The 52,799-nt window shown below is 64.9% G+C and carries 67 protein-coding genes (2 of these 67 running past the window's edge); 54 read left to right on the top strand and 13 right to left on the bottom strand.

Going from position 1 to position 52,799, the window contains the following annotated elements; translation table 11 throughout:
* On the bottom strand, window positions 1-509 hold the 5' portion of the coding sequence (locus KW830_RS12755) for a MarC family protein (protein WP_218333373.1). The gene continues 130 nt to the left of window position 1, outside the view; the window shows 509 of its 639 coding nt (coding positions 1-509); it begins with the start codon at window positions 507-509; the stop codon falls past the left edge of the window.
* Window positions 510-518: 9 nt separating this feature from the next.
* Window positions 519-1,277 (bottom strand): SDR family oxidoreductase, encoded by a 759-nt coding sequence (locus KW830_RS12760; RefSeq protein WP_218333374.1) that lies wholly within the window; start codon window positions 1,275-1,277, stop codon window positions 519-521.
* A gap of 127 nt (window positions 1,278-1,404) precedes the next feature.
* On the opposite strand from KW830_RS12760, the gene KW830_RS12765 reads away from it, so the two are divergent.
* On the top strand, window positions 1,405-2,118 hold the full coding sequence (locus KW830_RS12765; protein ID WP_218333375.1) for a dienelactone hydrolase family protein: 714 nt from the start codon (window positions 1,405-1,407) through the stop codon (window positions 2,116-2,118).
* Between the two features lie 50 nt (window positions 2,119-2,168).
* Here the strand turns inward: KW830_RS12765 and KW830_RS12770 are convergent, their stop codons facing one another.
* On the bottom strand, window positions 2,169-3,293 hold the full coding sequence (locus tag KW830_RS12770; protein WP_218333376.1) for a magnesium transporter CorA family protein: 1,125 nt from the start codon (window positions 3,291-3,293) through the stop codon (window positions 2,169-2,171).
* A gap of 98 nt (window positions 3,294-3,391) precedes the next feature.
* A complete protein-coding gene (gene hemB / locus KW830_RS12775) occupies window positions 3,392-4,405 on the bottom strand; it encodes a porphobilinogen synthase (protein ID WP_066538930.1) in 1,014 nt (337 codons plus the stop codon).
* A 318-nt stretch (window positions 4,406-4,723) separates the two neighbouring features.
* Here hemB and KW830_RS12780 point away from each other — a divergent pair, with 318 nt between their 5' ends.
* From KW830_RS12780 to KW830_RS12880, 21 genes are all read left to right on the top strand, one after another.
* Window positions 4,724-5,140 carry a CopD family protein gene (locus KW830_RS12780; protein ID WP_218333377.1) on the top strand — a complete coding sequence of 139 codons (417 nt, stop codon included), beginning with the start codon at window positions 4,724-4,726 and terminating at the stop codon, window positions 5,138-5,140.
* Window positions 5,141-5,214: 74 nt separating this feature from the next.
* Window positions 5,215-6,330: a VanZ family protein gene (locus KW830_RS12785; RefSeq protein WP_218333489.1), complete on the top strand. Its 1,116-nt coding sequence runs from the start codon at window positions 5,215-5,217 to the stop codon at window positions 6,328-6,330.
* The gene (locus tag KW830_RS12790; protein WP_066538877.1) at window positions 6,327-6,686 is read left to right on the top strand and encodes a ferredoxin; all 360 of its coding nucleotides are present in this window, start codon (window positions 6,327-6,329) and stop codon (window positions 6,684-6,686) included. The genes KW830_RS12785 and KW830_RS12790 overlap by 4 nt, the downstream gene beginning before the upstream one ends.
* 84 nt (window positions 6,687-6,770) lie before the next feature.
* Complete coding sequence (locus KW830_RS12795) at window positions 6,771-7,415, top strand: alpha/beta hydrolase (protein ID WP_218333378.1); 645 nt, start codon at window positions 6,771-6,773, stop codon at window positions 7,413-7,415.
* Window positions 7,416-7,481: 66 nt separating this feature from the next.
* The gene (locus KW830_RS12800) at window positions 7,482-8,651 is read left to right on the top strand and encodes a D-alanyl-D-alanine carboxypeptidase family protein (protein WP_066538879.1); all 1,170 of its coding nucleotides are present in this window, start codon (window positions 7,482-7,484) and stop codon (window positions 8,649-8,651) included.
* 211 nt (window positions 8,652-8,862) lie between these two features.
* Entirely contained in the window at window positions 8,863-9,240 is a 378-nt protein-coding gene (gene rpsL / locus KW830_RS12805) for a 30S ribosomal protein S12 (RefSeq protein WP_003059441.1), read from the top strand.
* 168 nt (window positions 9,241-9,408) lie between these two features.
* The gene (gene rpsG / locus KW830_RS12810; RefSeq protein ID WP_066538882.1) at window positions 9,409-9,882 is read left to right on the top strand and encodes a 30S ribosomal protein S7; all 474 of its coding nucleotides are present in this window, start codon (window positions 9,409-9,411) and stop codon (window positions 9,880-9,882) included.
* A 146-nt stretch (window positions 9,883-10,028) separates the two neighbouring features.
* Window positions 10,029-12,137: an elongation factor G gene (fusA, locus tag KW830_RS12815; protein ID WP_066538883.1), complete on the top strand. Its 2,109-nt coding sequence runs from the start codon at window positions 10,029-10,031 to the stop codon at window positions 12,135-12,137.
* Between the two features lie 184 nt (window positions 12,138-12,321).
* Window positions 12,322-13,512: an elongation factor Tu gene (tuf, locus tag KW830_RS12820; RefSeq protein ID WP_098066016.1), complete on the top strand. Its 1,191-nt coding sequence runs from the start codon at window positions 12,322-12,324 to the stop codon at window positions 13,510-13,512.
* Between the two features lie 25 nt (window positions 13,513-13,537).
* Entirely contained in the window at window positions 13,538-13,849 is a 312-nt protein-coding gene (gene rpsJ, locus KW830_RS12825; RefSeq protein WP_003059431.1) for a 30S ribosomal protein S10, read from the top strand.
* Window positions 13,850-14,053: 204 nt separating this feature from the next.
* Complete coding sequence (gene rplC / locus KW830_RS12830; RefSeq protein ID WP_066541975.1) at window positions 14,054-14,728, top strand: 50S ribosomal protein L3; 675 nt, start codon at window positions 14,054-14,056, stop codon at window positions 14,726-14,728.
* Window positions 14,728-15,348, top strand: a complete 621-nt coding sequence (rplD, locus tag KW830_RS12835; RefSeq protein WP_066541974.1) for a 50S ribosomal protein L4 — start codon at window positions 14,728-14,730, stop codon at window positions 15,346-15,348. The genes rplC and rplD overlap by 1 nt, the downstream gene beginning before the upstream one ends.
* On the top strand, window positions 15,345-15,659 hold the full coding sequence (rplW, locus tag KW830_RS12840; protein ID WP_066541973.1) for a 50S ribosomal protein L23: 315 nt from the start codon (window positions 15,345-15,347) through the stop codon (window positions 15,657-15,659). Before rplD ends, rplW begins: the two co-directional genes overlap by 4 nt.
* A 2-nt stretch (window positions 15,660-15,661) precedes the next feature.
* Complete coding sequence (gene rplB, locus KW830_RS12845) at window positions 15,662-16,486, top strand: 50S ribosomal protein L2 (protein WP_066541971.1); 825 nt, start codon at window positions 15,662-15,664, stop codon at window positions 16,484-16,486.
* Window positions 16,487-16,496: 10 nt separating this feature from the next.
* A complete protein-coding gene (gene rpsS, locus KW830_RS12850) occupies window positions 16,497-16,772 on the top strand; it encodes a 30S ribosomal protein S19 (RefSeq protein ID WP_066541969.1) in 276 nt (91 codons plus the stop codon).
* Window positions 16,773-16,781: 9 nt separating this feature from the next.
* Entirely contained in the window at window positions 16,782-17,114 is a 333-nt protein-coding gene (gene rplV / locus KW830_RS12855; protein WP_020229468.1) for a 50S ribosomal protein L22, read from the top strand.
* 16 nt (window positions 17,115-17,130) lie between these two features.
* Window positions 17,131-18,003, top strand: coding sequence for a 30S ribosomal protein S3 (rpsC, locus tag KW830_RS12860; protein WP_066541967.1), 873 nt, complete (start codon window positions 17,131-17,133; stop codon window positions 18,001-18,003).
* A gap of 2 nt (window positions 18,004-18,005) precedes the next feature.
* The gene (gene rplP, locus KW830_RS12865) at window positions 18,006-18,422 is read left to right on the top strand and encodes a 50S ribosomal protein L16 (RefSeq protein WP_066541965.1); all 417 of its coding nucleotides are present in this window, start codon (window positions 18,006-18,008) and stop codon (window positions 18,420-18,422) included.
* Window positions 18,423-18,432: 10 nt separating this feature from the next.
* Window positions 18,433-18,630 carry a 50S ribosomal protein L29 gene (rpmC, locus tag KW830_RS12870; protein ID WP_066541986.1) on the top strand — a complete coding sequence of 66 codons (198 nt, stop codon included), beginning with the start codon at window positions 18,433-18,435 and terminating at the stop codon, window positions 18,628-18,630.
* Window positions 18,631-18,639: 9 nt separating this feature from the next.
* Window positions 18,640-18,909 (top strand): 30S ribosomal protein S17, encoded by a 270-nt coding sequence (rpsQ, locus tag KW830_RS12875; protein ID WP_066541964.1) that lies wholly within the window; start codon window positions 18,640-18,642, stop codon window positions 18,907-18,909.
* Window positions 18,910-19,032: 123 nt separating this feature from the next.
* The gene (locus KW830_RS12880; protein WP_066541963.1) at window positions 19,033-19,542 is read left to right on the top strand and encodes a peroxiredoxin; all 510 of its coding nucleotides are present in this window, start codon (window positions 19,033-19,035) and stop codon (window positions 19,540-19,542) included.
* A gap of 74 nt (window positions 19,543-19,616) precedes the next feature.
* On the opposite strand, the gene KW830_RS12885 is transcribed toward KW830_RS12880, so the two are convergent.
* Window positions 19,617-20,195 carry a hypothetical protein gene (locus tag KW830_RS12885; protein WP_066541962.1) on the bottom strand — a complete coding sequence of 193 codons (579 nt, stop codon included), beginning with the start codon at window positions 20,193-20,195 and terminating at the stop codon, window positions 19,617-19,619.
* A 200-nt stretch (window positions 20,196-20,395) separates the two neighbouring features.
* On the opposite strand from KW830_RS12885, the gene KW830_RS12890 reads away from it, so the two are divergent.
* Complete coding sequence (locus KW830_RS12890; protein ID WP_066541960.1) at window positions 20,396-21,145, top strand: hypothetical protein; 750 nt, start codon at window positions 20,396-20,398, stop codon at window positions 21,143-21,145.
* An 87-nt stretch (window positions 21,146-21,232) separates the two neighbouring features.
* On the opposite strand, the gene KW830_RS12895 is transcribed toward KW830_RS12890, so the two are convergent.
* From KW830_RS12895 to KW830_RS12925, 7 genes are read right to left on the bottom strand one after another with little or no spacing between them, the layout of a single operon-like run.
* Entirely contained in the window at window positions 21,233-23,323 is a 2,091-nt protein-coding gene (locus KW830_RS12895; protein WP_218333379.1) for a flagellar biosynthesis protein FlhA, read from the bottom strand.
* Entirely contained in the window at window positions 23,320-24,459 is a 1,140-nt protein-coding gene (gene flhB, locus KW830_RS12900; RefSeq protein ID WP_066541957.1) for a flagellar type III secretion system protein FlhB, read from the bottom strand. Before flhB ends, KW830_RS12895 begins: the two co-directional genes overlap by 4 nt.
* Window positions 24,460-24,463: 4 nt before the next feature.
* Window positions 24,464-25,240 (bottom strand): flagellar biosynthetic protein FliR, encoded by a 777-nt coding sequence (locus KW830_RS12905; RefSeq protein WP_066541954.1) that lies wholly within the window; start codon window positions 25,238-25,240, stop codon window positions 24,464-24,466.
* A gap of 8 nt (window positions 25,241-25,248) precedes the next feature.
* Window positions 25,249-25,518 (bottom strand): flagellar biosynthesis protein FliQ, encoded by a 270-nt coding sequence (gene fliQ / locus KW830_RS12910; RefSeq protein WP_066541952.1) that lies wholly within the window; start codon window positions 25,516-25,518, stop codon window positions 25,249-25,251.
* 4 nt (window positions 25,519-25,522) lie between these two features.
* Window positions 25,523-26,290 (bottom strand): flagellar type III secretion system pore protein FliP, encoded by a 768-nt coding sequence (gene fliP / locus KW830_RS12915; protein ID WP_218333380.1) that lies wholly within the window; start codon window positions 26,288-26,290, stop codon window positions 25,523-25,525.
* Between the two features lie 19 nt (window positions 26,291-26,309).
* Window positions 26,310-26,672: a FliM/FliN family flagellar motor switch protein gene (locus KW830_RS12920; protein WP_227657925.1), complete on the bottom strand. Its 363-nt coding sequence runs from the start codon at window positions 26,670-26,672 to the stop codon at window positions 26,310-26,312.
* Window positions 26,669-27,427: a FliM/FliN family flagellar motor C-terminal domain-containing protein gene (locus KW830_RS12925; RefSeq protein ID WP_218333381.1), complete on the bottom strand. Its 759-nt coding sequence runs from the start codon at window positions 27,425-27,427 to the stop codon at window positions 26,669-26,671. The genes KW830_RS12920 and KW830_RS12925 overlap by 4 nt, the downstream gene beginning before the upstream one ends.
* A gap of 212 nt (window positions 27,428-27,639) precedes the next feature.
* Here KW830_RS12925 and KW830_RS12930 point away from each other — a divergent pair, with 212 nt between their 5' ends.
* From KW830_RS12930 to KW830_RS13010, 17 genes are all read left to right on the top strand, one after another.
* Window positions 27,640-27,975 carry a flagellar hook-basal body complex protein FliE gene (locus KW830_RS12930; RefSeq protein WP_304516317.1) on the top strand — a complete coding sequence of 112 codons (336 nt, stop codon included), beginning with the start codon at window positions 27,640-27,642 and terminating at the stop codon, window positions 27,973-27,975.
* A 94-nt stretch (window positions 27,976-28,069) separates the two neighbouring features.
* Window positions 28,070-29,686 carry a flagellar basal-body MS-ring/collar protein FliF gene (fliF, locus tag KW830_RS12935; protein ID WP_255578350.1) on the top strand — a complete coding sequence of 539 codons (1,617 nt, stop codon included), beginning with the start codon at window positions 28,070-28,072 and terminating at the stop codon, window positions 29,684-29,686.
* Window positions 29,658-30,713, top strand: a complete 1,056-nt coding sequence (locus tag KW830_RS12940; protein ID WP_225608900.1) for a FliG C-terminal domain-containing protein — start codon at window positions 29,658-29,660, stop codon at window positions 30,711-30,713. Before fliF ends, KW830_RS12940 begins: the two co-directional genes overlap by 29 nt.
* Window positions 30,714-30,715: 2 nt before the next feature.
* Window positions 30,716-31,399, top strand: a complete 684-nt coding sequence (gene fliH, locus KW830_RS12945; protein ID WP_083520667.1) for a flagellar assembly protein FliH — start codon at window positions 30,716-30,718, stop codon at window positions 31,397-31,399.
* Window positions 31,396-32,745 carry a FliI/YscN family ATPase gene (locus tag KW830_RS12950; protein WP_370626127.1) on the top strand — a complete coding sequence of 450 codons (1,350 nt, stop codon included), beginning with the start codon at window positions 31,396-31,398 and terminating at the stop codon, window positions 32,743-32,745. The genes fliH and KW830_RS12950 overlap by 4 nt, the downstream gene beginning before the upstream one ends.
* Window positions 32,742-33,194: a flagellar FliJ family protein gene (locus KW830_RS12955; protein WP_066541935.1), complete on the top strand. Its 453-nt coding sequence runs from the start codon at window positions 32,742-32,744 to the stop codon at window positions 33,192-33,194. Before KW830_RS12950 ends, KW830_RS12955 begins: the two co-directional genes overlap by 4 nt.
* A gap of 36 nt (window positions 33,195-33,230) precedes the next feature.
* Window positions 33,231-34,697, top strand: a complete 1,467-nt coding sequence (fliD, locus tag KW830_RS21545; protein ID WP_218333383.1) for a flagellar filament capping protein FliD — start codon at window positions 33,231-33,233, stop codon at window positions 34,695-34,697.
* A 23-nt stretch (window positions 34,698-34,720) separates the two neighbouring features.
* Complete coding sequence (gene fliS, locus KW830_RS12965; protein WP_066541933.1) at window positions 34,721-35,119, top strand: flagellar export chaperone FliS; 399 nt, start codon at window positions 34,721-34,723, stop codon at window positions 35,117-35,119.
* Complete coding sequence (locus KW830_RS12970; protein ID WP_218333384.1) at window positions 35,106-35,411, top strand: hypothetical protein; 306 nt, start codon at window positions 35,106-35,108, stop codon at window positions 35,409-35,411. The genes fliS and KW830_RS12970 overlap by 14 nt, the downstream gene beginning before the upstream one ends.
* Entirely contained in the window at window positions 35,408-36,466 is a 1,059-nt protein-coding gene (locus KW830_RS12975; RefSeq protein WP_218333385.1) for a flagellar hook-length control protein FliK, read from the top strand. Before KW830_RS12970 ends, KW830_RS12975 begins: the two co-directional genes overlap by 4 nt.
* 38 nt (window positions 36,467-36,504) lie before the next feature.
* Window positions 36,505-36,942, top strand: a complete 438-nt coding sequence (fliL, locus tag KW830_RS12980; protein ID WP_218333386.1) for a flagellar basal body-associated protein FliL — start codon at window positions 36,505-36,507, stop codon at window positions 36,940-36,942.
* 9 nt (window positions 36,943-36,951) lie between these two features.
* Window positions 36,952-37,716, top strand: a complete 765-nt coding sequence (fliA, locus tag KW830_RS12985; RefSeq protein WP_066541926.1) for an RNA polymerase sigma factor FliA — start codon at window positions 36,952-36,954, stop codon at window positions 37,714-37,716.
* A gap of 32 nt (window positions 37,717-37,748) precedes the next feature.
* Entirely contained in the window at window positions 37,749-38,633 is an 885-nt protein-coding gene (gene motA, locus KW830_RS12990; RefSeq protein WP_066541924.1) for a flagellar motor stator protein MotA, read from the top strand.
* Complete coding sequence (locus tag KW830_RS21550; RefSeq protein ID WP_218333387.1) at window positions 38,626-39,588, top strand: flagellar motor protein MotB; 963 nt, start codon at window positions 38,626-38,628, stop codon at window positions 39,586-39,588. The genes motA and KW830_RS21550 overlap by 8 nt, the downstream gene beginning before the upstream one ends.
* A gap of 41 nt (window positions 39,589-39,629) precedes the next feature.
* On the top strand, window positions 39,630-39,920 hold the full coding sequence (flgM, locus tag KW830_RS13000) for a flagellar biosynthesis anti-sigma factor FlgM (protein ID WP_066541921.1): 291 nt from the start codon (window positions 39,630-39,632) through the stop codon (window positions 39,918-39,920).
* Entirely contained in the window at window positions 39,920-40,390 is a 471-nt protein-coding gene (flgN, locus tag KW830_RS13005) for a flagellar export chaperone FlgN (RefSeq protein ID WP_066541920.1), read from the top strand. The genes flgM and flgN overlap by 1 nt, the downstream gene beginning before the upstream one ends.
* Window positions 40,377-41,186 (top strand): glucosaminidase domain-containing protein, encoded by an 810-nt coding sequence (locus KW830_RS13010; RefSeq protein ID WP_218333388.1) that lies wholly within the window; start codon window positions 40,377-40,379, stop codon window positions 41,184-41,186. The genes flgN and KW830_RS13010 overlap by 14 nt, the downstream gene beginning before the upstream one ends.
* Here the strand turns inward: KW830_RS13010 and flgA are convergent.
* Window positions 41,161-41,931: a flagellar basal body P-ring formation chaperone FlgA gene (gene flgA / locus KW830_RS13015; RefSeq protein ID WP_066541918.1), complete on the bottom strand. Its 771-nt coding sequence runs from the start codon at window positions 41,929-41,931 to the stop codon at window positions 41,161-41,163. The genes KW830_RS13010 and flgA overlap by 26 nt on opposite strands.
* A 51-nt stretch (window positions 41,932-41,982) precedes the next feature.
* Between flgA and KW830_RS13020 the strand changes: the two genes are divergently transcribed.
* From KW830_RS13020 to KW830_RS13085, 14 genes are all read left to right on the top strand, one after another.
* The gene (locus KW830_RS13020; protein ID WP_172591874.1) at window positions 41,983-42,120 is read left to right on the top strand and encodes a hypothetical protein; all 138 of its coding nucleotides are present in this window, start codon (window positions 41,983-41,985) and stop codon (window positions 42,118-42,120) included.
* A 178-nt stretch (window positions 42,121-42,298) separates the two neighbouring features.
* Complete coding sequence (gene flgB, locus KW830_RS13025) at window positions 42,299-42,664, top strand: flagellar basal body rod protein FlgB (protein ID WP_066541916.1); 366 nt, start codon at window positions 42,299-42,301, stop codon at window positions 42,662-42,664.
* Window positions 42,665-42,666: 2 nt separating this feature from the next.
* Entirely contained in the window at window positions 42,667-43,086 is a 420-nt protein-coding gene (gene flgC / locus KW830_RS13030) for a flagellar basal body rod protein FlgC (RefSeq protein WP_218333492.1), read from the top strand.
* The gene (locus KW830_RS13035; protein ID WP_083520663.1) at window positions 43,083-43,745 is read left to right on the top strand and encodes a flagellar hook capping FlgD N-terminal domain-containing protein; all 663 of its coding nucleotides are present in this window, start codon (window positions 43,083-43,085) and stop codon (window positions 43,743-43,745) included. Before flgC ends, KW830_RS13035 begins: the two co-directional genes overlap by 4 nt.
* 42 nt (window positions 43,746-43,787) lie before the next feature.
* Window positions 43,788-44,969, top strand: a complete 1,182-nt coding sequence (locus KW830_RS13040; protein WP_218333389.1) for a flagellar hook protein FlgE — start codon at window positions 43,788-43,790, stop codon at window positions 44,967-44,969.
* Window positions 44,970-44,985: 16 nt separating this feature from the next.
* On the top strand, window positions 44,986-45,708 hold the full coding sequence (locus KW830_RS13045; RefSeq protein ID WP_066541912.1) for a flagellar basal body rod protein FlgF: 723 nt from the start codon (window positions 44,986-44,988) through the stop codon (window positions 45,706-45,708).
* A gap of 54 nt (window positions 45,709-45,762) precedes the next feature.
* Window positions 45,763-46,548, top strand: coding sequence for a flagellar basal-body rod protein FlgG (flgG, locus tag KW830_RS13050; protein ID WP_218333390.1), 786 nt, complete (start codon window positions 45,763-45,765; stop codon window positions 46,546-46,548).
* The gene (flgH, locus tag KW830_RS13055; RefSeq protein WP_066541908.1) at window positions 46,545-47,228 is read left to right on the top strand and encodes a flagellar basal body L-ring protein FlgH; all 684 of its coding nucleotides are present in this window, start codon (window positions 46,545-46,547) and stop codon (window positions 47,226-47,228) included. Before flgG ends, flgH begins: the two co-directional genes overlap by 4 nt.
* A gap of 8 nt (window positions 47,229-47,236) precedes the next feature.
* Window positions 47,237-48,409, top strand: a complete 1,173-nt coding sequence (locus tag KW830_RS13060; protein WP_370626134.1) for a flagellar basal body P-ring protein FlgI — start codon at window positions 47,237-47,239, stop codon at window positions 48,407-48,409.
* 11 nt (window positions 48,410-48,420) lie between these two features.
* The gene (locus KW830_RS13065) at window positions 48,421-48,798 is read left to right on the top strand and encodes a hypothetical protein (RefSeq protein WP_066541903.1); all 378 of its coding nucleotides are present in this window, start codon (window positions 48,421-48,423) and stop codon (window positions 48,796-48,798) included.
* The gene (gene flgK, locus KW830_RS13070) at window positions 48,795-50,180 is read left to right on the top strand and encodes a flagellar hook-associated protein FlgK (RefSeq protein WP_066541901.1); all 1,386 of its coding nucleotides are present in this window, start codon (window positions 48,795-48,797) and stop codon (window positions 50,178-50,180) included. The genes KW830_RS13065 and flgK overlap by 4 nt, the downstream gene beginning before the upstream one ends.
* A 36-nt stretch (window positions 50,181-50,216) precedes the next feature.
* A complete protein-coding gene (gene flgL, locus KW830_RS13075; RefSeq protein WP_066541898.1) occupies window positions 50,217-51,131 on the top strand; it encodes a flagellar hook-associated protein FlgL in 915 nt (304 codons plus the stop codon).
* The gene (locus tag KW830_RS13080; protein ID WP_218333391.1) at window positions 51,128-52,198 is read left to right on the top strand and encodes a hypothetical protein; all 1,071 of its coding nucleotides are present in this window, start codon (window positions 51,128-51,130) and stop codon (window positions 52,196-52,198) included. Before flgL ends, KW830_RS13080 begins: the two co-directional genes overlap by 4 nt.
* A gap of 51 nt (window positions 52,199-52,249) precedes the next feature.
* Window positions 52,250-52,799, top strand: partial view of a PilZ domain-containing protein gene (locus KW830_RS13085; RefSeq protein WP_218333392.1) — the 5' portion only. Its footprint extends 194 nt past the window's final position; the window shows 550 of its 744 coding nt (coding positions 1-550); the start codon lies at window positions 52,250-52,252; its stop codon lies beyond the right edge, outside the window.

Raw genomic sequence — 52,799 nt, forward strand, 5'->3', positions numbered from 1 at the left:
CTGATGGGGTCGGCCAGCGAGAAGGCAGCCCACACGGCGACAGCCACCACCACGCCATAGCCCAGCAGCGCCACATGCTGCCAGATGCTGCGCGCCTGATCGGCATAGATCACCACGGTGGACATGGCGGCCGGCCCGGTCAGCAGCGGAATCGTCAATGGGACCACCGCAATGCTGTTGCCCATGGCCGCTTTTTCGGCTCCGGCTTCCATCGTGCCGGTGTTGGGCCGGTCTTCGGCCGGCCGGGCGTTGAGCATGTTCATTGCACTGATCAGCAGCAGCAGTCCGCCGCCGACCTGAAAGCTCTGCAGCGAGATGTTGAAGAAGTCCAGCACCTGCAGGCCGATCAGGGCACAGGCACAGATCACCACGCAGGTGCTGATGGCGGCGGTGCGGATGGTCTGGCGGCGCTGGGTATCGTCAAACCCCTGGGTGTAGTGGATGAAAAAGGGGACGATCGCCAGCGGGTTGACGATGGCCACCAGCGTGATCAGGGGTTTGAGGTCCATGGGTGTATTTCAGTGCCGGCCACCGGAGACTTCGGTGAAACTGGCCGTGGTGTAGCTGGAAGCGGGAGACATCAGCCACAGGATAGCTTCTGCCACCTCGTCGGCGGAGCCGCCGCGCTGCATGGGGACCTGGTGTTGCAGTTCGCGCACACGGTCGGGCAGGCCGCCGCTGGCGTGGATCTCGGTCTCGATCAGCCCCGGGCGCACCGCGTTGACGCGGATCCCCTCGGCCGCCACCTCCTTGGCCAGACCGCGCGTCATCACATCCACCGCACCCTTGGCGGCGGCGTAGTCCACATACTGGTGGGCTGCGCCCAGCAAGGCAGCGGCACTGGAGACATTGACGATGCTGCCGCCCTGGCCGCCGCGGGCCGTGCTCATGCGGCGCACGGCCTCGCGCGCGCAGTAGAAGCTGCCCAGCACATTGACGCGGAACATGCGCTCCAGCCGGGCAGCGGACATGTCGGCCACCTGGCTGGGGCGGTCCACCACGCCGGCGTTGTTCACCAGGGCCGACAGCGGCCGGCTCCAGTGGCGGTCCATGGCTTCATACATCGCCACTACCTGGGCCTCATCGCCCACATCGCCTTGCACGGCCATGGCCTCGCCACCCGCGCACTGGATCTCGTGCACCAGCGCATCGGCGGCATCGCGGCGCTGCTGGTAGTTCACGGCCACGGCCCAGCCTCGGGCGGCAGCCAGGCGGGCGGTTGCGGCGCCAATACCACGGCTGGCACCGGTGATCAGGACGATGGGTGGTGGCGACATGCGGTCTCCTGTAAAAATCGTGCTGTGTCTGGCATACCGTCAGGCATTACAGCACGGCCTCTGCCCGCAGGGTGCCGTGGCCCCGTCCCCGCTTTGACCACGGCGCCCGATCCTCCGAGGAAGCTCCATGCCCCACACCGGCCAACTCCTGAATCTGCAGACCCCCGACGGTCGCCTGCTGCCTGCCTGGGCGGCCATTCCTGAAGGCCCGTTGTGCGGGGCCGTGGTGGTGCTGCAGGAGATCTTCGGCGTCAACAGCCACATCCGCGCCGTGACCGAGCGTTTTGCCGCACGGGGCTTTGCGGCCGTGGCGCCGGCGCTGTTCTACCGCCTGGCACCCTGCGACACCTTGGGCGTGGAGCTGGGCTACAGCGATGCCGACATGCAGCAGGGCCGCCAGCTCAAGGCCCAGGCCGAAGCCCTGCCGCCTCCTGGCATGGCGCAGGACGTCGGCACCGCCGTGGACTGGCTGGCCACCACCACCGGCCAGAAAGTGGGGGCCGTGGGCTTTTGCTGGGGCGGATTGCTGGCCTGGCGCGCGGCCTGCAGCCTGCCGCAGCTGTCGGCGGCCGTCTGCTACTACGGCGGCGGCATGACCGGGCCCGAGGAACGCAGCCGCCAGCCGCTGTGCCCGGTGATGGCGCATTTCGGCCGCCAGGACCATTTCATCCCCGTCGATACGGTGCTGGCTTTTGACCAGGTCCAGCCCCAGGCCCAGGTGTTTGTCTATGACGCCGACCACGGCTTCAACTGTGACCAGCGCGCCAGCTACGACGATGCCTCGGCCCTGGTGGCGCGGGACAGGACGCTGGCATTTCTGGATACGCAGCTGCGCACCTGAGGCGGGCGCGCCGCGCCGTTGCCTGCACAGGGCGTCTGCGCTGCGCGGTCTCAGCGCAGGCTGTTGCGGTCCAGGTAGCGCCTGCGCCAGAAGAACACCAGCAGCGCGAGGGCGATCAGCCCCATGCTGGCCATGGCCCACCAGAAGCCGTGGCTTTGGTGGATCCAGGGAATGAATTCGAAGTTCATGCCGAAGATGGCCGCAATCAGGTTCAGCGGCAGGAACACGGCGGTGAGGGTGGTCAGCGTGCGCATGATGTCGTTGGCGCGGTTGCTCTGCGACGAGAAATGCATCTGCACGGCCGCTTCGGCGCTCTGCTCGATGCGGCGCACATGGTGGATCACGCGCTCGATGTGCTCAAGCACGTCGCGTGAGCGTACGCGCAGCAGCTCGTGCTCGCGCCGGTCGTGGCCGGAGTCGTCGGGCCAGCTGTCCATGGCCTCGATCCAGTCCTGCACGGCACCGCGCTGGTCTTCGCAGATTTCGTCCAGCTGGTGCAGCGCCAGCCGGGCATCCAGCACCGCGCTCCAGTCGTGGAACTTGGCGCGTGGGCGCAGCAGCGACAGCTGCCAGTGGTCCAGCTGGCGCGTCATCACGCGGCGCAGGTCCAGGTAGCCGTCCACCATCTGGTTGAGCATGCGCAGCATCAGGTCGGCCGGGCTGTGCGGCAGCTTGGCGGCGCCGGGCCGGCCTTCGGGCACCTGGCGGGCCGTTTCCAGCCGCTGCTGGAACTGCTGCTGCAGCAGACAGGCGGGTGGGTGCACGGTCAGCAGCAGCTGGTCGTACACCGCAAAGCCGATGGGCTGGGTGCGCACGCGCTGCAGCACCGGGGTGGGCGGCGGCGCGGTGCCGCCCTTGCCGGCGGCGCGGATGGCGGCGGGGGAGTCGCTGGCGCCGGAGTCCACCAGGCGGTGGAACAGCATCACGTCGTACTGGGAGGTGTAGTCCGAGGTGGACGGGATGTGGGCGTTGAGCAGGTCGGACACATGCAGGTCCAGCAGCGGCGCACCGCAGACGGCCTGCAGCATGGCCTGGATTTCCGGCAACCGGGCCTCGAGCTCGGTGCGCTCGCAGGCCAGCCACCAGAAGCTGCCCGGCTCCGGCGCAGCGGAGGGCAGGGCGGTGCCCCGGTCTTCCACCAGGTGGGCAGCGGGGTGGATGCGCAGCAGGTGCATGTCGTGCCTAAAAAAGGCCGCTGCCGGGGCTGCCTGCGCTGGCGGAGCCGGTCAGCGGCGGTGGCCGCAGGGGCCGGGTGGAGCGCTGTGGCCCCGGCTTACGCCTGCTGGCGCAGCTTCTTGGCCGCGTCGATGGCGAAGTAGGTCAGGATGCCATCGGCACCGGCACGCTTGAAGGCCAGCAGGGCTTCCATCATCACCGCATCGTGGTCCAGCCAGCCGTTGGCGGCCGCGGCCTTGAGCATGGCGTACTCGCCCGACACCTGGTAGGCAAAGGTGGGCACCTTGAACTCGTCCTTGACGCGGCGCACCACGTCCAGATACGGCATGCCGGGCTTGACCATCACCATGTCCGCGCCTTCGGCCAGATCCAGCGCCACTTCGCGCAGCGCTTCGTCGGTGTTGGCGGGGTCCATCTGGTAGACGTTCTTGTCGGCCTTGCCCAGTGCGCCACGGGTGCCCACGGCGTCGCGGAAGGGGCCGTAGAAGGCGCTGGCGTACTTGGCGCTGTAGGCCATGATCCGGGTGTGGATATGGCCTTGCAGCTCCAGCGCTTCGCGGATGGCGCCGATGCGGCCGTCCATCATGTCGCTGGGTGCCACCATGTCCACGCCGGCAGCGGCGTGGTTCAGTGCCTGGCCGACCAAGACTTCCACGGTTTCATCGTTCAGGATGTAGCCGGTCTCGTCCAGGATGCCGTCCTGGCCGTGGCTGGTGTAGGGGTCCAGCGCCACATCGGTCATCACGCCCAGGCCGGGGAATTCCTTTTTCAGGGCACGCACCACGCGGGGGATCAGGCCGTCGGGGTTCAGGGCCTCCTTGCCATCGGGCGTCTTGAGCGCGGCGTCGATGTTGGGGAACAGGGCCAGCACCGGGATTTCCAGCTTCACGCATTCTTCGGCCACCGGCAACAGCAGGTCCAGGCTGAGGCGGTCCACACCGGGCATGGACGGCACGGCTTCGCGGCGGTTCGTGCCTTCGTGCACAAACACCGGGTAGATGAAGTCGTGGGCCGACAGGCGGTTCTCGCGCACCAGATTGCGGGTGAAAGCGTCGCGGCGCAGGCGACGGGGGCGGTTCTGGGGAAAGGGGGTGGGGTTGGACAAATGCATGCTGCCATTGTGCCCCTGGCTGCGGGTGCTGTCATGCAGTGCCACCGTGGTGCACCCGCAGGCACTGCAAGCCATCGGATGCCGCTGGTCCCGCCGCTGACGGCGGGTTTTTCCGTTGGTGACGACCATTGGGCGTGTAACAGCCAGCTTCTGACGAACAGTGTGCGCTGGCTGAGGGTGGAGCGCTAGATTGCATGCCGGAGCCGGTTCGCTGGATCCCCTGCTTCACCTCCCTGAGCAGGTCCTCGTTTCGAGGAATTTCCCAGCCCGGCTTCGGCCGGGCTTTTTTACGGTGCGTACGGCTCGTACACTGGACCCATGTTGTGGGTCAAAGCTTTTCACATTGTGTTCGTGGCCAGCTGGTTCGCTGGCCTCTTCTATCTGCCACGCATTTACGTCAATCTGGCCATGGTGACGCCCGGTTCCGTGGCCGAGCGCGAGCGCCTGCTGTTGATGGCACGCAAACTGCTGCGCTTCACCACCATGCTGGCGGTGCCCGCCGTGGGCCTGGGTCTGTGGCTGTGGCTGGGTTACGGTTTTGCCGGCGGCTGGCTGCACGCCAAGCTGGCGGTGGTGGCGCTGGTGGTGGTCTACCACGGGGTGTGCGCCCGGTTGCTGCAACAGCTGGCGGCCGATGACTGCCGCCACAGCCACCGGTGGTTTCGCTGGTTCAATGAAATTCCGGTGCTGCTGCTGATCGCGGCGGTGGTGCTGGTGGTGGTCAAGCCTTTCTAAGCCCCGCTTTCCACGTGGAAAGCACTGCGGCCGCGCCTGCGCTGGTGCGCCGCGAGAAGGAGAACTTTCGCCCTATGCAGCCACGCAGCTCCGCATGGACCCTGGCGGCCATCTATGCCGCGCTGATTGTGTTCGCCAGCCTGTTTCCGTTCGAAGGCTGGCGCGTGCAGGGGGTGGATCCGTGGGTGTTTCTGACGGCGAAGCTGCCGCCTCCCTACTGGACCTGGTTCGACGTCAATACCAACATCGCCGGCTATGTGCCCCTGGGCTTTCTGCTGGCGCTGGGCATGCTGCGCGATGGCCGGCGTGCCCGCTGGGCCGTGCCGCTGGCGGCGCTGCTGGGTGCGGCGCTGTCGCTGGGCATGGAGTTCCTGCAGATCTACCTGCCGCGGCGGGTGCCGTCGAATCTGGACCTGTCGCTGAACGCCGCGGGCGCGCTGCTGGGGGCCTTGCTGGCGGCGCTGCTGGAGCGCCTGGGAGCGCTGCAGCGCTGGGCGCAGTTCCGTGAGCGCTGGCTGGCGCCGGGGTCCGGCGGTGCGGTGGCTTTGCTGGCGCTGTGGCCGGCGTCGCTGCTGTTCCCCACGGCCCTGCCATTCGGGCTGGGCCAGGTACTGGAGCGGCTGGATCTGTGGCTGGACGAGCAGCTGGAAGACACGCCGTTCATGAGCTGGCTGCCGCTGTGGGATGCGCCCATGACGCCGCTGACGCCAGGAGCCGAGTTGCTGTGCGTGATGCTGGGCCTGCTGATCCCCTGTCTGCTGGGCTACTGCGTCATCACGCACAAGCTGCGGCGGGCGGTGTTTGCGGTTTGCATCGTGCTGGCGGGGGTGGGGGTGACGGCCCTGTCGGCGGCGCTGACCTATGGGCCGGTCCATGCCTGGGAATGGCTGCAGGCGCCGGGGCGTGCGGCCATATGGGGTGGGGTGCTGGTGGCGCTGGCCCTGGTGCCGGTGCCGCGGCGCATCTGCGGCGTGCTGCTGCTGGTGGCCTTGTCCATGCACCTGAGCTGGCTCAACCAGGCGTCCACCGATGTCTACTTTGCACAGACGCTGCAGGTGTGGGAGCAGGGGCGCTTCATCCGCTTCTACGGTCTGGCCCAGTGGCTGGGCTGGCTGTGGCCGTACGCCACCCTCATCTATGTGGGCTGGTATATGGCGCAGCGCGCTGCCGCTCCTAGAATGGCGGCATGAGCGATCACTCCCGTGCGCCCGAGGCGCAAGCCGGCTACTACGCCCGCCACATCTTCTTCTGCCTGAATGAACGCCCCAATGGCGAAGACTGCTGTGCCTTGCATGGCGCGAAGGAGGGCTTCGACCATTGCAAGAAGCGGGTCAAGGAAGCCGGTCTGGCCGGCAAAGGCCAGGTGCGCGTGAACAAGGCCGGGTGCCTGGACCGCTGTGCGGCCGGCCCCGTGGCCGTGGTCTATCCCGAAGGCACCTGGTACACCTTTGTGGACGAGGCGGACATCGATGAAATCGTCGATTCCCACCTGAAGCACGGCCAGGTGGTGGAGCGTCTGCTGGTGCCGCCGGAACTTGGGCGCTGAAACGCGCTCACACGCTTCATTGGCCAAATTACCCTGCTGGACGCGCTGTGTTTGCGCGAGCAGCTCCTGATGGAATAGCAGTACGTGAATGTGCAGACTGAAAAATTCACCCTGACTGGCGCGGCAGGCGCCATCGAGGCCTTGCGTGACCAGCCCAGCCTGGACGGGGGGCTGCAGGCCCCGCGCGGCGTGGCGGTGATCACCCATCCCCACCCGCTGTTCGGCGGCACCATGGACAACAAGGTGGTGCAGACCCTGGCACGTGCTTTTGTGCAGTGCGGCTGGACCACGGTGCGTTTCAATTTCCGTGGTGTGGGCGCCAGCGCCGGCACGCACGATGCAGGCCGCGGCGAGCTGGACGACCTGCTGGCCGTGGTGCGCCAGGTGGCGCCCGAGGGGCCGCTGGCACTGGCCGGCTTTTCCTTTGGAGCCTTTGTGGCCAGCCATGCCCTGGCCACGCTGTGGCACGAAGGCCGCATCGCCAAGGCGGTGCTGGTGGGGACGGCGGCCAGCCGCTTCGAGGTGGCGCCTGTGCCACCCGAGGCCCATGAGCGCACGCTGGTGGTCCACGGCGAGCAGGACGACACCGTACCCCTGTCCGCTGTGATGGACTGGGCACGGCCACAGATACTGCCTGTAACCGTCGTGCCCGGAGGCGGGCATTTCTTCCACGGACAATTGCCGTTGCTCAAAGGGTTGGTGGTGCGCCACCTGCAGTCGGCAACATGATGGCTGGAAGGCCGTCGCTCACCCTTTTTCTTTTGTTTTGTCTATTTGTCTGAGCATTCTGTTCCCATGAAAACTGTGAAAACGCACCTGCAAGCCCTGGTTCTGAGTGCGGCCCTGGTGCCGGTCTGGGGTCTGGCGCAGATCGCCCAACCCCAACCCCCCGAGATCGCGGCCCGCAACTACCTGCTGATCGATGTGACGGCCAACCAGATCCTGGCCTCCAAGGAGCCGGATGTGGCCATCGAGCAAGCCTCGCTGACCAAGCTGATGACGGGCTATCTGGTGTTCGACGCGCTGCGCACCAAGAAGATCACGCTGGAGCAGACGCTGCCGGTGAGCGAGCAGGCCTGGAAGATGCCGGGTTCGCGCATGTTCATCGACCCCAAGATGCAGGTGAAGGTGGACGACCTGCTGCACGGCATGATCGTGCAGTCGGGCAACGATGCGACCATGGCGCTGGCCGAGGGCGTGGGCGGCAGCAAGGAAAATTTCGTGCGCCTCATGAACGAGCAGGCCAAGGCCCTCGGCATGAAGAACACCTCGTACAAGAACCCCGAAGGCCTGACCGAGCCGGGCCACCTGACGACGGCGCGTGACCTCTCCATCCTGGCCACGCGCCTGATGCATGACTTCCCCCAGTACATGCACTACTACGCGACCAAGCAGTACCGCTACCCGGGCACGCCTGCGTCCAATAGCAACAATCGCAACGCTTTGTTGTTCCGTGATCCCACGGTGGACGGACTGAAGACCGGTCACACCGCTGCCGCGGGCTACTGCCTGGTGGCCACGGCCAAGCGCGACATGCCCAATGTGGGCAGCCGCCGCCTGCTGTCCATCGTGCTGGGTACGGCCAGCGAGAACGCCCGTTCGGGCGAAAGCCAGAAGCTGCTGAACTGGGGTTACACCGCGTTCGACGGCGTCAAGCTGTTCGATGCCGGTCAGCCCGTGGAAGAGGCCCGTCTGTGGAAGGGCCAGAAGGACGCGCTGAAGATCGGCCAGGAAAGCGCCATTGTGGTGACCGTGCCGGCCGGCAGCGCAGGCAAGCTGACCACCCAGGTGGTGCGCAAGGATCCGCTGGTGGCGCCCATCGCCAAGGGGCAGAACGTAGGCTCCCTGAAGGTGCTGCTGGGTGCGGACACCGTGGCCGAAGTGCCTGTGGTGGCGCTGGAAGATGTGCCGGAAGCCGGCTTCTTCGGTCGCCTGTGGGATGCCATCCGCCTCTGGATCATGTAAGCAGTCCGGGCGGAGCGCCGGCGGCCCGTGCCGCTGCCGGCGCGCAAGTGCTTGATTCCACGGGGCTTGTGCAGCCGGTGGTTAGCAAGGGGTTATGCAAGGTCCCTTGCTTGCACTTGATCAAGCTGGTACATTTGAGGGCTTTTCGGAATTTCCGAAGGGTTTCACGTTTTCGCTTTGAAAAGCAAATTCACGTTTAGGGACGTTTTTAATGCCAACCATTAACCAACTCGTGCGTCAGGGCCGCACGGTCGAAGTTGTCAAATCCAAGAGCCCTGCTATGGAAAACTGCCCCCAACGCCGTGGCGTGTGCACCCGTGTGTACACCACCACGCCTAAGAAGCCTAACTCGGCTCTGCGTAAGGTGGCCAAGGTGCGTCTGACCAACGGTTTCGAAGTCATTTCGTACATCGGCGGTGAAGGCCACAACCTGCAAGAACACAGCGTGGTGCTGGTTCGCGGCGGCCGTGTGAAGGACTTGCCTGGTGTGCGTTACCACATCGTGCGCGGTTCGCTTGACCTGCAAGGCGTCAAGGACCGTAAGCAAGCCCGTTCCAAGTACGGTGCCAAGAAGCCTAAGGCCAAGTAAGCCCTGGTTTTTTGAAAAGACAAGTAGGTGCTGTATCCCGCGTGGCGCGAGATTCAGCGTAGTGACCCGAAGCGCAAATGTTTTGTGTGGGTCGAGTAAGTGGGAGTCCAGTTTTGGCTCTCGCGGTGTCTGAAAAGACGCCAACTGAAGCAAAGATAGAGGTAAAAAATGCCACGTCGTCGCGAAGTCCCCAAACGTGAAATTCTGCCGGATCCCAAGTTCGGCAATGTCGAGCTGTCCAAGTTCATGAACGTGATCATGGAAGGCGGCAAGAAGGCTGTTGCAGAACGCATCATCTACGGTGCTCTGGAACTGATCTCCAAGAAGTCGCCCGAGAAGGACGCTCTGGAAGTGTTCACCACCGCCATCAACAACGTGAAGCCCATGGTGGAAGTGAAGTCCCGCCGCGTGGGTGGCGCCAACTACCAGGTGCCCGTGGAAGTGCGCCCTGTCCGTCGTCTGGCGCTGTCCATGCGCTGGATCAAGGAAGCCGCCCGCAAGCGTGGTGAAAAGTCCATGGCCCAGCGCCTGGCCAACGAACTGATGGAAGCCACCGAAGGTCGTGGCGGCGCTATGAAGCGCCGTGACGAAGTGCACCGCATGGCCGAAGCCAACAAGGCTTTCAGCCACTTCCGCTTCTAATCGGAATTTCGCTCTCGCGAACGGGGCCGCACGCAAAAACTTGCTGCGGCCTTGTCTCGATTTAGAGCGTCCCCATATTGAACTGCTGGCCTTGCACACAAGGCGGGGTCCAGCAGATCTCCCATACGATCAATCAAGGATCCATCATGGCTCGCAAGACCCCCATCGAGCGCTACCGCAATATCGGTATTTCGGCGCACATCGACGCAGGCAAAACCACCACGACCGAACGTATCCTGTTCTACACAGGCGTGACCCACAAGCTGGGCGAAGTGCACGATGGTGCTGCTACGACCGACTGGATGGAGCAGGAACAAGAGCGCGGCATCACGATCACTTCGGCTGCCGTGACCTGCTTCTGGAAGGGTATGGATCTGTCCTACCCCGAACACCGCTTCAACATCATCGACACCCCCGGCCACGTGGACTTCACCATTGAGGTGGAGCGTTCCATGCGCGTGCTGGACGGTGCTTGCATGGTGTACTGCGCTGTGGGCGGCGTGCAGCCCCAGTCCGAAACCGTGTGGCGTCAGGCCAACAAGTACAAGGTGCCTCGTCTGGCCTTTGTGAACAAGATGGACCGTACCGGTGCCAACTTCTTCAAGGTCTACGACCAGATGAAGCTGCGCCTGAAGGCCAACCCTGTGCCCGTGGTGATCCCCATCGGCGCCGAAGACAACTTCAAGGGCGTGGTCGATCTGGTCAAGATGAAGGCCATCATCTGGGACGAAGCCTCCCAGGGCATGAAGTTCGAATACCAGGACATCCCCGCTGAGCTGGTGGAATCCGCCAACAAGTGGCGTGAAAACCTGGTGGAAGCTGCTGCCGAAGCGTCGGAAGAGCTGATGAACAAGTACCTGGAAGAAGGTACTCTGACTGAAGAAGAAGTGAAGCTCGGCGTGCGTACCCGTACCCTGGCCACCGAAATTCAGCCCATGCTGTGCGGTACCGCCTTCAAGAACAAGGGTGTGCAGCGCATGCTGGACGCCGTGATCGACTACCTGCCCGCGCCTGTGGACATCCCCGACGTTACCGGTACCGACCCCGATGACGAAGAGAAGAAGCTGTCGCGCAAGGCTGACGATGCTGAGAAGTTCTCGGCTCTGGCCTTCAAGCTGATGACTGACCCGTTCGTGGGCCAGCTGACCTTCGTGCGCGTGTACTCCGGCGTTCTGACCAAGGGCGAGACCGTTCTGAATGCCGTGAAGGGCAAGAAGGAACGTATCGGCCGTATCGTGCAGATGATGGCCAACGACCGCGTGGAAGTCGAAGAAATCCGTGCTGGCGACATCGCTGCCTGCGTGGGTCTGAAGGACGTGACCACCGGTGAAACCCTGTGCGACATCGCCGCTCCCATCGTGCTGGAACGCATGGTCTTCCCCGAGCCCGTGATTGCACAGGCTGTGGAACCCAAGTCCAAGGCCGACCAGGAAAAGATGGGTATCGCTCTGTCGCGTCTGGCTGCAGAAGATCCTTCCTTCCGCGTGCGCACCGACGAAGAATCCGGTCAGACCATCATCGCCGGTATGGGCGAGCTGCACCTGGAAATCATCGTTGACCGCATGAAGCGTGAATTCAACGTGGAAGCCAACGTGGGCAAGCCCCAAGTGGCCTACCGCGAAACGATCCGCAACACGGTCAAGGACGTGGACGGCAAGTTCGTTCGCCAATCCGGTGGTAAGGGTCAGTACGGTCACGTGGTTCTGACGCTGGAGCCTCAAGAGGCCGGCAAGGGCTTCGAGTTCGTCGACGAAATCAAGGGCGGTGTGGTTCCTCGCGAATACATCCCTGCGGTGGAAAAGGGCGTGATCGAAGCCCTGACTTCCGGCGTGCTGGCTGGCTACCCCGTGGTGGACGTCAAGGTGCGTCTGACCTTCGGTTCGTACCACGATGTGGACTCGAACGAAATGGCGTTCAAGATGGCCGCCATCTTCGGTTTCAAGGAAGCTGCCCGCAAGGCCAATCCCGTCATCCTGGAACCCATGATGGCTGTGGAAGTGGAAACGCCGGAAGACTACGCCGGTACGGTGATGGGTGACCTGTCTTCCCGTCGCGGTATGGTGCAGGGCATGGACGACATGGTTGGTGGCGGCAAGGCCATCAAGGCCGAAGTGCCTCTGTCGGAAATGTTCGGCTACGCCACGTCGCTGCGTTCGATGACCCAAGGTCGCGCCAGCTACACGATGGAGTTCAAGCACTACGCTGAAGCTCCTCGTAACGTGGCTGAAGCCATCGTGGCCGCTCGCGCTAAGTAAGCATTTCGGTCATAATCCGAAGTTCGCCCGAAGGCAGCTGAGGCTGCTTTCGGGCGAACTCGGATTGAAACAAGTTGCCGGTCTGCGACTGCATGCCGTCCTGTCACCTGTGCGGGGCGAAACAGCAATGCGGTGCAGACCTTAAACATCACACAGGTTTGCTCTTTTCTCTGGAGAATTTGCAATGGCAAAAGAAAAATTTGAACGTACCAAGCCCCACGTGAACGTGGGCACCATCGGTCACGTGGACCACGGTAAGACCACCCTGACGGCTGCTATCGCTACCGTTCTGTCGAAGAAGTTTGGCGGCGAAGCCAAGGCCTACGACCAGATCGACGCTGCACCCGAAGAAAAGGCCCGCGGTATTACCATCAACACCGCTCACGTCGAGTACGAAACGGCTAACCGCCACTACGCTCACGTGGACTGCCCCGGTCACGCCGACTATGTGAAGAACATGATCACCGGCGCTGCCCAGATGGACGGCGCTATCCTGGTGTGCTCGGCCGCTGACGGCCCCATGCCCCAGACCCGCGAACACATCCTGCTGTCGCGTCAGGTGGGCGTGCCTTACATCATCGTCTTCCTGAACAAGGCTGACATGGTGGACGACGAAGAACTGCTGGAACTGGTCGAAATGGAAGTGCGCGAGCTGCTGTCCAAGTACGACTTCCCCGGCGACGACACCCCCATCATCCGCGGCTCTGCCAAGCTGGCCCTGGAAGGCGACCAATCCGACAAGGGTGAACCCGCTATCCTGCGTCTGGCCGAAGCTCTGGACACCTACATCCCCACGCCTGAGCGTGCTGTGGACGGTGCCTTCCTGATGCCCGTGGAAGACGTGTTCTCGATCTCCGGTCGTGGTACCGTGGTGACCGGCCGTATCGAACGCGGCATCATCAAGGTCGGCGAAGAAATCGAAATCGTCGGTATCAAGGACACCCAGAAGACCACCGTCACGGGCGTGGAAATGTTCCGCAAGCTGCTGGACCAAGGTCAAGCTGGCGACAACGTGGGTCTGCTGCTGCGCGGCACCAAGCGTGAAGACGTGGAACGTGGCCAAGTGCTGTGCAAGCCCGCTTCGATCAAGCCCCACACCCACTTCACCGCTGAGGTGTATGTGCTGTCGAAGGACGAAGGCGGCCGCCACACTCCTTTCTTCAACAACTACCGTCCCCAGTTCTACTTCCGTACCACCGACGTGACCGGCTCCATCGAGCTGCCCGCCGACAAGGAAATGGTGATGCCTGGTGACAACGTGTCGATCACTGTGAAGCTGATCGCCCCCATCGCCATGGAAGAAGGTCTGCGTTTCGCTATCCGCGAAGGCGGCCGTACCGTGGGCGCTGGCGTGGTTGCTACCATCATTGCCTAATTCTTAGCACAACTAGGAATTAACAATGTCCAAGCAAAAGATCCGCATCCGCCTGAAGGCATTCGACTACAAGCTGATCGATCAGTCTGCAGCCGAGATCGTTGACACTGCCAAGCGCACCGGCGCGATCGTCAAGGGCCCCGTGCCCCTGCCGACCCGCATGAAGCGCTTTGACATCCTGCGTTCGCCGCACGTCAACAAGACCAGCCGTGACCAGTTCGAAATCCGTACGCACCAGCGTCTGATGGACATCGTGGACCCCACCGACAAGACTGTGGACGCCCTGATGAAGTTGGACCTGCCTGCTGGCGTGGACGTCGAAATCAAACTGCAATAAGACCTGGGTGAGGTGATTTCACCTCACATCGGTTCTTCCTTTTAACGCGAACTTGCTTGAAAAAGCAGTTCGCGTTAAAATTTGGAGCTTCGCTAATTTCTAGCGGAGTTTTATCAACCTTCTTTCGTGCGCTTCAGGGCTTTCCTGGTTGGGCGCAACGCTGGGCCAATTGCAGTTACAGCGGCGAAAGTTTTGGAGAAACAAATGAGTCTGAGCAACTCCCTGGGGTTGCTGGGCCGCAAGGTGGGCATGATGCGTCTGTTCACTGATGACGGGGACGCAGTGCCTGTCACAGTGGTGGATGTTTCTAACAACCGCGTGACCCAGATCAAAACCCAAGAGAACGATGGCTATGTGGCCCTGCAGGTCACATTCGGCGCGCGCAAAGCTTCGCGTGTGACCAAGCCTCAAGCCGGCCACCTTGCCAAGGCAGGTGTGGAAGCCGGTGAAGTGACCCAAGAATTCCGAGTGACCGAAGAAACTGCTGCCAAGTACGCAGCAGGTGCAGTGCTGCCCGTGGCAGAACTGTTCGCCGTCGGTCAAAAGGTGGACGTGCAAGGCACCTCCATCGGTAAGGGCTTCCAAGGCACGATCAAGCGTCACAACTTCGGTGCACAACGCGCTTCGCACGGTAACAGCCGTTCGCACCGCGTGCCCGGTTCTATCGGTATGGCACAAGACCCCGGTCGCGTGTTCCCCGGTAAGCGCATGTCCGGCCATATGGGCGACGTGACTGTGACCACCCAAAACCTCGACGTGGTTCGTATCGACGAAGCACGCCAACTGCTCTTGATCAAGGGCGCTGTTCCTGGCTCCAAGGGTGGCTTCGTGTCCGTGCGTCCCGCCGTGAAGGCCCAAGCTTCTAAAGGAGCGAACTAATGCAGCTCGAACTCCTGAATGAGCAAGGCCAGGCCGCATCCAAGTGCGATGTGCCTGAAACCGTGTTCGGCCGTGATTTCAACGAAGACCTGGTCCACCAGATCGTGACCGCCTTCCGTGCCAACGCACGTCAAGGTACCCGCGCTCAAAAGGACCGTGAGCAAGTGCGTCACACCACTGCCAAGCCTTTCAAGCAAAAGGGTACTGGTCGTGCACGTGCTGGTATGTCCTCCTCGCCTCTGTGGCGTGGCGGCGGTCGCATCTTCCCGAATCTGCCTGAAGAAAACTTCACGCAGAAGATCAACAAGAAGATGTACCGCGCTGGCATGGCTTCCATCCTGTCGCAGCTGGCCCGCGAAGGCCGTCTGGCCGTGGTGGACTCCCTGAAGCTGGAAAGCCCCAAGACCAAGGTCCTGGCTGACAAGTTCAAGTCCATGAACCTGGAGTCGGTGATGGTGATCGCCGAGGAAGTCGACGAGAACCTGTACCTGGCTTCGCGCAATCTGAAGAACGTGTTCGTGGTGGAGCCTCGCTACGCCGATCCCGTTTCGCTGATCCATTACAAGAAAGTGCTCGTCACCAAGGGCGCAATCGACAAACTCAAGGAGATGTTCGCATGAGCACGCTCAAGTTTGACGAAGGTCGTCTGATGCAAGTGTTGGTCGCTCCCATCGTGTCCGAAAAGGCCACCATGGTTGCCGAGAAGTCCAACGCTGTGACATTCAAGGTGCTGCAGAACGCTACCAAGCCTGAAATCAAAGCCGCTGTTGAACTGCTGTTCAAGGTGGAAGTGGCTGGCGTTTCCGTGGTGAACACCAAGGGCAAGACCAAGCGCTTCGGCAAGACCGTTGGCCGCCGCGACAATGTGCGCAAGGCTTACGTGATGCTCAAGCCCGGTCAAGAGCTGAACCTGTCTGGGGAGGCTGCTTAATCATGGCTGTTATCAAACTCAAGCCCACTTCGCCTGGCCAACGCGGCACGGTGAAGGTGACCCGCGATCACCTGTACAAGGGTGCTCCTCACGCCCCCCTGCTGGAAGCACAATTCCAGAAGGCCGGTCGTAACAACAACGGTCACATCACAACCCGTCACAAGGGCGGTGGTCACAAGCACCACTACCGCGTGGTGGACTTCAAGCGCACCAAGGACGGTATCCCCGCCAAGGTCGAGCGCATTGAATACGACCCGAACCGTACGGCCCACATCGCTCTGGTGTGCTATGCCGACGGCGAACGTCGCTACATCATTGCTCCTCGCAACCTGGAAGTGGGCGCAACCATCGTCAGCGGCTCTGAAGCGCCGATCCGCGTGGGTAACACCCTGCCGATCCGCAACATCCCTGTGGGTTCGACCATCCACTGCATCGAGCTGAACATCGGTGGCGGCGCGCAAATCGCCCGTTCCGCTGGTACCTCGGCTACGCTGCTGGCCCGCGAAGGCATCTACGCCCAAGTGCGTATGCGTTCGGGCGAAGTGCGCAAGGTGCACATCGAGTGCCGTGCCACCATCGGTGAAGTTGCCAACGAAGAACACAGCCTGCGCCAACTGGGCAAGGCCGGTGTGAAGCGTTGGATGGGTATCCGTCCGACCGTTCGCGGCGTTGCCATGAACCCTGTGGATCACCCCCACGGCGGTGGTGAAGGTCGTACCGGTGAAGGCCGTCATGCAGTTGACCCATGGGGCAATCTGACGAAGGGCTACCGTACCCGTAACAACAAGCGCACACAAGTCATGATTGTGTCGCGTCGTAAAAAGTAAGGGGTAGCAAATGACTCGTTCTCTCAAAAAGGGTCCGTTTGTTGACCATCACTTGTTGGCTAAGGTCGAAAAGGCCGTCACCACCAAGGACAAGCGCCCTGTTAAGACCTGGTCGCGTCGCTCCATGGTTCTGCCCGAGTTCATCGGTCTGACCATCGCCGTGCACAACGGCAAGCAGCACGTGCCTGTCTACATCACCGACCAAATGGTAGGTCACAAGCTGGGCGAATTCGCTCTGACTCGTACCTTCAAGGGTCACCCCGCCGACAAGAAGGCCAAGAAGTAAGGAACGACCATGTCTGAAACACGTGCAGTCCTCCGTGGCGTCCGCTTGTCGGTTGACAAGGGTCGCCTGGTCGCGGATCTGATCCGCGGCAAGAAGGTGGATCAAGCTCTGAACATCCTGGCTTTCACGCAGAAAAAAGCTGCCGTGATCGTGAAGAAGGTTCTGGAGTCCGCCATCGCCAACGCTGAGCACAACGACGGCGCCGATATCGACGAACTGAAGGTCAAGACCATCTTCGTCGAACAAGGCACCACGCTCAAGCGTTTCACCGCTCGCGCCAAGGGCCGTGGCAACCGCATCAGCAAGCCTACCTGCCACATCTACGTGACCGTGGGTAACTGAGGCCTAAAGGAAGAATATGGGACAGAAAATCCATCCTACCGGCTTCCGTCTGGCGGTGAGCCGCAACTGGGCAAGCCGTTGGTACGCAAGCAACCGTGATTTCGCCGGCATGCTGGCCGAAGACATCAAGGTTCGTGAGTACCTGAAGGCCAAGCTGAAGAACGCCGCTGTGTCGCGCGTCCTGATCGAGCGTCCTGCCAAGAACGCCCGCATCACCATTTTCTCGGCTCGTCCGGGCGTGGTGATCGGCAAGAAGGGTGAAGACATCGAGAACCTGAAGAAGGAACTCGCTACTCGCCTGGGCGTGCCTGTTGCTGTGAACATCGAAGAAGTGCGCAAGCCCGAAATCGATGCCAAGCTGATCGCTGACTCGATCACCCAGCAGCTGGAAAAGCGCATCATGTTCCGTCGCGCCATGAAGCGCGCCATGCAAAGCGCCATGCGTCTGGGTGCCCAAGGCATCAAGATCATGTCGTCGGGTCGTCTGAACGGCATCGAAATCGCACGTACCGAGTGGTACCGCGAAGGTCGCGTGCCTCTTCACACCCTGCGTGCGGACATCGACTATGGCTTCTCTGAAGCCAAGACCACCTACGGCATCATCGGCGTGAAGGTCTGGGTCTACAAGGGTGACACCTTGGGCCGCAACGATCTGCCCGCCGTGGAAACGCCCCGTCCTGACGACGAGCGTCGTCCTCGCGGTCCTCGCCGCGATGGTCGCCGTGACGGCGGTCGTGACGGTGCAGGCCGCGGTGCTCGCCGCCCTGCCGGCGGTAACGCGGCTCCTGCTGACGGTAGCGACAAGGCTGCCGCCGCTGGCGCTGACTCCGTTAAGCGCGTTCGTAAGGCTGACGCGCCCGCTACAGCAGCGGACGGTAAAGGAGAATAAACATGCTGCAACCTGCACGCCGCAAGTTCCGTAAGGAACAAAAGGGCCGCAACACCGGTATCGCTACCCGTGGCAACTCCGTTGCCTTCGGCGATTTCGGTCTGAAGTCCACGGACCGTGGCCGTCTGACGGCCCGCCAGATCGAAGCCGCACGTCGTGCGATTTCCCGTCACGTGAAGCGTGGCGGCCGTATCTGGATCCGCGTGTTCCCGGACAAGCCAATCTCTACCAAGCCCGCAGAAGTGCGTATGGGTAACGGTAAGGGCAACCCCGAGTACTACGTGGCCGAAATCCAGCCCGGCAAGGTGATCTACGAAATCGTAGGTGTGCCCGAAGAGCTGGCCCGTGAAGCGTTCCGCCTGGCTGCTGCCAAGCTGCCGCTGCGCACGACCTTCGTGTCCCGTCAAATTGGTGCTTAAGGAGATCAACATGACGAAATCTGCTGAACTCCGCCAAAAAGACGTGGCTGGTCTGGAAACTGAAGTGAAGTCCCTGCAAAAGGCTCATTTCGGTCTGCGCATGCAAAAGGCCACGCAACAACTGGGCAACACTGCGACCCTCAAGGCTACCCGCCGCGACATCGCTCGTGCCAAGACCATCCTTGCTGAAAAGCAAGCCGCCAAGTAAGGAGCCGACATGACGGAAGCTAAAACATCCCTCAAGCGCACCTTGATTGGCAAGGTGGTCAGCGACAAGCGCGCCAAGACCGTGACGGTCCTGGTGGAACGCAGCGTGAAGCACCCGATCTATGACAAGATCGTGGTGAAGTCGAGCAAGTACCACGCTCACGACGAGCAAGGCCAGTACAAGATGGGTGACACCATCGAGATCACTGAAAGCCGCCCTCTGTCGAAGACCAAGAACTGGGTGGCTACCCGCTTGGTGCAAAAGGCTGCTCTGGTCTAAGCATTCACCCGCTTTGACAGCAAAGTCTTAAAAAGCGACCCACAATGTGGGTCGCTTTTTTGTTTCCGGGACCTGCGTGCATGTCGCCGCAGGCTGGATTCACTTCATGACAAAGGACGCACCATGATCAAGGTTGGAGACACACTGCCCGCATGCAAGCTGATGGAATATGTGGAAGTGGAGGGCAATGGCTGCAGCATCGGCCCCAATCCGGTGGAACTGCCCCAGGCTCTGGCTGGCAAGACGATTGCCCTGTTCGCCGTGCCCGGCGCGTTCACGCCCACCTGCTCGGCCAAGCACCTGCCCGGCTACATCGAGCAAGTGGAGGCCTTCAAGGCCGCCGGCGTGGATGAAATCTGGTGCGTGGCTGTCAACGACGCCTTTGTGATGGGTGCCTGGGGCCGCGACCAGAAGGCCGGCGGCAAGGTGCGCATGATCGCCGACGGCGATGCTGCGTTCGCCAAGGCCATCGGCCTGACGCTGGACCTGAACGGCAAGGGCCTGGGTCTGCGCAGCAACCGTTACTCCATGCTGGTCAAGGACGGCAAGGTGGTGAGCCTGAACGTGGAAGGCCCTGGCAAGTTCGAAGTCAGCGACGCAGCGACCCTGCTGGGCCAGGCCAAGGCCGCCTGACGCTGCGGGACCTCGCGGTTCCCTCCCAAAGAACGCCACAGCCGTGGCGTTTTTTTATGGGCCGTTGCGTTTGCTCAGGCTTCAGTCTCCGCGGCCGGTGGTCGCTTCAGGGAAGAGGAGGGCGCGCCATTGTCCAGGATGGGGGTGGTCCAGCGTCCGGTCTTGAAGACATCGGACACGCCGCGGTTGCGGGCCTCCTGCTCCACGGTCTTGCGCCAGTCTTCCAGCAGCTGGGTGCGGCCCGCAGTGTCCTGCATCAGCAGGGCGGTTTTCAGGAAATGCATGAGCCGCGTGACGGTCGAGGAAGGGCGGGCATCCGGGCGCATCCAGCGGTAGGCGGCAGAGCTTTCCGCGCCGAAGTAGGTGGCGAAACGCTTGGGCTCCACATCGGCCACCTCGTTCATCAGCGCGAACATTTCGCCCGCCGTGGGCTGGCGCGGCACCACGGCCAGTTCGGGGTGCTGGGCCAGAAAGCGCACCAGCAGGGCCAGGGTGGGGTCCTTCACCGGCTCGTCCGGCGCCTGGCGCACCACCTGCATCCAGCGCGTGATGGACATGCTCAGCACCCAGATGATGTCGTTGGTCAGCAGGCCGAATTCCTGACGGACGGCATCCAGATCGCGGCCCAGGACGGGGCGGTTTGATGGAATCATTGTGAGAGAATGTTAAGAATTTACAAATTATTACCAGTCTCACTGCACTTTTGGCAGGGACGGCATCTGAGCTGACATGCTGTGCCGCCAATTGCGAGCAAGCTAGCCGAATTATTCCAAAATCGAGACAAATTTAGCATTGCAAATATACCGTGCGTCAGTACGTATATTCGCCATGCATGTAACAAAACGTTTTCCGAATGCCCCATAACGCCACCTCCCGTGTCCAGCTCACGCTGCTCAGCCTCATCCGTGTGCATGGTCAGCAGGTACAGCCCATGGTGGGCACCAGCCGGGTGTGCGAGCAGGGGGACGATGTGCACCTGGTGGCGGGCTCCATTCCGTTCCACGACCGGGCCATGGACGCCAAGGCCCCCACACCGGGCAAGGGTCTGCTGGCCTTGTTCGGCATCCGGGATGCGCTGGACGAGCTGCAGCACTGGCGCACCGTGGCGCGCAACTCACAGGCCCAGTTCGCCTACCTGCAGCTGCAGGTGGAAGTGGGCACGCCGGCGCCGGGCGCTGTCACGCGCCAGATGCTGCGGGAATGCGGCGCCCAGCTGCGCTTCCTGAATGTGCGCCGCAGTGCGGCCGAGTTCCAGAAGGAAGCGCTGGCCCGGTTTGCCGGCTGGGTGGCCGAGGAAGGCGGAGACCCGGGGCGCGACATGGCGCATGTGCGGCAGATGGCCTTGCGCCCGGACCTGTTCGAGCGCCTGCTGTACGAAGATGCGGACCTGCAGCACATCGATGTGATGGTGCTGCCCCTGGCCGACTGGCCCGATCCGGCGCGCGTGCGCCAGGTGGCCTATGTGCGTGCCGGCACGCCGCTGATGGCCCAGGTGCAGGGCAGTGACCGGATGCAGGTGCACCTGCCCGGCTGGATGGCACAGCGCCACGGGCCGGACCAGGACATGGCCTACCTGCCTTGTTGCGAGGACAGGGCGGCATAGCGCCGCGGCACCACTTGCGGCGAAGGGTGTGCGGCCCTACCCCCGCCGCCGCGATGCCTGCACCCGGCGCGCAGGCCGTTGCAGCACTTATCCCACGGTGCCCAGGACTTTCAGTTCCTTGCCTTCGGGCACTTCGTTGAAGGACAGCACCTGCAGGCCCTGGGCAAACAGGCGCGCATAGCGGGCCAGCAGCGGGCGCAGCTGGGGCGTGACCAGCAGGATGGGCGCGGTGGCCTGCTGCTTCATCAGGTCGCGCGCATGGGCCATGTGCTCCTGCAGCTGGCCGAGCAGGCTGGGATCCACCGGGTAATTGTCCAGCGGCACTTTCTTGTTGGTGTGGCGGGCGCTGCTGAGGGCGCCCAGCAGCAGCTGCTCCAGCTCCGTGCCCAGGGTGAAGGCCTTGATCTCGGGGGCCGTGCTGACGAGCTGGCGGCGCAGTGCGCAGCGCACTTCGGCGGTCAGCAGGATGGGGTCCTTGGTGGTGTCGATGCTGTCCAGCAGCGCGGTGGCGATCTGCACAATGTCCTTCAGGGCCACCCCTTCACGCAGCAGCTGCTTGAACACGGCGTGCTGCAATTGGGCCGGACAGGCCTTTTCCAGCGCGGCGGCTAGCTTGGGCGACAGGGCATTGAGCCGTTCGTGCAAGGCATGCACATCGTCGTGGCGGATCAGCTCGTCCAGGTGCTGGCGCACCACGCGCGTCACATGGGTGGAGACAATGCTGACGCAGTCCGCCACCTGGTAGCCCATGCCCAGGGCATGGGCCTTGTCCTTGGGGTCGATCCAGGTCACCGGCAGCTGGTAGGCCGGTTCGATGCCGGGAATGCCGTCGAGCTGGCCGTACACATGGGGCGAGGGAATGGCCATCAGCTTGTCGGCGTGCACCTCGGCCTTGGCGACGATGCTGTCGTTGATCAGGATGGTGTACTGGTTGGGAGGCAGGGTCAGGTCGTCGCGCACATGGACCGGGGGCAGGACAAAGCCCATCGCCTCGCTGACGCTCTGGCGCACGCCCTTGAGCCGTGTGGCCAGCGGTGCGCCCTGCCCGGGGTCGAGCTGGCTGACCAAGCGGTAGCCCACGCGCACCGACAGCTGCTCGGTGATGGGCAGGCTCTGCCAGCCAAAATCCTGCACGGCCGCCGCGGTCACGCTCTGCAGCAGACCCAGGTTGTCGGGCGCCGGCTGCACGCCGCCGGGCTGCTTGGCCATGGCCCAGCCGCCCAGCACCAGCACCGCGGCAAACGCCAGGAAAGGCATCCAGGGCATGCCGGGGATCAGGCCCAGCACCAGCATCACGCCGGCGGCGCTGTACAGCACGGCCGGCTTGGCCAGCAGCTGCTGGCGCACCTGGTCCGAGAACTCGCCGGCATCCGCATCGCTGATGCGGGTGACGATCACCGCCGATGCGGCCGACAGCAGCAGCGCCGGGATCTGGGCGACCAGGCCGTCACCGATGGTCAGCAGCGCATACAGGCGGAATGACTCGCCCAGCGGCAGATCGTGCATCAGCGAGCCGATGGCCACGCCGCCGATCAGGTTGATGATCAGGATCAGGATGGAGGCGATCGCATCGCCCCGCACAAACTTGGAGGCACCGTCCATGGCGCCGTAGAAGTCGGCTTCGGTGGCGACTTCCTTGCGCCGCGTCTGGGCCTGCTGCTGGTTGATCAGACCGGCGTTCAGGTCGGCGTCGATGGCCATCTGCTTGCCGGGCAGCGCATCCAGCGTGAAGCGGGCCGAGACTTCCGAGATCCGCTCCGCGCCCTTGGTCACCACCACGAAGTTGATGATCATCAGGATGATGAACACCACCAGGCCGACGACGAAATTGCCGCCGATCACCACGTTGCCGAAGGACTCGATCACATGGCCGGCGGCATCGGGTCCGTTCTGGCCGTGCAGCAGCACCACGCGGGTCGATGCCACGTTCAGGCCCAGGCGCATCAGGGTGGTGACCAGGATGATGGTGGGGAAGACGGCAAAGTCCAGCGGCCGCTTGACGCCCACGGCCACCAGCACCACCACCAGCGACAGCACGATGTTGAAGGTGAAGAAGATGTCCAGCGCCAGCGGAGGCAGCGGCAGCATGACCATGGCCAGCAGCGCCAGCAAAAACACAGGCACAGCCCATTGGTGGCGGGACAGGGCCTGGCGCAGTTCGGTGACGTAGTGCTTCATGGTGCAGGAGACGGATCAGACAGTTCGGTAGGGACGTCCAGCGCGTGCGGCATCTCCGGGCGTGCAGGGCGCTGGCCCTGGCGGAAGGCCTTGATCTGCAGCACGTAATGCAGCACCTGGGCCACGCTGCGGTAGAGCACGGCCGGGATCTGCTGGTTGACTTGGCTGGTGTGGTAGACGGCGCGCGCCAGTGCCGGGATGCTGACGACCTCGACCTGGTGCTGCAGCGCGATCTCGCGGATGTAGAAGGCCATCTCGTCCACGCCCTTGGCGATCACATACGGCGCTTCGGCCCGCTGGGTGTCGTAGCGCACGGCCACGGCAAAGTGTTCGGGGTTGACGATCACGGCATCGGCCTTGGGGACGGTGGCACGCACGCTGCGCCGGGCCAGCTGCCGCTGGATCTGGCGGATGCGGTTTTTCACTTCCGGGCGGCCTTCGTTGCTCTTGTGCTCTTCCTTGACTTCCTGCTTGCTCATGCGCTGGCTGCGCAGAAAGAAAAAGCGCTGCAGCGGAACGTCGATCAGCGCCAGGATGACGAAGATGACCACGATGGACATCACGCCGGACAGGAACAGGGCAATGCCTTCCCGCACCGCCAGGTCCAGGGTCATCGAAGGCAGTGCGGTGAAATGGCGCACATTGGCCTTGCAGTAGGCGTAGACCACGCCGGCCACGGTCGCAGCCTTGAGCACGGACATCAGCAGGTCGCCGTAGTGCTTGGCCTTGAAGAACTTCGACAGGTTCTGTTTGGGGCTCAAGCGGCTGAACTTGGGCTGCAGGTTCTTTGGCGACAGCAGCCAGCCGCCAGGAAACAGGGACGCGACGGCCACCAGCAGCGGGGTGATGAACAGCGGCAGCAGCATCTGGGCGAACAGCATCCCGGCATCGGCCCAGACGGCCCCCACCATGGCGTCGATGGTGCCGGTACCGGAGGCATCGTCCAGGCCGCGCTGGAACAGGCCGTGGAATTTGCGCAGGTAGTCGGGCATGAACAGCGCCGTCACCTGCAGCGTGACCACCAGCCCCACCGCCGTGGCCAGGTCGCGCGAGCGCGCCACCTGGCCTTCTTCGCGCATTTTGCGCAGCTTGTGGTCGGAGGCCCGTTCGGACTTGTCGCCTGCACTGTCTGCCATGTGCTCAGGCTTTCATCATCAGGGTCAGCATGTCCAGCGCGCGCCGGGTCATCTGCAGGTAGTGGGCCGGGATGTGGCGCAGCATGAAGGCCAGCATGGCCAGGCCGAACAGCGTGACGACGGAAAAGCCCAGCGCAAAGATGTTCAGGCTGGGGGAGATGCGGGCCATGAAGCCAAAGCCCAGCTGCACCAGCATGGCGGCAAAGATGATGGGCGTGGCCAGCAGAAAGGCGGCGGCAAACACCCAGCCCATGTTATAGGCCACGGTCTGCAACTGCAGCCGGTTCAGGCTCTGGCCCACCGGCCAGGCATCGAAGCTGGCCGAGACGATGCCGGCCACCAGCAGGTGGATGTCCAGCACAAAGAACAGCAGCATGCCCAGCAGCAGGGCCAGCACCGACAGCGCATCGGAGGAGCTGCCGTTCACCGGGTCGTTGAGCATGGCCATGGCCAGGCTGGTCTGGGAGGCGCTCAGAAACCCGAAGATGCTCAGTGCGGTCGTGGCGAACTGCAGGCCCAGGCCCAGCACGGCGCCAATGGCGATCTGCTCCAGCGTCAGGGCCACGGCCGTCAGCGAAAACGCATTCACGGAAATGACGGCACTGCTGACCGAGGGCAGGGCCACCACGGCCAGGGTCAGCGCGATCGTGACCCGCACCCGCACCGGGACGGTGGGGTCGCCGAAGATGGGGGCAAACGCCAGCAGGGCCATGATGCGGGCAAACGGCCACCACAGGATCTGCAGCCAGTGCAGCAAAAAGGGGTAGAGGCCTTGCTCCATGGCGGTGGTCAGCCCAGCAGCGTGCTGGCGTACTGGAAGAAGCGCACGCAGAAATCCATCAGCTGGGTGACCAGCCAGCGCGCGCTCACTGCCAGGGCCAGCAGCGTGACCATCAGGCGGGGCAGAAAGCTCAGCGTCTGCTCGTTGATTTGCGTGGCGGCCTGGAACAGGCTGACCAGCAGGCCCACGATCAGGCCCGGCACCACCAGCACGGCCACGATCACGAGCACCAGCTGGATGGCCTGCAGCAGCAGGTCGACCGCGATATCGGGCGTCATGGCGCTACAGCCCCTGGACGCTGGTGACCAGCGTGTTGACCGTCAGGGACCAGCCGTCCACCAGCACGAACAGCAGGATCTTGAAGGGCAGCGAAATCACCAGCGGAGACAGCATCATCATGCCCATGGCCATCAGCACCGAGGAGACGACCAGGTCGATCACCAGAAACGGAATGAAGAGCACGCAGCCGATCATGAAGGCGGTTTTCAGCTCGCTCAGCACGAAGGCCGCGACCTTGACGGTGAAGGCATGGTCCTGGGGCGTGGCGACCGGGCCTTCCTTGGCCAGTGCGCTGACCTGTTTCAGTGCTGCCTCATGGGTCTGTGCCAGCAGGAAGTCCGACATCGGTTTTTCGGCGCGCCGCAGTGCATCGATCAGGCTGATCTGGTCTTTTTCGTACGGCTCGAAAGCCTCGGTCCACAGCCGCTCCCCCACCGGGCGCATGACCAGCAGGGTCAGGATCAGCGCCACGCCGGTCAGCACCCGGGTCGGCAGGCCCTGCTGCAGACCCAGTGCGGAGCGCAGCAGTGCCAGCACGATGATGAAGCGCGTGAACGTCGTCATCATCAGTGCCATCATGGGCAGCAGGCCCAGCAGCGTCATCAGGACCAGCACCTCGGTCTTGACCGAGAGCTGGGTCACGCCATGGGCTTGCTGGCTTTCCATCAAGGGAATGTTCGCGGCCTGCGCCACGGGCAGCCAGGCGCAGAGGCAGGCTGCCAGCGCCCACCAAACAAGGGCGCGATGCGCCCTGTGAGGTTGCGGTTCCATGCGGGTGTGCGGCGCTGGCTCAGAGGCCCAGGGCGGGCAGCTCGGCATGCAGCTCCAGCACCTTGAGGCCGTAGGATTCACCGCAGACCACCACCTCGCCCTTGCCGATGGCGGCACCGTTGACCTTGATGGTCAGTGGCTCGCCCACGATGGTGTCCAGCGGCACCACGCTGTCCGGCCCCAGATCGGCCAGTTCCTGCAAGGTGATACGGGCGGAGCCGGCTTCCAGCGTCAGGGTCACGGGAATGCGGTGCAGAAAGGGCGACAGGCGCTCGGGTTCCGGGAGGGCCGGGGCCAGGGCGGGCGCTTCGGGGGCCGCTTCCGCGTTGCCGGCCAGCAGGTCTTGCAGGTCCATATTGTTGTCGAGTTCCATAGTCTTTATTCCAAGGTCTCAAAGGCAGTCAGGTGCAGCTTGCCGTGGTGTTCGGCCACCGATGCGGTGAGCAGGGCTTCGCCGTTGAGCAGCACCGTGGTGCGCCCCAGGGCAATCGGTAGCACGCTGCCCCGTCGCAGCGCCTGGATGTCGGCGGTGGAAACGGTTTTTTCCAGCAGGCGTGCGGTCAGCTCCACCTGCAGCGGGGCCGCCGGTTTGGCCGCGCCCGGCGGGGCGGTGCGCTGGGTGCGGCGCAGCTGCAGCGCGTAGTGCTCCAGCGTGCGGCTGGCATCGGCATCCAGCGTGATGTGCAGCGGCTGCCAGTCGCTGTCCCCCACCTGGATGCGTGCCTGCCATTGCCAGGCGCCCGCCGACGTGGAAGGGGGGCTGTCCAGCGCCGCACCGGCCTGGGCGCACAGCGCGGCAACGGCGCGCAGCACCGCGTCCTGCAGGGCCTGGCCAATGCGCCGCTCGGTGCTGCTGGGAGGGGTGTCGGGGGCATCCGCCTGACCGTCGGCAGTGAAGCCATAGCGGGCCGCCATATGGGCGAGCACGGTGGCGCGCTGCAACTCAATTTGTAACGCCTGGGGTGCGACACCTGGCAGCGGCGTGAAGTGGGCGTGCGCGATCTGGATGGCAATCGGACGGTGGCCGGTGCCATGCAGCTGTGCCTGTACATGCTGTGCCAGATCGGCCGCCAACTGATCGAAGGCTTGCACCGGGCGCCCCAGCAAGACGGGGTTCAGGGTTTTGATGTTCTGCACAGTAGATATCTTTTTCACCTTTTATTTAAGGTGTGGCGTCACGCAAAATGAGGCTAATACAGAGGGCAACACAGGGGATATGGAATGTATTGCGAAATCGCTAGTATTTGTATCAGTTGTGAATAGTATACTGTTCGTGCAACAACTTATTCCCTCGAAATCAGCGACGCACCTGTGCAGATGGGTGCTGTCGGTGGCGCAGGGGCATGCCGATGAACATCGAACCCTCAAGCCTTTTGCTGCAGACCCGGGGCGCTTTTGCGCAGTTCGTGCCGCCCCAGCTGGACCAGGCGCCCGTCATGCCCGCAGCCGGCCAGCAGGCCGCAGGCAGCGGCTTTCTGCACCTGATGGAAAACGCCGTGCTGGCCGTGGATGCCCAGGGGCGTGCCGCTTCGGACCGGATGGCCGCGGTCGATGCGGGCAAAAGTGATGACCTGGTCGGGGCCATGCTGTCCAGCCAGGAAGCCAGTCTGTCGTTCTCCATGTTGATGCAGGTGCGCAACAAGGTGATGGGAGCGATGGACGAGGTCGTGAAGCTCCAGGTTTGAGGCAGAGGACATACCGGTGTTGGATTCCCTTAAAAAACGCTTCGCAGGCATGCCTGCCGCACAGAGCGTGCTTTCTTTCTCGTCCTCTCCCGGTATGGCGCGTGTCGCCGTGCCGCTGGTGCTGGCGGCGGCCCTCGTCACGGCGCTGGTGGTGCTGGTGCTGTGGCAGAGCAGCGGCAACTACCGCCCCCTGTTTGGCGCCCGCGAGAACGTGGTGACCTCGGATGTGGTGGCGGCTCTGGAGGCCGATGGCCTGAAGTACCGCCTGCACCCGGATTCCGGCCAGGTGCTGGTGGCCGAGTCCGATCTGGGGCGCGCCCGCATGCTGCTGGCCGCCAAGGGCGTGGCGGCCAAATTGCCCGAAGGCCTGGAGCTGATGGACCGCAACGATCCGTTGGGGGTGAGCCAGTTTGTGCAGGACGTGCGCTTCCGCCGCGGCCTGGAAGGCGAGCTGGCGCGCAGCATCACCACCCTGGATGCGGTGGCTGCGGCACGGGTGCACCTGTCGATTGCACGCTCGTCATCGTTCGTGGTGAACACCGGGGACAAGAGCTCGGCATCGGTGGTGCTGCAGATGCAGCCGGGGCAGCAGCTCAAGCAGGAACAGATTGCCGCCATCATCCACATGGTGTCCAGCAGCGTGGCCGGACTGGATCCCCAGCGCGTAGCGCTGACCGACCAGGCGGGCAATTTCCTGTCGGCCCGCGTGGACCTGTCGGAAGGCTTCGATCCGCTGGCGCAGGAAGGCCAGGCCGGCAAGCTGAGTGCCGAGCTGCGCCAGAACGCCCAGGAGCTGCTGACCGCCGCCGTGGGGGCGGGGCATTTCCGTGTGACGGTGACGGCCGATCTGAGCCAGGACCGCACCGAAGAGTCTTACGAACAGTACAACGGCGATCCGCGCGTGCTCAGCGAAGCCACGCGGGAAGAAAACGACCGCAGCGGCGGGGTGGCCCTGGGCGTGCCCGGCTCGCTGAGCAACCGTCCGGTGAATGTGCCCTCCGAACCGGAGTCCAAGGACGGCAAGGATGCCAACAACAGCAACTTCCGCGCCGCCGTGTCGCGCAACTACGCCTACGACCGCAGCGTGGTCCAGGTCAAGCGCGGCAAGGGCCGCATCAACAAGCTGCATGTGGCGGTGATCCTGGACGACACCGTGGCGCCCAAGGGCAGCACCGTGTGGAGCCCGGAAGCGTTGCAGCGCGTGGAGAAGCTGCTGCGCGTGGGCATGGGCGTGGACAGTGTGCGGGGCGACCAGATTGCAGTCTCCAGCATGCCGTTTACCGTGCCGCCCCCGGTGCCCCAGTGGTGGGAGGAGCCGGCCAACTGGTATGGCGCGGTGGTGATGGTGCTGTGGACCATCGCCGGCGGGGTGGTGCTGGTGCTGCTGGTGCGCCTGGTGAATGCGGTGCTGCGCCATCTGCGCGAAGGCGCCAAGACGGCCGCCGCGGTGGCGCAGGCCGCTCCGGCCCTGGCGGGTGGCGGCGAGACCGACCTTGCCCTGTTGCAGGCGCCGGACAGCGCCCGGGTGTCCACGACCGATATGTCGATGGTGCCCTTGCTGGAGAACGTGGACCTGCCGCCCCCGGGCTCGGAAGTGGATGTGATGGTGGAGCATTTGCGCACGTTGGCGGCCAAGGAGCCGGAGCGCGTGGCGGAAGTGGTCAAACAATGGGTGCAAAAACATGGCCAACCAGTCGGTAGCGAGCGCTGAGGGCGCAGCGCGCCTGGCATTGCCGGGCAAGAGCGCGGAAGAGCTGAACCTCATTGAACAGGCGGCCATCGTGCTGCTGAGCATGGGCGAGGAGCCGGCCGCCGGGGTGCTGCGCTGTCTGGAGCGTGAGGATCTGCTGGCGGTGACCCAGGTGATGTCGCGCCTGAGCGGCATCCGCGTGGATTCCGTGCGCCAGTCGCTGCAGCATTTCTTCGATGACTACCGGGAGCAAAGCGGTGTGCATGGCGCATCGCGCAGCTTTCTGCAGCGCTCGCTGGGGCTGGCGCTGGGCGGCGACATTGCCGGCAGCGTGCTGGACAGCATCTACGGCGATGAAGTGCGGCCCAAGATGGCGCGACTGCAATGGGCTTCGCCGGCGTGGCTGGCCGAGCGGCTGGCCCAGGAGCACCCGCGCATGCAGGCCGTATTCCTGGCCTTTCTGCCCCCGAAACTGGCAGGCGATGTGATCGAGTACCTGCCGGCGTCGGGGCGCGAAGCGCTGGTGCTGAACGTGGCCAGGCTCAAGGATGTGGACCGCGATCTGCTGGTCCAGCTGGAGGTGCTGACCGACCAGTACCTGAGCGAATTCGGCACGCAAAGCGTGGCCATGGAAGGCGTGAAGCAGGCGGCAGAAATCCTGAACCGCATTCCCGGCAACAAGCAGGAGCTGGTGGAGCAGCTGCGGGCGCGGGACCCGGAGATCGCCTCGGCGATCGAGACCGAGATGTACGACTTCTTCGTGCTGTCCACGCAGTCCGAAGCCACGCTGACGCAGATCATCGAGGCGGTGCCGGCCGAGCTGTGGGCACTGGCGCTCAAGGGGGCGGAGCTCGCCGTGCGCAAGGCCGTGCTGGGTGCCATGCCCCGGCGCCAGGCGCAGAGCTTCGAAGACCAGATGCGCCGCAGCGGACCGGTGCCGCTCAGCCGGGTGGAGCAGGCGCGGCGTGAAATCATGGACCTGGTCAAGGCCATGGTGGATGCCGGCGAGCTGGAGATCCAGCTGTTTGCCGAAGCCGTGGTGGAGTGAACGTGCTGTACCGCCCCTACCACTTCCCCCCTCTGGACCTGGTGCAGGCCGACAGCCTGCAGCAGACCTCCGCGCCCGCCGGCGAACGCGAACGCAATGCCCAGGAGCTGGCCCAGGCCTACGAGCAGGCGGTGCAGCGCGGGCATGCCCAGGGCGTTGCGCAAGGGCAGGCCGATGGCGAGCGCGCCGGCTATGAAGTGGGGCAGCAGGCCGGCATGGCCGCCGGGCGGGCCCAGGCCCTGCAGGCCGCGCGCGAGGAGCTGCAGCGCCTCGGCGCCCCGGTGACGGCCGCCGCCGCGCAGCTGCAGTTGCTGCACGCCGACTGGGAGGCCAGCTTGCGCAAGGATCTGATCGATCTGGTGGAAAAAGTGGCGCGCCAGGTGGTGCGCTGCGAGCTGACGCTGCAACCGGCGCAGATTCTGGCCCTGGTGGAAGAAACGCTGGCCGGCATGCCGCAGCGTACCGGGGCCGTGCAGGTGTTCCTGAACCCGTCGGATCTGCAGCGCATCCAGGAGCTGGACCACAGCCGTGTACCTGCGTGGCAGCTGCAGGCTGACAGCGCACTGGAGGCGGGCGAATGCCGCCTGCTGGTGGGCGATGAAGAAGTGGATGCCGGCTGCAAGCAGCGCATGGCGGCCTGCATGGACCAGGTGCGCGGACAGCTGCACCCGGTGGAGCCGGTGTGAGCAGCCTGGCGCCGCCACGGTCTGCGCCGGAAGGCGGGCTGGCGCATTCGCTGCGCAGCGTGCAATTGTCCGATGTGCCGGTGGCCCAGCCCACGGCCCGCCTGCATGCCGCCACCGGGCTGCTGCTGGAGGCGACGGGCGCGGCACTGCCGCTGGGCGCGCGCTGCCAGATCGAGGGGGCGGGCGGTGTGCCGCTGCCGGCCCAGGTGGTGGGGTTCCGCGGTGCGGTCTCGTACCTGATGCCGCTGAAGGCGGTCACCGGTCTGGCGACGGGTGCCCGCGTCACGCCGGATTCGGAAACGCAGACACCGCACATTGGCGCCAGCTGGCTGGGACGCGTGATCAATGGCCTGGCGGAGCCGCTGGATGGTCTGGGGCGCCTGACAGGCGATGTGCCTTTGCCGGCCCATCCGCCCAAGGTGCATCCGCTGAAGAAGCGACCGATTACCCAGCCGCTGGATGTGGGTGTGCGCAGCATCAACGGGCTGCTGACCCTGGGGCGCGGTCAGCGGGTCGGGCTGTTTGCGGGCAGCGGTGTGGGCAAGAGCGTGCTGCTGGGCATGATCACGCGCCAGACCGAGGCCGATGTGATTGTGGTGGGGCTGATCGGCGAGCGCGGGCGTGAGGTGCGCGAGTTCATTGAACATGCGCTGGGGGCTGAGGGCCTGCGCCGTGCCATCGTGGTGGTGGCCCCCGCCGACGAGCCGGCGCTGATGCGCATGATGGCGGCCGAGCTGTGCCACACCATTGCGGCGCATTTCCGCGACCAGGGGCGCAATGTGCTGCTGCTGCTGGATTCGCTGACCCGCTACGCCATGGCGCGGCGCGAGATTGCGCTGGCCCTGGGCGAGCCGCCGGCGACGCGGGGCTATCCGCCTTCGGTCTTCAGCATGCTGCCGCAGTTGGTGGAAAGCGCCGGCAACGGCGAGCAGGGGCAGGGCAGCATGACGGCCATCTACACCGTGCTGGCCGAAGGCGACGACCAGCAGGACCCGGTGGCCGATACGGCGCGCGCCATTCTGGATGGCCACATCGTGCTGCGGCGCGAACTGGCAGAACGTGGGCAGTACCCCGCCATCGATGTAGCGGCATCCATCAGCCGCTGCATGCCCCAGGTCGTGGCGGAGGGCCATTTGCAGGCCGCCCGCCAGGCCAAGGAGCTGCTGGCGCGCTACAGCCAGGTGCGGGACCTGATTCCCATGGGGGCCTATGTGCCTGGCGCCGATGCACGAACGGACCAGGCCGTGCAGCGTTGGCCGCTGCTGGAGGCCTATCTGCGCCAGGGCACCCATGAGGCGGCGATGTTGCCTGCGTGCATGGCGCAGCTGCAGGAGGTGTTGGCATGAATGTCCCGGTCCCCGCCCTGGCGCAGTACGTGCACGTGCTGGACCAGCGTGCCCAGCAATCGCTGGCGCAAACCAGCCAGGCCCGCACCCGCCTGGACCATACCCAGACGCAGCTGGAGCGGCTGCGGAACATGGCCCGCAGCGCCGGGGTAAAGAATTTGCACGGAAGTGTCGCCCTATATGCGAACGCAGCGGGTTTCCGTTCCGGGCTGATGGACATGGCCGAGCAATTTCGCGACACCCTGGGGGTGCAGCAGCTCGAATATGTCCAGGCCCAGGCGCAGATGCAGAAGGCTTTCCGCCAGCATGGCAGCATGCAGACGGTGTTGGAGCGAGTGCGCACTGACATGGCTGTGGTGCAGCAGCGCCAGGAACAAAAGCACACGGACGAGCTGGCGGGCCAGGCATGGCAGCGTCAGCTTCGGCAGCCGGATACCGGAAACCGCTAGTACGGCCCAATCGCGAACGCATACCAGGGGAATACAGTGGCAACCTACGATCCAGTCTCTACCGCCAAGGCACTTGCCGAAAGCTATGTCTACGCCCGCCAGACGCAGGTAGATACCAACACGTCCAAGACGCAGGGCAAGGTGACCGCCCTCACCAGCCTGCAGACGGCACTGTCCACCTTCACCACTGCGCTCAACACGCTCAGCGCCAAGGGCAGCGTGGTGGCACAGACGGCCACGGTGTCGCGCAGCACGGCCGCCTCGGCCTCGGTGTCGGGCACGGCGTCGGCCGGCAGCTACAGCTTCGCGGTCAGCCAGCTGGCCACGGCCCAGCAGTCGCTCTACAGCATGGAAGACCTGGGGCTGGCACTGGACACCACCTTCCCGCAGGACACCACCATGGTGGTGACCGCCGTCGGGGGCGCGGGCTACATCCAGGTGGACCTGGCGGCGGCCGATGAAAACAACGACGGCAAGCTGTCCGTCACGGAAATTGCCCGCGCGCTGAACCAGGCCAGCGATGGCAAGGTCACGGCCTCGGTGGTGACGCAGAACGGCAAGCAGCAGCTGCTGCTGAACGCCGGAGGCACCGGGCTGGAGAACGCCTTCCAGCTGCACATGGTGTCGTCGAGCGGTGCCGATGCGGCCGCCCAGCAGCTGGCGACCGACTGGGCCGCCACCGTGGCGGGGCTGCAGAACGGCACGATCACAGCCATGCCGGCTGCTGGCGGCGCGAGCATCGGCGGCAAAGGTACCCAGCTGTCGCTGGCGCAGGACGCGGTGTTCAAGCTGGGCGGCGATACGGGCGTGGAGATGCACCAGGCGTCCAACACCTATACGGGCATCGACGGACTGTCGGTGACCTTCCAGGAAGTCACTACCAGCCCGGTGACGGTCACGGTGGCCAAGGACGATGCCGCGACCAAAAGCAATATGCAGAGCTTTGTGGACGCCTACAACACGCTGGTGAAGGCCATGGACAAGCTGACGGCCGCAGGCAATGCCGAAGGCGGCGTGGCCGCAGGTGCGCTCAACGGGGATTCGGGCGTGCGCACGCTGCGCAACCAGCTCAACAGCCTGCTGCGCACCAGCGTGGGCGGTGTGAGCCTGACGGACTATGGCATCTCGGCCCAGCGCGACGGCACCATCGCCCTCGATGCGGACCGTTTTGCCAAGAAGGTGGCCGCCAACCCCGACGCCCTGACCAGCCTGCTGGGCCAGACCAATTCCCTGGAATACAAGCGCACCGGCGTGCTGGGCAGCCTGCAGACCTATATCAACACCTGGAGCAATGCCTCGACGGGGTTCCTGAAGTCGCGCCAGGACGGACTGCAAAAGCAGCTGACGCAGTACAGCAAGGACCAGGACAACATCGACCGCCTGTATGCACAGGCCTACCAACGCTATCTGACGCAATTCACGACGCTGGCCAACCTCGAAACCACGATGGGCAACACCACGAGTCTGCTGGACTCGCTGTTCTCTTCGTCGTCTTCGAGCTGAGGCGGTGTCGCGCAGCCCGAGCTATGAACGACAACCTTTGGAATGATGGATACGGGGGCTACCGCTCCGCCAACATGGTGGCCCAGACCGCACAGGCATCGCCTGTGGAGTTGGTGCTGATGCTGGTGGACGGCCTGCTGGAAGAGATGGCGCGCCTGCGCATGCACATCGCCCATGGCCGGTTCGAGGAGAAAGCCCATTCCATCGCCAAATGCGCCGACATCCTGACCGGGCTGGGCAGCGCACTGGAGGTCGAGGCGGGCAACGAGGTGGTGGAAAACCTGTCCCGCCTCTATGACTTCTGTGCCCAGCGCCTGAACCAGGCGGGCTTTGACATGGATGCCGACAAGGTGGGCGAAGTGCAGGACATCGTCCAGACGCTGCGTGCCGGATGGCAGGGGATGGCGGATGCCCGCCTTTGATGCCAAGCGCCTGGAAGCGCTGGCCCAGCAACTGCAGGCCGCGGCGACCGCGCAGGATTGGGTGCGCCTGGGGCAGCTGGACCAGTTGCTGAGCCAATGGCTGGCCGAGGAGCAGGCCACGCCGTCGGCCGACCCTGCCCAGCAGGCGGCATGGCTGCGGGTGGCGTCCGCCCATGGGCAGGCGCGCAGCGCATGCCAGCAGGCATTGCAAGAAGCAGGGGCGCGCTTGCGCGACCTGCACAACCACAACGAGGCGCACAAGGCCTACGCATGGCAGGAGCAGCTTTCATGAATTCAATGCCGGTCAGCACCGCGCTGGCCTCGGCGCCTGCCGGAGCCACACAGGGGCCTGCCGTGGCCCAGGCCACCGAGCCTGCGGCAGCAGGCACTGCCGCACCCCAACAAGCTTTCGCCCCCGGCGCGGCCGACTACGCGCGGGTGCTGGAACAGACAACGCTGCCACAGGGCCTGTGGGCGGAACCGGGTGGGCATGCCAAGGCCTCCACCGTGCAGGCCTTGCTGGCCAAGACCGAGCAGGCCTGGGCCGACGAAACCGACAGCGCGCTGGATGCCAACGCCCTGCCGCTGCTGCCGAGTCTGGCACCGGCCTGGCAGCCGGAGATGCTGAAGCCACGGCATGCACAGGGGGCTCCGATGCCCCATCCCGCAGAGGCGGATGCCGCCCTGGCCACGGCGGCCATGGCGGTGCAGATGCCGGCCGTGCCGGCAGAGACGGCTGTGCTGCAGCGCGTGCAAGCCCCGGCGGAGACGGTGGTGGCCACGACCGCCGCCGTGCATGCCGCGGTGGATGCCGGCGCACGCAGTGCTGCGGTGTCGCCCGAAGCCGCAGCGGTGCTGCCGGCGGCACTGCAGCTGGCACAGACCGCGGGCGGACTGTCGCTCGAGCTGCCCGCCAAGGCCGCGGTACCGACCACGGCTGCAGCGGCGCGTACGGAGCAACCAGTGCTGCAGGCACTGGCTCAGCGCATTCAGCTGCAGCAGTCGCAGGGTGTGGAGGTGGCGACGGTGCGCCTGGATCCGCCACAGCTGGGCACCCTGGAAGTCCGCATCCAGCATGATCCGTCCGGGGTGCAGGTGACGCTCCAGGCCTCGCATGCGGAAGTGGGGCGCCAGCTGGCCGGCCTGGCAGAAGGTTTGCGCCATGAACTGCAGGCCCGCACGCAGGGCGAAGTCTCGGTGGTGGTGGCACAGGGCCGACCGTCCGGCCAGACGGCGGGACAAGGCGGGCAGTCGCGCGACAACCCTGCGCCCTGGGCACAGGCTGAGGAAGAAGCAATCGGGCAGGCCCTGCAGGCCTGGCAGTCCGCGGCGCAGGCGGCGGGCTGAGGCACAGAGCGGGAGGGATGATGGCGAAGAAAATCGGAATGCTGTTGGCGTTGGTGGCGATCCTGGGAGTGGGTGTCGCTGCCGGGGGATGGTGGTGGGGGCAGCGTGCGCCGGTGGCGGTGGCTGCGCAGACCTCGCCGCAACTGGATGTGCGCCAGGCCAGCTATGTGACGCTGGACAAGATCGTGGTCATGCTCAAGACCGACCAGAGCCTGCGCACGGCCAACACCTATATGTCGCTGGATCTGGTGCTGCGCACGGACAAGCTGCACGAGAAGGCCGCGAAGGCCGAGCTGCCCATGCTCAAGGGGGTGGCGGTGCGCACGCTGTCCCAGGTGGCGATGGAGCAGGCCAAGGCCATGAGCATCGACGAATGGACCGAGCTGCTGACGGCGGACCTGGTGGCGGCCTATGCCAGCCACCCGGATCTGCGGCCGTTCGACAAGGTCATGGTGTCGCGGCTGATCATCGAATAAGTCCCGCCCATGCTGCAGCAAGACACCTCCGCTTCGTATGGCGACGCTGCCGCGCTGGTGGCCGGAGGCTGGGCACCAGCCGACGGGCTCTACAGCACGGCAGCCGTGTCACCGCAGCAGGAACAGGCGGTGCTGACCGCCTACCTGCCCATGGTCAAGCGGGTCGTGCGCCAGCTGGCCTCGCAGGCGGGGGAGGTCATGGACCAGAACGACATGACCCAGGTGGGTCTGATGGGCCTGCTGGAGGCATTGCGTCGCTACGGTGCGGTGGACGAGGCCTTTGCCGGCTATGCCCGCCAGCGGGTGCGCGGGGCCATTCTGGATGAACTGCGGCGCCAGGACTGGCGTCCGCGCACGGTGCGCCAGAGTGCCCACAAGGCACGGGATGCGGTGCGCGCCCTGCGCCGCCAGCTGGGGGCGGAGCCCACGCCGGCACAGATTCAGCAGGCCCTGGGCATGGACGACGAGGCCTACCTGGCATACGAACAGGCCGAGTCTGCGGAGGCCATGGCCAGTCTGGATGAAATGGTCGGTCAGGGCATGGACCTGCCCAGTTCGGCGGCAGACCCCCAGCACGCGGTGCTGCAGCGCCATCTGCTGGAGCAGATGCTGGCGCAGCTGAACGAGCGGGAACAGCGCGTCATCCAGCTCTATTACGAATTCGACCTCAACCTCAAGGAAATTGCAGCGGTGCTGGAGTTGTCCGAGGCGCGGGTCTGTCAGATCAACAAGGAAGCGCTGCGCAAGATGCGTGCAGCGCTGGAGGGGGCGTAAGCCCCCCGCCGTCATTTCGGGAAACACAAAGCATGTTGCAACTTCTGGGCATCTTCATTGTGCTGGGCACCGTCTTCGGAGGGTTTGTGCTCAGCGGCGGTCAACTGGGGGTGATCTGGCAGCCGATGGAGGTCTTCATCATTGCCGGTGCGGGCCTGGGGGCGCTGGTGCTGGGCAATCCCAAGCACATCCTGTCGGAGCTGTGGCTGCAGCTGCGCAATGTGATGTCGCAGACCAAGCAGACGGTGGAGTTCCAGCGCCAGCTGCTACTGCTGATGTACGAGCTGCTGCTGACCGCATCCGGGGGACTGAAGGCCCTGGATGCGCATGTGGAAAAGCCCAAGGACAGCCCGTTGTTCCAGCGCTATCCGCTGGTGCTGGCGGACGCCAAGCTGCTGCATTTCATCGTGGACAACTTCCGCCTGATGGCCATGGGCAAGATCAGCAGCCACGAGCTGGAAGGCGTGCTGGACCAGGAGCTGGAAACCATCCAGGAAGAGCTGCTGCAGCCGGCCAAATCGCTGGGCAAGATCGCGGAGGCGATGCCGGGCTTCGGCATCCTGGCGGCGGTGCTGGGCATTGTGATGGCCATGAGCTATGTGGCCGATGGCGCCACGGCCGGCGAGATCGCGGTCAAGGTAGGGGCTGCCATGGTGGGCACCTTCATCGGCATTTTCCTGTGCTACGGCGTGCTGGATCCGCTGTGCAACTTCATGAAGCAGCGTGTGATGGAACACATTGCCGCCATGGAGTGCGTGAAAGTGGTGCTGGTGGCCCATGTGGCGGGCAAGCCGCCGCTGCTGTCCATCGATGCGGGGCGCCGCCTGGTGCCGCTGAACATCAAGCCCAGCTTTGCCGCGCTGGAGACCTGGATCACCGACATGACGGCCCGCGAGACCGGAGGGGCCCGTGCTTAAGCGTGCCGGCCAGGAGCATGGTGAGGTCGTCGTCAAGAAAAGCGGCGGCAAGCACCAGCATGAAGAGCACAACAGCGCCTGGAAGGTGGCGTTTGCCGACTTCTGTCTGGCCCTGATGTGTCTTTTCCTGGTGCTGTGGGTGCTGGCCGCGCGGGACAAGGAAGAGATCGAGATGGCCATGGCCGCAGGTGCCGCCCCCAATATGACCTACCAGGGCCAGGGCGTGCGCATGATCGGCGAGTACCAGCCGGGTTCGCTGATCCCCAAGAATCCCGTCAGGCCGCAGGCCCAGGAAGAGACGGGCGGCCAGCCCCGGGTGCAGAAGCTGCTGGACAGCCCGGAAGAGCTGGCGCAGCTGTCGCGCCGGGTGCGGGAGCTCGGGGAGCAGGTCGGCCTGGGTGACCACATCGTGACCGCCGTGACGGCCGAAGGCCTGCGCATCACCGTGCACGACACCGAGCAGAGCGGCATGTTCAAGCTGGGCAGCGCTGAGCCCACCGCCGAGTTCGTGCGGCTGCTGCGCCGCATCGGCCCGATGTTCCGCGAGATCGACAACCAGTTGGTGATTGCCGGGCACACCGATGCCTTGCCCTATTCCAGCCACAGTGCGTTTGCCGCATCCAACTGGTCGCTGTCCATGCAGCGGGCGCTGGCGGCGCGCGGCCACATGATGCTGGGCGGCATGCCGGAGCGCAGCGTGCTGCAGGTGATCGGCATGGCCGAAGTGGCGCCAGCCGATCCAGAGCAGCCCCAGGCGGCCATCAACCGGCGTGTCGAGTTGCTGGTGACCACCAAGGCCCATGCCCAGAATGTGCACCAGACGTTTGGCCGACTGCCGGTGAGCGAGCCCTTGACGCCCGGGCTGCAAAGCTCGCCTGCGGACACGCCCATGCTGGAGTTGCTGCGCAAGGTATTGCTGCAGCCTTTGCAGGGCGAAGCGCAGGCCAAGCCCTAAAAACTGTCATCATGCAAAGCAGCAAACTCAGAGGCTCCCGGATGAAACTTTCCCCCATTGCGCCCGCTGCGGGCAGTGTGGCTGCACAGGGCGACCGGGTGCAGGACCTGGCCGCATCCCTGCCGGTGGCAGCGGCCGTGGTGGCCCCGGACGTGCAGGTGGGTGTGCAGGCTGCCAGCGTGCAGCGCGCCCAGGTGCAGGCGGCGCAGATGCCGGACGTGGATGTGGCGCGCGTGGCGGAAATCAAGGAAGCGCTGGCGCGTGGCGACATCAGCTTCAATCCCCAGAAGCTGGCACAGCTCATCCTGCGCCACCATGGAGGTGGGGCGTGATGGCCGATGCCCCTGCTGCCCCCGGCGCCGCACCGTCGCTGTCGACCCGCCAGCGCTGGGCTGCCATTGCCCAGGGCATGCAGCAGGACATGACGGCATACGGTCATCTGTGCGAGTTGCTGCACACGCAGTTCCATGCCGCCTTGCGCCACGATGCCGAAGCCATGCAGGAGGCTGCGGTACAGATCACGGCCCAGGTGCAATGGCTGGAAGGTACCCGCAAGGAACGTGGCCAGCATGTGCGGGCGCTGCTGCCTGCGGGTGCACCGCTGTCGATGGAGGCGGCGTTTGCCTTGCTGCAGGCGCCGCTGCAGCAGCAGTTGCTGGGCCTGTGGGGGCAGCTGGAAGCCCAGGTACAGGTGTGCAAGGCCATGAACCAGCGCAATTGCCAGCTCATCATGGAGCAGGCCGAAGTGATGCGCGCCGTGATTGTGGGCAATGCCCAGCCGGAGATCTATGCTCCGCTCTGATTTTCTGCCTTTGCCGGCTTGGCCGGGTACCGGTGGCACGGTACCGTCGGGTGCTGCGGTGGCGCCGGCCGCACGGCTGCCCCAGCTGCCGGCCACGACCCCGGTGGCCGCAGAAACGGCCGTGTACACCCCTTTGGGGCAGGATGTGGCGCGGGAGGTGCAGCAGTTCATCAGCCAGGGCAGCGGCGGTGCCGCATTGGCGTCGCCCCAGGCGCGCTGGCTGGCGCTGCAGGCCGCACGCCAGTCCGCGCGCAGTGAGCGGAGCAAGGAGGGCCTGTCTGCCACGGGCGGCGTGCGCAGCGCAGCCGCGGCCGTGGGTGCGGCAGCCTCCCTGCAGCCAGCGCAGCAGGCCTTTCTGGACCGCATTGCCCCCTGGGCGCAGCAGGCTGCGCAGCGCTTGGGCGTGTCGCCGCGGGCGGTCATGGCGCATGCCGCGCTGGAAAGCGGCTGGGGGCAGCGCCCCGTGCGGGATGCGCTGGGCCAGGATAGTCTGAACCTGTTCGGCATCAAGGCGCAAGGCGGATGGACAGGCGCCAGCACCCCGGCGCTGACCACCGAATACGAGGCCGGGCAGGCGGTGCGGCAGACCCAGTCGTTCCGCCAGTACGCCGACCTCGATGCCACCTTTGGGGACTATGTGCGCCTGCTGGCGCACAGCCCGCGTTACCAGGCGGCCCTGCGCACCGGTGACGATGTGCAGGCCTTTGCCAGCGGCCTGGCGGCGGGCGGCTACGCCACCGATCCGGACTATGCGCAAAAGCTGGTGCGCATCAGTCGCCAGATTCCATCGCCTTGACCTTCACGCCGCCGCCCGGTGCCTGCGGGGCGGCCAGCAGCACGCCGGGGGCAATCAACTGCCCTTTCACCGGCCGGCCGGTGCGGGCATTGCGCACGGTCACCGTGTCCCCCAGCTTGCCGGAGCCCGTGGCCAGCCCCATCACGCTGACCTGTACGCCGTCGCCCTGGGCACGGATCTCGATCTTGTCCCCCTTGCGCATGGCCACCGGGCTGAGGAGCTGGCGCGCCTGCAAGGCCTGACCGGCCCGTCCGGCAGTCTTGAGCTGCTGGCCCACGGGGGCGGGCGTGTCCAGCAGCTCGTTGCGGTGGGCGAGTGTTTGCGGGCGCAGTTCCAGATCTTCAGCCAGCAAGGCCTGCCCGGCCGGCACGTCGCTGCGCAATGTCCAGACTGGGGCGCTGGCCTGCAGCTGCGCCACCACGCTGCCGCGCTGGCTGCCGCAGCGCACCGGGATGGAGGCACGGGTCAGGCTGTGCAGTTCCACGGCAGGGACCATCCAGCCTTCGGGGCAGGGTGTGTGGGCAGCCCCGCGAGGGGCTGTGAACTGCACCTGCAGCCGGGCCTGTGCGCGCTGTGCGGCGGGAAGCAACTGGGCCCACGCGGCCTGCAACTGGGCCTGGGCGGCGGCCTGCAGCTCGGCCGGCAGCACCGGTGGTGGCGCGGGGGCCTGCTGTGCCGCGGCCTGTGCCGACAGCCCCAGGGCGCACAGCAGGATGGGAGTCCATCTGGTCAGGAATGAATTCATTGCAAATTAAATATCTTTTGTGCAATTATAAAAACTACTGAATCGGTGTGAGTGGCAAAAATCACCACGCCTGGCATCTCCGGCGTCATTCTGTGTGAAAGATGGCTGGCAGTGTTTGTTGCTGATGGATGGATGATTTTGAACGCCATTGGCTGTATTTTTGCGTGTGTTGACGAACTGATTGTTTGATTGTTTTCTGTCGATGGCTTGCGGATCGGGTTTGTAAGCGCATTAGGTAGCGCTTTGTGTGAAAAGTAGCAACGTGAAACAATCTGCATAGTATGATTTGAGAACGCGCAAGAAATATCTCATGCGCAAATGATCAATACAGGGTTGCGCACTCCTGCAGGGGCGCAACGGGGGCGATATGGCACTGAATTTCGACTCGGCGTTGTCCGTGCATGCGCAAGCGCTGCGCGTGCGCTCTGACCGCACGCAATTGCTGGCTTCCAACCTGGCCAATGCCAGCACGCCGGGCTACCAGTCGCGGGACATCGACTTCGCGGAGGCCATGGCGCGTACGGGCCAGGAGGCGGGCTTGCCGTCGCTGGATTGGGGCGGCAGTGCAGATGCGCTGTTCCGCGTGCCCAACCATCCCTCGCAGGACGGCAACACCGTGGAGGTGGGCGTGGAGCAGGCGCTGTTTTCGCAGAACGCCTCGGACTTCCAGACCAGCCTGACCTTTCTGAACATGAAGCTGCGCGGCCTGCAGTCCGCCATCAAGGGTGAATGAGCATGGGTTTTCGTGAAATCGCGCAGATTGCCGGCTCCGCCATGACGGCCCAGAGCACGCGCCTGAACACCGTGGCCAGCAACCTGGCCAATGCCGGTGCGGCCGCCTCTTCCGAATCCGAGGCATACAAGGCACGCAAGCCGGTGTTTGCTGCCGTGATGGGCGAAAGCACGCTGGACAGCTATGCCGCCCGCGTCCAGGTGCTGGATGTGCTGGAGACGACCGAGCCGGTGCGCAAGGTGCACGAGCCGGGCAACCCCGTGGCCGATGAGGCCGGCTTTGTCTACTACTCCAACGTCAATTCCGTGGCCGAGATGACCGACATGATGTCCGCATCGCGTGCCTTTGAAACCAATGTCGAGGTGCTGGGGCGCGTGCGCTCCATGCAGCAATCGCTGCTGCGCCTTGGGGAGCAATCATGAGCTTGATCAACAGCGCCTCCGGCACGGGCACCAACGCCGGCTCCAGCAGCAGCGACGCCATCTCGCAGGCCCTGGGCGGCACCGAACTGGGCCAGATGTTCACCAAGCTGCTGGTGGCCCAGGTGCAGTACCAGGACCCGCTGGAGCCCACGGATTCCAGCACCTTCGTTACCCAGCTCACGCAGCTGAGCCAGACGGAGTCGCTGCAGTCGCTGACGTCGCAGCTCAAGACCCAGTCCTCCATTCTGGACAGCCTGCAGACCATGCAGCTGGGCAGCCAGGTCGGCTCCACGGTCATGGTCGCCACCAACAGCGTGCAGCTGGACGACAGCACCGTGAATGCCGTGGTCAATCTGCCGGCCACGGCCGATCTGACGCTGCAGCTGACGGCCCCGGATGGCAAGGTGACCACGGTCAGCCTGGGCTCCAACGCGGTGGGCGATGCCAACTTCACCATCGACCCCGCCGCGCTGGGCCTGCCTGCGGGCAAGTACGGCATCGTGGTCAAGGATGCCAGCGGCACCAGCTACCCCGTGGAAGTGGCGGGCACGCTGCAGGCCGTGCGCCTGACGTCGAGCGGCAGCGTGGCCCTGCAGGTGCAGGGCCTGGGCGATGTGCTGCCTTCCAGCGTGACGCGTTTCGTGGGTCAGAAGGCCTGAGCGCCCTGACGTTTTCTCCCTCTCTTCACCAGGCCTGAAATCATGAGCTTCCAGATTGCGCTGTCGGCGCTCCAAGCGATCAACAACCAGCTCGACAACATCTCGCAGAACATCGCCAACACCGGCACCACGGGCTACAAGTCCAGCCGCACCAACTTCGCGGCCATGTATGCCAGCTCGTCGCCCAACGGCGTGCGCGCCGCCTCCACCACCCAGACGCTGGATGTGGCGGGCGGTCTGCTGAGCACCGGCCGCAACCTGGATGTGGCCATCGCGGGCAATGGCTACTTCATGGTGAAGGACAGCACCGGCGTGATGAACTACACCCGTGTCGGCGTGTTCGATGTGGACAAGCAGGGCGTGCTGGTGGACCACATGGGTCGCCAGGTGCAGGGGTACGGCGTGACCGCCGGCAATGCGGCCCTGGGCAATCTGGGCAACCTGACGGTGCCGACCGGCCAGATCCCGGCGCAGGCCAGCACCTCGGTGGACTTCGTGGCCAATCTGTCGGCGGACTGGAGCGTGCCGGCCAATGCGTTCAACCCCACGGATTCCAGCAGCTACAACAGCTCGACCGTGTCCGTGGTGTATGACTCGCTGGGTCGCCAGCACACCGTCACCCAGTACTTCGTCAAGACGGCGAACAACACGGTGGAAGTGCACTACCAGAACGAAAACACCGCCGTGGGCACCAGCACGCTGAAGTTCACGACTGCAGGGCAGCTGGACACCGCGGCTTCCACCGTTGCGGCCGTGAACCTGACACCGGCCGGCGCGAATGCACTGTCGGTGACGTTCGACTATGCCGGCACCACCCAGTTTGCCGGCGACACCTCGACCACCACCAATGCCTCGGATGGCTATGCCTCAGGCACGATGGTGAATGTGCTGGTCGGCGCCGATGGCTCGGTGAATGCACAGTACAGCAACGGCATGGTGCAGAGCGTGGGCGTGATCGCGCTGGCCACCTTCCCCAGCGACAGCGGGCTGACGGCCGTGGACGGCACCAGCTGGCAGGCTTCGGCCAAGTCCGGCGCCGCACTGATCGGCACCCCTGGCACGGGCCAGCTGGGCGAGCTGGAAAGCCAGCAGCTGGAGCAGTCGAATGTGGAAGTCGCATCCGAGCTGGTGGACCTGATGGGCGCGCAGCGCAACTACCAGGCCAACACCAAGGTGATCAGCACGCAGAACGAAATCATGCAGTCGCTGATGCAGGTGATGTAAGGCGGGAGCGGCGCTCATGGACAAGCTGATCTATACCGTCATGACTGGCGCGGAGCGTGCGTTCCATGCCCAGCAGGTGCACGCCAACAACCTGGCCAATGCCGATACCACGGGCTTTCGTGCCGACTACGAGGTGGCCGGCACGCAGGCCGTGGGCGGGTATGGCTACGACAGCCGCCACCAGAGCACAGGGGCCACGGATGTGGTGTCGCAGCGCCTGGGGGCGGTGCGCGAAACCGGGCGCGATCTGGACGTCGCCGTGCTGGGCCAGGGGCTGATCACGGTGGCGGACGCCGGCGGCGAGGCCTACACCCGTGCCGGTGCCATGCTGGTGGACAGCGAAGGCAATCTCTCCATCAACGGCCGCGCGGTGCTGGGCGATGGCGGACCGATTGTGCTGCCGCCGTTTCGCGTCCTGTCGGTGGCCGAGGATGGCACCGTGTCCATCCTGCCGGAGAACGGGACCGAGATGCAGGAAGTCGACCGGCTGAAGCTGGTGGACGGCAGTCAGCCCATGACCAAGACCACCGCAGGTCTGCTGGTGTCGCGCAGCGGCGAAGCCCTGCCCGCCAGCGAGACCGTGCGCGTGCGCAGCGGCGCGCTGGAGTCGTCCAACGTGCAGGCCGTGGAGGAGATGGTGGCCGTGATGGACATCAGCCGCCAGTTTGAAATCCAGATGAAGTTGTATCAGGCCGCCGACGGCATGGCCGAGGCCGGCAACCGGCTGCTGCGTGATTGAGTTGCAGTGCGTCGCCCGCCAGGGTGACAGGGACCACGTAAAAGGAACACCACCATGAATCCCGCTTTGCTCGTGAGCAAGACCGGCCTGCAGGCCCAGGACGCCAAGTTGCAGGTGATTGCGCACAATCTGGCCAACGTAAACACCGTGGGCTTCAAGCGCAACAGTGCAGCGTTTGAAGACCAGTTCTATGAAATCACCCGCATGCCGGGCAGCAACAGCCAGGGCGACAACCGCGTGCCCGCCGGCGTGCAGCTGGGCACCGGCGTGCGGCTGGTGTCCACGCACAAGCAGTTCACCGAAGGCAGCATGCAGAACACCAGCCAGCAGCTGGATGTGGCCATCGTGGGCAATGGCTTTCTGCAGGTGCTGCAGGCGAACGGCGAGACGGCCTATACCCGTGCCGGTCAGCTGCAGGTGGACAACGAAGGCCGCCTGGTCAACGCCAACGGCTTGCCGCTGCAGCCGGAAATCACCATCCCCGAAGGCGCCAAGTCGGTGACCATCAGCGAAACCGGTCTGGTCAGCGCCATGGTGGGCACGGATGCCACCGCGCAGGAGCTGGGCACGCTGCAACTGGCCACGTTCGTGAACCCGGCCGGCCTGCAGGCCCAGGGCGACAACCTGTACCTGGTGTCGCAAGCCAGCGGCGATGCGGTGCTGGGCGAGCCCGGGGAAGCCGGCTTCGGCACGCTGCGCCAGTTCGCGCTGGAAAGCTCCAACGTGCAGGCGGTGGAAGAAATGGTGGACATGATCTCGGCCCAGCGCAGCTACGAGATGAACACCAAGGTGCTGTCCGCTGCGGACGACATGATGCGCAACCTGGCGCAAGCTGCATGATCTGCCGCGCTGCATGGGTGCTGCGCTGGCGCGCGGCAGGTGCTGCGCTGGCCTTGCTGGCGCTGGCAGGTTGCGCGGTGCGCCCGCCCGAGGTGATGCAGCCGGCCGAATCGGTGCCGGAGTTTCTGATGGCGCCCCAGGCCAGGGCCCAGGGCGGCGGGCTGTTCGTGCCCCATGCGTCCACAGGCCTGGTGGCCGACCAGCGTGCGCACCGTGCCGGCGACATCCTGACGGTGCTGCTGGAAGAGGTGACCCAGGCAAGCAAGAAAGCCAATACCCAGACCAGCAAGGGCAGCAGCGTCGGCATCTCGCCGCCCATTCTGGGCGGCAAGAGCATCAAGGCCGACATCGAGCTGGAAGGCAGCAGCAAGTTCAGCGGCGGCGGCAGCAGCACGCAACAGAATGCGCTGTCCGGTGCCATGACCGTCATCGTCCAGCAGGTGCTGCCCAACGGCCTGCTCTACATCAAGGGCGACCGCGCGTTGTCGCTCAACCAGGGCGATGAAGTGCTGCGCCTGAGCGGCTATGTGCGCGCCACCGATGTGGACCTGAACAACCGCGTGTCCTCGCTGCGCGTCGCCAATGCGCGCATCAGCTACTCGGGCCATGGCGCGCTGTCCGATGCCAGCGAAGCTGGCTGGCTGACACGCTTCTTCCAAAGCCCGCTTTTCCCCTTCTGATCGTGATGATGTTTGCACGCCTGCTGTCTCGTAGCCTCTGTCGCGGTGCCATGGCCCTGGTGCTGGCAGGTCTGGCCCTGCCTTCCGGGGCGCAGCCCGCGGGCAAAACGGTGCGCGGTGCCGAGGCGGCTGCCAAGACCAGCATGCGGCCCCTGCGCCATCTGGTGCATGTCGAAGGCGTGCGCGAAAACCAGCTGATCGGTTACGGTCTGGTGGTGGGCCTGAACGGCACGGGCGACAGCACGCAGGTCAAGTTTGCGGGCCAGTCCGTGGCCAATATGCTGACCCAGTTCGGCATCAAGCTGCCCGAGAAGACCAGCACCAAGTTGAAGAACGTGGCCACGGTGATGGTCAGCGGGGTGTTCCCGCCGGGCTACCGAAAGGGCCAGAGCATCGACGTGACCGTGTCCTCGCTGGGCGATGCGAAAAGCCTGCGCGGCGGCATGCTGCTGATGGCGCCGCTGCGCGGGGTGGACAACGAGATCTATGCCATCGCCCAGGGGCAGCTGGTGGTGGGGGGCTTGAACGCCACCGGCAACAGCGGCTCCAGCGTCACCGTCAATACGCCCACTTCCGGCCGCATTCCCAACGGCGCCACGGTGGAGCGCGAGATCCCTTCCGACTTCGAGAGCGGCGAGACCGTGCTGCTGTCGCTGCGCCAGCCGAGCTTTCGCACGGCCCGCAACATCGTCCAGGCCATCAACACGCGCTACGGCGATATCGCCAGCACGCGCGATGGCACCAGCATCGAGGTGCGCGCACCGCTGGTGCCAACGCAGCGGGTCGGCTTTGTTGCCGACCTGCAGGATCTGCAGGTGGCCATGGGGCAGGAGCTGCCGCGCGTGGTCTTCAATTCGCGCACCGGCACGGTGGTGATTGCCGAAGGCGTCACGGTCAAGGCGGCCGCCGTCTCGCACGGTGCGCTGCGCGTGGTGATCCGCGAGCAGTCCAATGTCAGCCAGCCGGCACCGTTCAGCCAGGGCAACACCGTGGTGACGCCGGAGTCGAACGTGCAGGTGCAGGAGGGCAACGGGCACATGTTCGAGTGGCCTGCCGGTGCCAAGCTGCAGACCATCATCGACACCATCAACCGCACCGGTGCCTCGCCGGACGACATCATGTCCATCCTGCAGGCCCTGGACCAGGCCGGTGCACTGCATGGCGAGCTGGTGGTGATCTAAAGGGACACCCCATGGAAACCTCCACCACCCGCCTTGCCGCCGAACGTCCCACGGTCCCCGCCGGAGAGGCTGGCCAACCCCCCGTGGCCGCGGCACAGCCTGCCGACGACGCGACCGTGCAGCGCCTGACGGCTGCCGCAGTGAAGTTCGAAGGCTTTTTTGTCGCCCAGATGTTGAAGCAGATGCGACAGGCCACGGCGGCGATGGCCGATTCCGGCAGTGCCATCAATGACCGGGTCAATGACAGCACGCTGGCATTGGCCGAGCAGACCGTGGCCGACGGACTGGCGGGTCAGCGCGCATTTGGGATCGCCGATGTGCTGGTGCGGCAGATGCTGCCCCAGTCCGGCGCGGCAGTGAACGCTGCGGGAACAAGGAAACTTTCATGAGCATGCTTTTCAACGGACTGACCGGTGTGGTGGCCTCGCAGGTCGCCCTCAATACCGTCAGCCACAACCTGGCGAATGCCCTGACCCCCAACTACACCCGCCAGGGCGTGGTGCTGACGGCCAAGGCGTCGGCCAACACCGCGCTGTCCGCTGGCGACGGGGTGGCCGTCACGTCGTTGATCCGCTATGCCGACAGCTACAAGACCCAGCAGATGTGGCGCGCTGCCAGCACCAAGGGGGAATACGAGGCAGCGCAGACCTACCTGCTGCAGCTGGAACAGGTGATGGGCGATGCCGATGGCGGCATCAACGCCGCGCTGGACAAATTCTTCAGCGCCCTGAGCGCCACCAGCGTAGAGCCCACGTCCACGCCGCTGCGCCAGCAGATCATCGAAGCCGCCAAGGCGCTGGGCCAGACCATCAACAACATCGGCCAGATCGTGTCCAACCAGGCGCTGGCCGTGCGCCAGCAGCGTGCCGTGGCGGTGGACCAGGTCAATTCCTATATCCACGAAATTGCCGCGCTGAACGACAAGATCACGCAGAGCGCCGGTGCCGGGCTGAATACCTCCTCGCTGCAGGACCAGCGTGACGCCAAGGTCGACGAGCTGTCCAAGCTGGTGGGCCTGCAGACGACCACGCAGCCGGATGGCTCCATCAATCTGTCGCTGCGCGGCGGCCAGCCCCTGGTGGTGGGCAACCGTGCCTCCACGGTCAGCGTGGATGCGGGTTCGCAGTTCCTGAGCGTGAGCTTCGGGACCGAGACGTTCCAGCTGGGCGCCGAGAACTGGGGCGGAACCCTGGGCGGCCTGGCAGCGCTGGAGAGCGATGTGCTGCAGCCCCTGGATGCGTCCATCCGCGGGCTGGCGCAGGTCATTGCCAGCGAAACCAATGCGGTGCTGCAGTCGGGCTATGGCACCAATGGTGCTGCAGGGACGGACCTGTTCGTGTTCGATGCCACCTCCACCTCGGCCATGCTGACGGTCAGCGCCGGCATCACCCCGGAACAGCTGGGCCTGTCGGGGGACCCCGCCAAGGTCGGCGACAGCACCAAGCTGCAGGAGCTGATTGCCTTGCAGAGCAAGGCCGTGAACATCTATGGCCCCGGAGGCACCGGCATGGTGGGCAGCTCCGTGCTGCTGGGGGATGTGTACACCCAGCTGGTGGGCAAGCTGGCCATGTACAGCCAGCAGAACAACGCTTCCTATGAAACGGCGCAGACGGTGCGCGACCAGTCGGAATCGAACTGGCGCTCCACCAGCGCGGTCAACACCGATGAAGAGGCGGTGAACCTGATGCAGTACCAGCAGATGTACCAGGCCAATATGAAGGTCATCACCGTGGCCAACGAGCTGTTCGACAGCCTGCTGGAAATGCGCTGAGGCGCACCACCCATTCACGGACAAGGATTTCAGGCCATGCGCGTATCCAGCAACCAGTACCACATCACCGTCAACGCCTCGCTGCAGAACTCCAACACCCAGCTGGAGAAGCTGATGGGGCAGATGTCCAGCGGCAATCGCCTGACGCGGCCCAGCGACGACCCCATCGCCCATGTGCGCATTTCGCGCCTGCAGCGCGAGGAGGCCAGCATCGCGCAGTACAAGGACAACATCGGTGCGCTCTCCAACCGCATGACGCAGAGCGAGACCGTGCTCAGCAGCATCAACAGCGACCTGCTGAGCACGCGCGATCTGCTGGTGTGGGCCCTGGATGGCGGCAACACCGGCGAGGACCTGAGCGCCATGGCCACGAACCTGGAGTCCTTGCGCGATGCCCTGTACGCCAGCGCGCTGACCAAGGACCAGGAAGGCTCCTACCTGTTCTCCGGCACCCTGTCCAAGACCGCAACCGTGGGCTTCAACGCCGCGGCGGCCGCCGGTACCCGCTACACGGTGGGCGGCAACAGCGAACAGCAGCAGGTGGTGGTGGGCAATGGCCTGACCCAGCCTGCGAACGTGACGCTGGGCGATGAAATGGCGGCCATGCTCAACACGCTGGACCAGGCCATCGAGGCCATCAAGGGCGGCGGCACCACGGCCAACAACCCGGCCACCCGTGCCAGCCTGCAGGCGGCGCTGACGGGTGTGGACACCGGCATGGACCAGGTGTCCACCAAGATCTCCAAGCTGGGCGGGGCGCAGAACATCGTCAGCACGCTGGAAACCAACTGGGGCAACCTCAGCACGGCCAACCAGACGGCGGTGCTGGACTACTCCCAGCTGAACTACGCGACCGCGGCCGTGCAGCTCAATACGCTGATGTCGGCCATCAAGGCCACGCAGTCGGCCTACGGCAAGGTCAGCCAGCTCAGCCTGTTTGACGCGCTGTGAGCAGCGCGCGCATTGGTGGCAACGCCTCGGCGGGGCGCATCGGCACCGCCGGTGCAGCGCAGCCCGGGGCGGCGGCGCCGGCCGTGCCCACCAGCGCGGTGGGCACGCATCCCTTGCCGGCCATCCGCTACCACAGCACCTGGCCCCGGGGATGGATGGCCGCGGCCGTGCCGCAGCGGGTGCGTGAATTCCATGTGCAGATCAGCAAGGCGCAGATGGCGCTGGATTTTCTGGAGCAGCTGGAGCAGCAGCTGTCTGCATTGATCCAGGCCTGCCGCCACCAGCGCAAGCTCCCTTCCGATGCCGGTGCGGCTCGCCTGCGCAGTGCGTTGCAGGCGGTGCAGGCCGGGTGGGCCAAGCGCCTGCCGCGGACGCTGGAAAGCCTGGACGAATCGCTGCACTGGTCGCCGGTGCAGCGCGCCCGCAAGCAGTTCACCCTGGCCGGCTGGAGCTGGGAGAGTCTGCAGGCCGAGCACGCGCGCGATACGGAACTGGTGGGCTTTTGCCTGCTGGGGCAGGACGGCGCGCAGGGGGCCTGGCAGGCCCGCTGGGAGCGGGCACAAGGCGCCAGCCGGCAGGCGCTGGCCCATGCGCTGGCACCTCTGGGCATGCAGCTGAGCGGGCTGGAACAGCCGCTGGTGCTGTCGGTCGAAGAGCGCTGGTGGCCGGTGGTGGTGCAGCGCTTCATGGTCAAGGGCAATGGCAAGCGCTTTCCTGCCGGGCAGTGGGTGTCGCCGCGCTTGGTGTCATCCCCCCAGGCTCTGCGTGTGGACAGCTGGAGTGCGGCCGATGCGGCGGCTGTGCAGGCGCTGGCGGCCGAGCTGCCCGCCGCCCGCGAGCGCGTGTTGCAGGCACAGGCGGCCGTGCGGGCGTTTCAACATGACGCAGGACAAAGTCTGGACGATGTGGGCGCACGTACCACAGCGGTGCAGGCATTTGCACAGGCGTTTGCGCAGGCCGGCCAGATGCCTGCCTATGATTGGATTTTGGCGGTGGTGCCTGCCGTGCGGGCCGTGTCGCGCCGGCGTGTGGCGCGGCTGTTGCAAAGTCGGGGTGCGTTGGCCTAGCCGTATCGCACCGAGCTTTTGAACCAGGCCCTGCGCAGGGCGGAATCCTCCATGCAGTTGGAATCAGTTGCGGCTCCAGCCGCTGTCGATCTGTCGTATTACCGTTTGAGTACACCGGTTGCTGTGCAGCAGGTGCTGGAGTCATTGCAACGCCAGCAGGCGGTGATGACCTTGCTGGCCGATGTGCCCGATGCCCATGCGGTGCAGGATGCCGGGGGCCGGCCTTGCGGCATGGCCGTGCTGAGCCAGGTGGATGCGGAGCAGCAGCGCCTGGTGATGGAGGTGTCCGGTGCCTTGTTGCCCCTGCCCGCGGCGGTGCTGGTGGTGGCCCATTTGCCTGGCAGCGTGCGCACGCAGTGGGAGCTGCAGGCACAGTGGGCAGAGCTGTCGCATGGCCGCTGGCAGCTGCAGGCGCCCTGGCCAAACCAGGTCCTGCAGCACCAGCGCCGGCGCCACCCGCGGCTGCAGCTGCCGCTGGGCCAGCGTTACGAAGCCAGCTTCATGTTCGGGCAGCGCCATTGCGTGCTGCACATGGATGACCTCAGCCAGGGCGGGGTGGCCTTGCGTGGCACGCGCAGCGAAACGTCCATGCTGTTCATGG

The sequence above is a fragment of the Comamonas sp. CMM03 genome (assembly GCF_019218715.1).
Classification (GTDB): Bacteria; Pseudomonadota; Gammaproteobacteria; order Burkholderiales; family Burkholderiaceae_C; genus Comamonas; species Comamonas terrigena.

Coding starts and splice junctions, on each gene's coding strand:
- KW830_RS13065 (WP_066541903.1), top strand. CDS start 48,421: ATGGAAACCTCCACCACCCGCCTTGCCGCCGAACGTCCCACGGTCCCC.
- rpsS (WP_066541969.1), top strand. CDS start 16,497: ATGACTCGTTCTCTCAAAAAGGGTCCGTTTGTTGACCATCACTTGTTG.
- tuf (WP_098066016.1), top strand. CDS start 12,322: ATGGCAAAAGAAAAATTTGAACGTACCAAGCCCCACGTGAACGTGGGC.
- KW830_RS12880 (WP_066541963.1), top strand. CDS start 19,033: ATGATCAAGGTTGGAGACACACTGCCCGCATGCAAGCTGATGGAATAT.
- motA (WP_066541924.1), top strand. CDS start 37,749: ATGTTGCAACTTCTGGGCATCTTCATTGTGCTGGGCACCGTCTTCGGA.
- KW830_RS12885 (WP_066541962.1), bottom strand. CDS start 20,195: ATGATTCCATCAAACCGCCCCGTCCTGGGCCGCGATCTGGATGCCGTC.
- fliL (WP_218333386.1), top strand. CDS start 36,505: ATGCTGTTGGCGTTGGTGGCGATCCTGGGAGTGGGTGTCGCTGCCGGG.
- flgG (WP_218333390.1), top strand. CDS start 45,763: ATGAATCCCGCTTTGCTCGTGAGCAAGACCGGCCTGCAGGCCCAGGAC.
- KW830_RS12890 (WP_066541960.1), top strand. CDS start 20,396: ATGCCCCATAACGCCACCTCCCGTGTCCAGCTCACGCTGCTCAGCCTC.
- rpsC (WP_066541967.1), top strand. CDS start 17,131: ATGGGACAGAAAATCCATCCTACCGGCTTCCGTCTGGCGGTGAGCCGC.
- KW830_RS13045 (WP_066541912.1), top strand. CDS start 44,986: ATGGACAAGCTGATCTATACCGTCATGACTGGCGCGGAGCGTGCGTTC.
- fusA (WP_066538883.1), top strand. CDS start 10,029: ATGGCTCGCAAGACCCCCATCGAGCGCTACCGCAATATCGGTATTTCG.
- fliP (WP_218333380.1), bottom strand. CDS start 26,290: ATGGAACCGCAACCTCACAGGGCGCATCGCGCCCTTGTTTGGTGGGCG.
- rpmC (WP_066541986.1), top strand. CDS start 18,433: ATGACGAAATCTGCTGAACTCCGCCAAAAAGACGTGGCTGGTCTGGAA.
- flgH (WP_066541908.1), top strand. CDS start 46,545: ATGATCTGCCGCGCTGCATGGGTGCTGCGCTGGCGCGCGGCAGGTGCT.
- KW830_RS12940 (WP_225608900.1), top strand. CDS start 29,658: ATGGCCAACCAGTCGGTAGCGAGCGCTGAGGGCGCAGCGCGCCTGGCA.
- KW830_RS12895 (WP_218333379.1), bottom strand. CDS start 23,323: ATGAAGCACTACGTCACCGAACTGCGCCAGGCCCTGTCCCGCCACCAA.
- fliA (WP_066541926.1), top strand. CDS start 36,952: ATGCTGCAGCAAGACACCTCCGCTTCGTATGGCGACGCTGCCGCGCTG.
- KW830_RS13040 (WP_218333389.1), top strand. CDS start 43,788: ATGAGCTTCCAGATTGCGCTGTCGGCGCTCCAAGCGATCAACAACCAG.
- rplC (WP_066541975.1), top strand. CDS start 14,054: ATGAGTCTGAGCAACTCCCTGGGGTTGCTGGGCCGCAAGGTGGGCATG.
- flgB (WP_066541916.1), top strand. CDS start 42,299: ATGGCACTGAATTTCGACTCGGCGTTGTCCGTGCATGCGCAAGCGCTG.
- rplD (WP_066541974.1), top strand. CDS start 14,728: ATGCAGCTCGAACTCCTGAATGAGCAAGGCCAGGCCGCATCCAAGTGC.
- rplW (WP_066541973.1), top strand. CDS start 15,345: ATGAGCACGCTCAAGTTTGACGAAGGTCGTCTGATGCAAGTGTTGGTC.
- KW830_RS12955 (WP_066541935.1), top strand. CDS start 32,742: ATGAATGTCCCGGTCCCCGCCCTGGCGCAGTACGTGCACGTGCTGGAC.
- hemB (WP_066538930.1), bottom strand. CDS start 4,405: ATGCATTTGTCCAACCCCACCCCCTTTCCCCAGAACCGCCCCCGTCGC.
- flgM (WP_066541921.1), top strand. CDS start 39,630: ATGAAACTTTCCCCCATTGCGCCCGCTGCGGGCAGTGTGGCTGCACAG.
- flhB (WP_066541957.1), bottom strand. CDS start 24,459: ATGGCAGACAGTGCAGGCGACAAGTCCGAACGGGCCTCCGACCACAAG.
- KW830_RS12970 (WP_218333384.1), top strand. CDS start 35,106: ATGCCCGCCTTTGATGCCAAGCGCCTGGAAGCGCTGGCCCAGCAACTG.
- KW830_RS12930 (WP_304516317.1), top strand. CDS start 27,640: ATGAACATCGAACCCTCAAGCCTTTTGCTGCAGACCCGGGGCGCTTTT.
- KW830_RS12975 (WP_218333385.1), top strand. CDS start 35,408: ATGAATTCAATGCCGGTCAGCACCGCGCTGGCCTCGGCGCCTGCCGGA.
- rplV (WP_020229468.1), top strand. CDS start 16,782: ATGTCTGAAACACGTGCAGTCCTCCGTGGCGTCCGCTTGTCGGTTGAC.
- rplB (WP_066541971.1), top strand. CDS start 15,662: ATGGCTGTTATCAAACTCAAGCCCACTTCGCCTGGCCAACGCGGCACG.
- rpsL (WP_003059441.1), top strand. CDS start 8,863: ATGCCAACCATTAACCAACTCGTGCGTCAGGGCCGCACGGTCGAAGTT.
- KW830_RS13035 (WP_083520663.1), top strand. CDS start 43,083: ATGAGCTTGATCAACAGCGCCTCCGGCACGGGCACCAACGCCGGCTCC.
- KW830_RS12800 (WP_066538879.1), top strand. CDS start 7,482: ATGAAAACTGTGAAAACGCACCTGCAAGCCCTGGTTCTGAGTGCGGCC.
- flgL (WP_066541898.1), top strand. CDS start 50,217: ATGCGCGTATCCAGCAACCAGTACCACATCACCGTCAACGCCTCGCTG.
- flgA (WP_066541918.1), bottom strand. CDS start 41,931: ATGAATTCATTCCTGACCAGATGGACTCCCATCCTGCTGTGCGCCCTG.
- flgK (WP_066541901.1), top strand. CDS start 48,795: ATGAGCATGCTTTTCAACGGACTGACCGGTGTGGTGGCCTCGCAGGTC.
- KW830_RS12785 (WP_218333489.1), top strand. CDS start 5,215: ATGCAGCCACGCAGCTCCGCATGGACCCTGGCGGCCATCTATGCCGCG.
- rpsQ (WP_066541964.1), top strand. CDS start 18,640: ATGACGGAAGCTAAAACATCCCTCAAGCGCACCTTGATTGGCAAGGTG.
- rplP (WP_066541965.1), top strand. CDS start 18,006: ATGCTGCAACCTGCACGCCGCAAGTTCCGTAAGGAACAAAAGGGCCGC.
- flgN (WP_066541920.1), top strand. CDS start 39,920: ATGGCCGATGCCCCTGCTGCCCCCGGCGCCGCACCGTCGCTGTCGACC.
- KW830_RS12760 (WP_218333374.1), bottom strand. CDS start 1,277: ATGTCGCCACCACCCATCGTCCTGATCACCGGTGCCAGCCGTGGTATT.
- KW830_RS12905 (WP_066541954.1), bottom strand. CDS start 25,240: ATGGAGCAAGGCCTCTACCCCTTTTTGCTGCACTGGCTGCAGATCCTG.
- flgC (WP_218333492.1), top strand. CDS start 42,667: ATGGGTTTTCGTGAAATCGCGCAGATTGCCGGCTCCGCCATGACGGCC.
- KW830_RS13010 (WP_218333388.1), top strand. CDS start 40,377: ATGCTCCGCTCTGATTTTCTGCCTTTGCCGGCTTGGCCGGGTACCGGT.
- KW830_RS12790 (WP_066538877.1), top strand. CDS start 6,327: ATGAGCGATCACTCCCGTGCGCCCGAGGCGCAAGCCGGCTACTACGCC.
- KW830_RS12765 (WP_218333375.1), top strand. CDS start 1,405: ATGCCCCACACCGGCCAACTCCTGAATCTGCAGACCCCCGACGGTCGC.
- fliS (WP_066541933.1), top strand. CDS start 34,721: ATGAACGACAACCTTTGGAATGATGGATACGGGGGCTACCGCTCCGCC.
- KW830_RS12780 (WP_218333377.1), top strand. CDS start 4,724: ATGTTGTGGGTCAAAGCTTTTCACATTGTGTTCGTGGCCAGCTGGTTC.
- KW830_RS13060 (WP_370626134.1), top strand. CDS start 47,237: ATGTTTGCACGCCTGCTGTCTCGTAGCCTCTGTCGCGGTGCCATGGCC.
- rpsG (WP_066538882.1), top strand. CDS start 9,409: ATGCCACGTCGTCGCGAAGTCCCCAAACGTGAAATTCTGCCGGATCCC.
- fliF (WP_255578350.1), top strand. CDS start 28,070: ATGGCGCGTGTCGCCGTGCCGCTGGTGCTGGCGGCGGCCCTCGTCACG.
- rpsJ (WP_003059431.1), top strand. CDS start 13,538: ATGTCCAAGCAAAAGATCCGCATCCGCCTGAAGGCATTCGACTACAAG.
- fliQ (WP_066541952.1), bottom strand. CDS start 25,518: ATGACGCCCGATATCGCGGTCGACCTGCTGCTGCAGGCCATCCAGCTG.
- KW830_RS12770 (WP_218333376.1), bottom strand. CDS start 3,293: ATGCACCTGCTGCGCATCCACCCCGCTGCCCACCTGGTGGAAGACCGG.